Origin of the sequence: Streptococcus sp. IMAU 99161, assembly GCF_014435245.1 — a bacterium.
In the GTDB taxonomy this organism is placed as follows: domain Bacteria; phylum Bacillota; class Bacilli; order Lactobacillales; family Streptococcaceae; genus Streptococcus; species Streptococcus lactarius.
Genome location: NZ_JAAPAW010000004.1, coordinates 115344 through 173014 on the forward strand (window position 1 = coordinate 115344; position 57671 = coordinate 173014).

At 43.0% G+C, this 57671-nt stretch carries 51 protein-coding genes, 2 pseudogenes and 1 riboswitch (2 of these 54 cut by a window edge); of the genes and pseudogenes, 37 read left to right on the forward strand and 16 right to left on the reverse strand.

Going from position 1 to position 57671, the window contains the following annotated elements:
* The 6 genes from HA044_RS01835 to pflB all read right to left on the reverse strand — a co-directional run.
* Positions 1-85: the start of a hydroxymethylglutaryl-CoA reductase, degradative gene (locus HA044_RS01835; protein WP_187538726.1), read on the reverse strand. Its footprint begins 1190 nt before the window's first position; 85 of the gene's 1275 nt are visible here — the first part of the coding sequence; it begins with the start codon at positions 83-85; its stop codon lies beyond the left edge, outside the window.
* Positions 85-1257 (reverse strand): hydroxymethylglutaryl-CoA synthase, encoded by a 1173-nt coding sequence (locus HA044_RS01840; protein WP_187538728.1) that lies wholly within the window; start codon positions 1255-1257, stop codon positions 85-87. The genes HA044_RS01835 and HA044_RS01840 overlap by 1 nt, the downstream gene beginning before the upstream one ends.
* A gap of 351 nt (positions 1258-1608) precedes the next feature.
* Positions 1609-1839, reverse strand: coding sequence for a hypothetical protein (locus HA044_RS01845; protein ID WP_187538730.1), 231 nt, complete (start codon positions 1837-1839; stop codon positions 1609-1611).
* A gap of 104 nt (positions 1840-1943) precedes the next feature.
* Positions 1944-2411: a threonine/serine exporter family protein gene (locus HA044_RS01850; RefSeq protein WP_187538880.1), complete on the reverse strand. Its 468-nt coding sequence runs from the start codon at positions 2409-2411 to the stop codon at positions 1944-1946.
* 4 nt (positions 2412-2415) lie between these two features.
* Positions 2416-3174 (reverse strand): threonine/serine exporter family protein, encoded by a 759-nt coding sequence (locus tag HA044_RS01855; RefSeq protein ID WP_187538731.1) that lies wholly within the window; start codon positions 3172-3174, stop codon positions 2416-2418.
* 418 nt (positions 3175-3592) lie between these two features.
* Positions 3593-5908 carry a formate C-acetyltransferase gene (gene pflB / locus HA044_RS01860; RefSeq protein WP_187538733.1) on the reverse strand — a complete coding sequence of 772 codons (2316 nt, stop codon included), beginning with the start codon at positions 5906-5908 and terminating at the stop codon, positions 3593-3595.
* Positions 5909-6169: 261 nt separating this feature from the next.
* On the opposite strand from pflB, the gene dinB reads away from it, so the two are divergent.
* The gene (gene dinB, locus HA044_RS01865; RefSeq protein ID WP_187538735.1) at positions 6170-7276 is read left to right on the forward strand and encodes a DNA polymerase IV; all 1107 of its coding nucleotides are present in this window, start codon (positions 6170-6172) and stop codon (positions 7274-7276) included.
* Positions 7277-7284: 8 nt separating this feature from the next.
* Here dinB and HA044_RS01870 read toward each other — a convergent pair whose 3' ends face one another.
* The 3 genes from HA044_RS01870 to rnhC all read right to left on the reverse strand — a co-directional run bounded on the left by HA044_RS01870 (position 7285) and on the right by rnhC (position 11338).
* Complete coding sequence (locus tag HA044_RS01870; protein WP_187538882.1) at positions 7285-9717, reverse strand: ATP-dependent RecD-like DNA helicase; 2433 nt, start codon at positions 9715-9717, stop codon at positions 7285-7287.
* 67 nt (positions 9718-9784) lie between these two features.
* The gene (gene lepB, locus HA044_RS01875; protein ID WP_187538737.1) at positions 9785-10435 is read right to left on the reverse strand and encodes a signal peptidase I; all 651 of its coding nucleotides are present in this window, start codon (positions 10433-10435) and stop codon (positions 9785-9787) included.
* A 3-nt stretch (positions 10436-10438) separates the two neighbouring features.
* Positions 10439-11338 carry a ribonuclease HIII gene (rnhC, locus tag HA044_RS01880; protein WP_187538739.1) on the reverse strand — a complete coding sequence of 300 codons (900 nt, stop codon included), beginning with the start codon at positions 11336-11338 and terminating at the stop codon, positions 10439-10441.
* 135 nt (positions 11339-11473) lie between these two features.
* On the opposite strand from rnhC, the gene HA044_RS01885 reads away from it, so the two are divergent.
* The 5 genes from HA044_RS01885 (at position 11474) to HA044_RS01905 (ending at position 18379) form a co-directional block, all read left to right on the forward strand.
* Complete coding sequence (locus HA044_RS01885; RefSeq protein ID WP_187538741.1) at positions 11474-11764, forward strand: hypothetical protein; 291 nt, start codon at positions 11474-11476, stop codon at positions 11762-11764.
* Positions 11765-11774: 10 nt separating this feature from the next.
* Positions 11775-12329 (forward strand): CvpA family protein, encoded by a 555-nt coding sequence (locus tag HA044_RS01890; RefSeq protein WP_187538743.1) that lies wholly within the window; start codon positions 11775-11777, stop codon positions 12327-12329.
* Positions 12330-12403: 74 nt separating this feature from the next.
* A complete protein-coding gene (locus tag HA044_RS01895; RefSeq protein WP_187538745.1) occupies positions 12404-14743 on the forward strand; it encodes an endonuclease MutS2 in 2340 nt (779 codons plus the stop codon).
* Between the two features lie 562 nt (positions 14744-15305).
* On the forward strand, positions 15306-16724 hold the full coding sequence (locus HA044_RS01900; protein ID WP_187538747.1) for a C69 family dipeptidase: 1419 nt from the start codon (positions 15306-15308) through the stop codon (positions 16722-16724).
* A 130-nt stretch (positions 16725-16854) separates the two neighbouring features.
* Positions 16855-16949: riboswitch (glycine riboswitch) on the forward strand.
* A 98-nt stretch (positions 16950-17047) separates the two neighbouring features.
* On the forward strand, positions 17048-18379 hold the full coding sequence (locus HA044_RS01905; protein ID WP_187538749.1) for a sodium:alanine symporter family protein: 1332 nt from the start codon (positions 17048-17050) through the stop codon (positions 18377-18379).
* 199 nt (positions 18380-18578) lie between these two features.
* Here the strand turns inward: HA044_RS01905 and sstT are convergent, their stop codons facing one another.
* Entirely contained in the window at positions 18579-19796 is a 1218-nt protein-coding gene (sstT, locus tag HA044_RS01910; RefSeq protein ID WP_187538751.1) for a serine/threonine transporter SstT, read from the reverse strand.
* Between the two features lie 138 nt (positions 19797-19934).
* On the opposite strand from sstT, the gene HA044_RS01915 reads away from it, so the two are divergent.
* Positions 19935-20783 carry a mechanosensitive ion channel family protein gene (locus tag HA044_RS01915; RefSeq protein WP_187538753.1) on the forward strand — a complete coding sequence of 283 codons (849 nt, stop codon included), beginning with the start codon at positions 19935-19937 and terminating at the stop codon, positions 20781-20783.
* Between the two features lie 69 nt (positions 20784-20852).
* Here the strand turns inward: HA044_RS01915 and HA044_RS01920 are convergent, their stop codons facing one another.
* Both HA044_RS01920 and gdhA read right to left on the reverse strand, forming a co-directional pair.
* Positions 20853-21170 carry a hypothetical protein gene (locus HA044_RS01920; RefSeq protein ID WP_187538755.1) on the reverse strand — a complete coding sequence of 106 codons (318 nt, stop codon included), beginning with the start codon at positions 21168-21170 and terminating at the stop codon, positions 20853-20855.
* A 265-nt stretch (positions 21171-21435) separates the two neighbouring features.
* Positions 21436-22782, reverse strand: a complete 1347-nt coding sequence (gene gdhA / locus HA044_RS01925) for an NADP-specific glutamate dehydrogenase (RefSeq protein WP_187538757.1) — start codon at positions 22780-22782, stop codon at positions 21436-21438.
* Between the two features lie 307 nt (positions 22783-23089).
* On the opposite strand from gdhA, the gene HA044_RS01930 reads away from it, so the two are divergent.
* From HA044_RS01930 to HA044_RS02025, 20 genes and pseudogenes are all read left to right on the forward strand, one after another.
* A complete protein-coding gene (locus tag HA044_RS01930; RefSeq protein ID WP_187538760.1) occupies positions 23090-24025 on the forward strand; it encodes a dihydroorotate oxidase in 936 nt (311 codons plus the stop codon).
* Positions 24026-24147: 122 nt separating this feature from the next.
* Positions 24148-25083, forward strand: a complete 936-nt coding sequence (gene msrB / locus HA044_RS01935; protein ID WP_187538762.1) for a peptide-methionine (R)-S-oxide reductase MsrB — start codon at positions 24148-24150, stop codon at positions 25081-25083.
* Positions 25084-25599: 516 nt separating this feature from the next.
* The gene (locus HA044_RS01940; RefSeq protein WP_187538764.1) at positions 25600-26943 is read left to right on the forward strand and encodes a CapA family protein; all 1344 of its coding nucleotides are present in this window, start codon (positions 25600-25602) and stop codon (positions 26941-26943) included.
* 3 nt (positions 26944-26946) lie between these two features.
* Positions 26947-28611, forward strand: a complete 1665-nt coding sequence (locus tag HA044_RS01945; protein ID WP_187538766.1) for a MutS-related protein — start codon at positions 26947-26949, stop codon at positions 28609-28611.
* 22 nt (positions 28612-28633) lie between these two features.
* The gene (locus HA044_RS01950) at positions 28634-29350 is read left to right on the forward strand and encodes a DUF554 domain-containing protein (RefSeq protein ID WP_187538768.1); all 717 of its coding nucleotides are present in this window, start codon (positions 28634-28636) and stop codon (positions 29348-29350) included.
* A 413-nt stretch (positions 29351-29763) separates the two neighbouring features.
* Complete coding sequence (locus HA044_RS01955) at positions 29764-30540, forward strand: class I SAM-dependent methyltransferase (protein WP_187538770.1); 777 nt, start codon at positions 29764-29766, stop codon at positions 30538-30540.
* Positions 30540-31271 (forward strand): class I SAM-dependent methyltransferase, encoded by a 732-nt coding sequence (locus tag HA044_RS01960; RefSeq protein WP_187538772.1) that lies wholly within the window; start codon positions 30540-30542, stop codon positions 31269-31271. The genes HA044_RS01955 and HA044_RS01960 overlap by 1 nt, the downstream gene beginning before the upstream one ends.
* Positions 31272-31284: 13 nt before the next feature.
* Positions 31285-32220 (forward strand): ABC transporter permease, encoded by a 936-nt coding sequence (locus HA044_RS01965; RefSeq protein ID WP_187538774.1) that lies wholly within the window; start codon positions 31285-31287, stop codon positions 32218-32220.
* Complete coding sequence (locus HA044_RS01970; protein ID WP_187538775.1) at positions 32217-32996, forward strand: ABC transporter permease; 780 nt, start codon at positions 32217-32219, stop codon at positions 32994-32996. The genes HA044_RS01965 and HA044_RS01970 overlap by 4 nt, the downstream gene beginning before the upstream one ends.
* A gap of 5 nt (positions 32997-33001) precedes the next feature.
* Complete coding sequence (locus HA044_RS01975; RefSeq protein ID WP_187538777.1) at positions 33002-34516, forward strand: ABC transporter substrate-binding protein; 1515 nt, start codon at positions 33002-33004, stop codon at positions 34514-34516.
* Positions 34516-35925: an ABC transporter ATP-binding protein gene (locus HA044_RS01980; protein WP_187538779.1), complete on the forward strand. Its 1410-nt coding sequence runs from the start codon at positions 34516-34518 to the stop codon at positions 35923-35925. Before HA044_RS01975 ends, HA044_RS01980 begins: the two co-directional genes overlap by 1 nt.
* A gap of 268 nt (positions 35926-36193) precedes the next feature.
* Positions 36194-36772, forward strand: a pseudogene (locus HA044_RS01985) (HD family hydrolase).
* Positions 36773-36908: 136 nt separating this feature from the next.
* Positions 36909-37757 (forward strand): Cof-type HAD-IIB family hydrolase, encoded by an 849-nt coding sequence (locus tag HA044_RS01990; RefSeq protein WP_187538781.1) that lies wholly within the window; start codon positions 36909-36911, stop codon positions 37755-37757.
* On the forward strand, positions 37758-38375 hold the full coding sequence (locus tag HA044_RS01995; protein WP_187538782.1) for an SGNH/GDSL hydrolase family protein: 618 nt from the start codon (positions 37758-37760) through the stop codon (positions 38373-38375).
* 148 nt (positions 38376-38523) lie between these two features.
* Positions 38524-38919 (forward strand): CopY/TcrY family copper transport repressor, encoded by a 396-nt coding sequence (locus HA044_RS02000; protein ID WP_021145318.1) that lies wholly within the window; start codon positions 38524-38526, stop codon positions 38917-38919.
* An 18-nt stretch (positions 38920-38937) separates the two neighbouring features.
* Positions 38938-39309, forward strand: a complete 372-nt coding sequence (locus HA044_RS02005; protein WP_187538784.1) for a cupredoxin domain-containing protein — start codon at positions 38938-38940, stop codon at positions 39307-39309.
* Between the two features lie 10 nt (positions 39310-39319).
* Positions 39320-41542 (forward strand): heavy metal translocating P-type ATPase, encoded by a 2223-nt coding sequence (locus HA044_RS02010; RefSeq protein WP_262407448.1) that lies wholly within the window; start codon positions 39320-39322, stop codon positions 41540-41542.
* Between the two features lie 362 nt (positions 41543-41904).
* The gene (gene spxB, locus HA044_RS02015) at positions 41905-43680 is read left to right on the forward strand and encodes a pyruvate oxidase (protein ID WP_187538788.1); all 1776 of its coding nucleotides are present in this window, start codon (positions 41905-41907) and stop codon (positions 43678-43680) included.
* Positions 43681-43933: 253 nt separating this feature from the next.
* Positions 43934-44281: a VOC family protein gene (locus HA044_RS02020; RefSeq protein ID WP_187538790.1), complete on the forward strand. Its 348-nt coding sequence runs from the start codon at positions 43934-43936 to the stop codon at positions 44279-44281.
* Positions 44282-44489: 208 nt separating this feature from the next.
* Positions 44490-45929, forward strand: a complete 1440-nt coding sequence (locus tag HA044_RS02025) for a 6-phospho-beta-glucosidase (protein ID WP_187538792.1) — start codon at positions 44490-44492, stop codon at positions 45927-45929.
* A 125-nt stretch (positions 45930-46054) separates the two neighbouring features.
* On the opposite strand, the gene HA044_RS02030 is transcribed toward HA044_RS02025, so the two are convergent.
* Positions 46055-46588 (reverse strand): hypothetical protein, encoded by a 534-nt coding sequence (locus HA044_RS02030; protein WP_187538794.1) that lies wholly within the window; start codon positions 46586-46588, stop codon positions 46055-46057.
* A gap of 204 nt (positions 46589-46792) precedes the next feature.
* On the opposite strand from HA044_RS02030, the gene HA044_RS02035 reads away from it, so the two are divergent.
* Both HA044_RS02035 and HA044_RS02040 read left to right on the forward strand, forming a co-directional pair.
* Positions 46793-47482 (forward strand): response regulator transcription factor, encoded by a 690-nt coding sequence (locus tag HA044_RS02035; RefSeq protein WP_187538796.1) that lies wholly within the window; start codon positions 46793-46795, stop codon positions 47480-47482.
* Positions 47482-48369, forward strand: a complete 888-nt coding sequence (locus HA044_RS02040; protein WP_187538798.1) for a sensor histidine kinase KdpD — start codon at positions 47482-47484, stop codon at positions 48367-48369. The genes HA044_RS02035 and HA044_RS02040 overlap by 1 nt, the downstream gene beginning before the upstream one ends.
* 293 nt (positions 48370-48662) lie before the next feature.
* Here HA044_RS02040 and HA044_RS02045 read toward each other — a convergent pair whose 3' ends face one another.
* The 3 genes from HA044_RS02045 to HA044_RS02055 all read right to left on the reverse strand — a co-directional run bounded on the left by HA044_RS02045 (position 48663) and on the right by HA044_RS02055 (position 51388).
* Positions 48663-49415, reverse strand: coding sequence for an ABC transporter permease (locus tag HA044_RS02045; RefSeq protein WP_187538800.1), 753 nt, complete (start codon positions 49413-49415; stop codon positions 48663-48665).
* Positions 49416-49469: 54 nt separating this feature from the next.
* A complete protein-coding gene (locus tag HA044_RS02050; RefSeq protein WP_187538802.1) occupies positions 49470-50378 on the reverse strand; it encodes an ABC transporter ATP-binding protein in 909 nt (302 codons plus the stop codon).
* Positions 50379-50737: 359 nt separating this feature from the next.
* Positions 50738-51388, reverse strand: a complete 651-nt coding sequence (locus HA044_RS02055) for an alpha/beta fold hydrolase (RefSeq protein ID WP_187538804.1) — start codon at positions 51386-51388, stop codon at positions 50738-50740.
* A gap of 172 nt (positions 51389-51560) precedes the next feature.
* Here HA044_RS02055 and HA044_RS02060 point away from each other — a divergent pair, with 172 nt between their 5' ends.
* The 8 genes and pseudogenes from HA044_RS02060 to HA044_RS02095 form a co-directional block, all read left to right on the forward strand.
* On the forward strand, positions 51561-51719 hold the full coding sequence (locus HA044_RS02060; RefSeq protein ID WP_187538806.1) for an LPXTG cell wall anchor domain-containing protein: 159 nt from the start codon (positions 51561-51563) through the stop codon (positions 51717-51719).
* Between the two features lie 498 nt (positions 51720-52217).
* Positions 52218-52820, forward strand: a complete 603-nt coding sequence (locus tag HA044_RS02065; RefSeq protein WP_187538808.1) for an ECF transporter S component — start codon at positions 52218-52220, stop codon at positions 52818-52820.
* A complete protein-coding gene (locus tag HA044_RS02070; protein WP_187538884.1) occupies positions 52820-53611 on the forward strand; it encodes an energy-coupling factor transporter transmembrane component T in 792 nt (263 codons plus the stop codon). Before HA044_RS02065 ends, HA044_RS02070 begins: the two co-directional genes overlap by 1 nt.
* Positions 53587-54423: an ABC transporter ATP-binding protein gene (locus HA044_RS02075; protein ID WP_187538810.1), complete on the forward strand. Its 837-nt coding sequence runs from the start codon at positions 53587-53589 to the stop codon at positions 54421-54423. The genes HA044_RS02070 and HA044_RS02075 overlap by 25 nt, the downstream gene beginning before the upstream one ends.
* Complete coding sequence (locus HA044_RS02080; protein WP_187538812.1) at positions 54410-55210, forward strand: energy-coupling factor ABC transporter ATP-binding protein; 801 nt, start codon at positions 54410-54412, stop codon at positions 55208-55210. The genes HA044_RS02075 and HA044_RS02080 overlap by 14 nt, the downstream gene beginning before the upstream one ends.
* A gap of 134 nt (positions 55211-55344) precedes the next feature.
* Positions 55345-55842 (forward strand): annotated as a pseudogene (pnuC, locus tag HA044_RS02085) (nicotinamide riboside transporter PnuC); the annotation flags it as partial.
* Positions 55843-55960: 118 nt separating this feature from the next.
* On the forward strand, positions 55961-56899 hold the full coding sequence (locus HA044_RS02090) for an AEC family transporter (RefSeq protein WP_187538814.1): 939 nt from the start codon (positions 55961-55963) through the stop codon (positions 56897-56899).
* A gap of 260 nt (positions 56900-57159) precedes the next feature.
* A protein-coding gene (locus HA044_RS02095; RefSeq protein WP_187538816.1) for an NADP-dependent oxidoreductase crosses the window boundary here: on the forward strand, positions 57160-57671 show its 5' portion. It continues 493 nt past the right edge of the window; 512 of the gene's 1005 nt are visible here — the first part of the coding sequence; the start codon lies at positions 57160-57162; its stop codon lies off the right edge, out of view.

Sequence of the window (57671 nt, forward strand, 5' to 3'; positions counted from 1 at the left end):
CATCCCAAGTTAAGAGGCCTTCCTTCAGTAAGGCCTCTATTCGTTCTGTGGGCGGAAGTTTTGCAAAACCTGGTAATCGTGCCATTATTTTTCTACTTTCTGGTAAATACGCTGGTGTTCGTTAATCTCCGTCAAAGCATAGGTTTGCTTGAAATTAGGTTCAAAGACCTGATTGCCATGACGATCCAAATCCACTTCCTCATAGAACATCTGTTCGTACTCAGCCACACTAAGGACGGTTCGTTGATCCAGTTTTTCCATACGTTTGTGATCTAAGAGTTGTTCAAAACCAGGAACGAGGTCCGCACTAAAGATCTCAGAGACAGCCCCACTTCCATAACTAAAGAGAGCAATCCGATCTCCAGCTTTTAGCTGTGGATGATTTTCTAACAGAGATAGCAATCCTAAGAAGAGGGAGCCAGTGTAAATATTTCCGATACGCTGGCTGTACAAAATAGATTGATCAAAGTTGTACTGTAACTGAGCTTTTTTCTCTTCAGATAGGGACTTGTCCAAAATTTTTTTCAAGCCCTTCAGCGCCAATTTTGGATATGGCAAATGGAAACAAACAGCCGCAAAATCTGTTAGGTCGAGACCTGTCTGTTTCTGGTATTCAGACCAAGTTGTTTTCAAGGAATCTAGGTATTGCTGGGTTGAATAGAGCCCATTGACAAATGGTGTTGTAGCATAATTCGGGCGCCAAAAATCCATGACATCACGTGTTTGAGCTACATTGTCATCATGAAAAGCTAAGATACGAGGGTTGTGGCTAATCAGCATAGCCACTGCACCAGATCCTTGTGTCGGTTCTCCGGGAGTTCCAATTCCGTATTTAGCAATGTCACTGGCAATGACCAAGACCTTACTTTGCGGAAATTTTTCAACATGGAGTTTTGCATAATCCAAGGCAGCCGTTGCAGCATAGCAGGCTTCTTTCATCTCAAAAGAACGGGCAAAAGGCTGGATGTCTAGCAAACCATGGACAAAAACAGCCGCAGCTTTACTCTGGTCAATCCCAGATTCCGTCGCAAGAATCACCATGTCGATCGCTTGTTTATCTTGGTCTGTCAAAATATCATCTGCCGCCGTTGCAGCCAGTGTGACGATATCTTCGGTGATCGGTGCAATACTTTGTTCTTTTAAGAGAAGACCCTTGCTTAATTTCTCAGGATCGGTATCACGAGCAGCAGCCAAATCTTCTAAACGCAAGACATAAGGGCTCGTCGCAAAACCAATCTTATCAATCCCAATTGTCATTCTTAACCTCTTTTTTATTTGATATCTACTAGTATATTTCCTTACTATTTTACCATATTTGAGGGAAAACTCCTTTGAAAAAGCTAGATCGGATTGGAAATCATTCTTAGGACCGAGTTTGCAATTGGATATGGCGCAAATCAAAGATTCCATCAAAAAGAGTGTGGGACAGAAATCGGTCATTCGTTAGAATTCGATTTCGTCGTCCCACCTCCGCACAGTTGAGTAGGACTGTAAAAGCTGATGAAATCAGCGTAGTAGAGCCCACTCAACCACTGCGTCTTGCTAGACAATCCAAAGACAATTGAGAGGCTAGGACTTTTGTCCCAGCCTCTTTCAGTGCCAATTTAACTAGGCTTGATTATCTTTCTTAGGGTTGCTCATCACCCGTGTGAAGAAGTCTTTACATTTATCTTTTAGAACTTTTTCGTAGAAGACGAGTAAAGCGATGTACACAATTATAAAGTTCAAGGTTAGATAGAACACGTCAAATGAATTGCGTGCATAATGACAAGCCGACTGATAAGAGTTCAGCGCTCCTAGAATCACCCAAGGAAGATACTTGACATACTTGTGTACCATCCTACAGCACCCCGCTTCCTTTAAAAGATATGTTTTTCACTTTTATTGTAGTCTTTTTAAGTAAAAATGCAAGCGATTACATCTATAAAAATTAAAAACCAATGCTATTTGGCATTGGTTAGTTTTCTGCTTTGGGCTTGTTGGTAGGAATGGTAGAGTTTCAAGACGACAGATCCGCTAGCCATCCCGATCGAGATGACCAAGGCCAGAATGACAACCAGTGTGACGCTCGTAACAGCTTGGCGGTATTGACCACTGACAAAGAAAGAGGTGGTCCGATAGGAAATATATCCAGGGACCAAGGGGGCAAGAATGGCCAGCATAAAGACGACAACAGGGGTCTTGTAAACGATACTTAAAATCTGACTGATACAGGAACCCGCAATGGCTGCGATAAAGGTAGCAACGATGACATTGGTAGGACCCTTTAAGACATAGTAGAGCAACCAAATGCTCATGCCCAATACACCACCAGGGATGAGCATGGAACGTTGGACATTTAAGACAATTAAAAAGGTGATGATGGCAATCAAACTAGCCACCGCTTGGATAAAGAAATCTGTTAGGTTCATCATGTTATTTCATAAGGACGAGGGCGACAGTGGTACCGGCACCGAGAGCAAGGGTAATGAGCAATGTTTCAAAAAGCTTACTCATTCCAGAGTTGAGGTGATTGTTCATGAGATCTCGGACAGCATTGGTCATTGCAATTCCAGGAACGAACGGCATGACGCAACCTGCAATAATTAGGTCCGTATTAGAGGGAAGCCCACTATAGCGCGCCCAAATATGGGCCAAAAAACCAAAGATAAAGGCAGCAGCAAAGGCAGTTACAAAGGGAATGCGAACGTATTTCTCCACTACAAGAGAGAAAGCAAAGGCAAAAATTGTGGCGATTCCTGCCCCAATCGCATCATAGAAATTTCCACCAAACATGATGGAAAAAAATGGAGCACTCAAGGTTGCTGCAAGGGTCAATTGCAGATTGGTATATGGAACCGGTTTGCTCTTTAAGTGGAGTAGGGCTTGGTAAGCCTCTTCAAGATTGATTTGACCAGACACTAATTGACGAGAAATTTGATTGACATCACAGACCTTTTCGATATTGTAATTGGTCCGCAAAATCCGTTTCATCCGCGTGATATTGGCATTTTCAATTGAAAAGAAAATAGCAACTGGCATTGCTAAGGCATTGCAATCAGTGATCCCTTGAGAGTGAGCAATACGGATCATAGTATCCTCAACCCGGTGGATCTCAGAGCCACTTTCCAACAGAAGGGTTCCTGCCATCATCAGGACATCGATCACTTGGTTGATCTCTTTTGACTCTTCCATAATTTCCTTCTTACTAAATAATCTGCTTCTATTATAGCAAAAAAGAACGAGAGACAGAACTAAAATTTTGCAATTCTAGTGTGTTTCTTGTCCTTGATTTTTTTGAATGTTTCATAAGAAAATGCTTTAACTGATGTGATGGTGTTGGACGGTAATATCCTGGACGAGAAGGATTGCTAAAAAGAGCAAAGCAATCATGCTAAAGAGCCAGATAGTGAGAAATATAAAGGTTAAAAACATAAGATCACCCCTTCTAGATTCTTTACAAGATCACTATAACACTTAAAGAAAACGCTGTCAAAGACTTATGTGTAGGAGAAAAAACTCTTTCAATATTCTGAATTGTCTTGAGAAAGACTGTTCGAGCTACACCAAAAAACCAGCCGTTTCCGACTGGTTTTTAGAATCTAGTTGAATCTTAGCTCAATGAATCATCCATTGAAAGAACTTCGTGGAAGACACGTTGTGTCAATTCAGTTTTTTGTTCTGGAGTAAGGTATTTGGTGTTTACACAGTATCCAGAGATACGAACGATAACATCTTCACCATTCATGATCTTGTCATAGACATCTTTAAGGTCCATAACGTTCAAGTTACAGTGTTGACCACCGTTTTCAAAGTAACCATCAAGGATTGTTACCAAGTTGTCTACTTGTTCGTCACGAGTCTTACCAAGTGCACGAGGAGATACTTGAGTAGTGAGTGAGATACCATCAGCTGCGTAACCAAAGTCAAGGCTAGCAAGTGAGTTCAAGTTTTGCAACCATCCACCACGAGCTTTGTTAGATGGGTTAGCACCTGGAGAGAAGAATTCCAATTTGCTAGTGTTCACAGAACCATCTTCGTTGAGGTATACCCCTTTGTGGACTGGTGAGTTACCAGTTTGTTTAGAGTAAGCAACGTTTGAAGTGATGGTAAGAAGTGATACAGTAGCTTCAGCATCTTTGTAAAGTTTGTGGCTGCGAAGACGAGTAGTGTAAGCTTCGATCAACCATTCTGCCAATTCGTTAGAACGAGGATCATCTTCACCCCAACGTGGGTATTCACCGATTGTTTCGTAGTCGTAGATGTAGCCATCTTCGTCACGGATAGGTTTAACGGTAGCGTATTTAATGGCTGACAATGTATCAACAGTGTTAGCAAATCCACAGATACCGAATCCCATGTTCGCACGTTGGTGAGTTGGCAAGAAGGCCATTTGAACTGCTTCGTAGTTGTACTTATCAGTCATGTAGTGGATGATGTTCAAAGCATCTACGTAAGTATCAGTCAACCAGTCAAGTGATTTTTCGAAGTTTGCTTTAACAGATTCGAATTCAAGAACTTCGTCGCGGATTGGTTCGATGTCAAATACTTTGTAGTCTTTATGAACGTCATCGTAACCACCGTTTAAGCCAGTAAGAAGAGCTTTAAGCACGTTTACACGAGCACCGAAGTACTGGATGTTGTGGCGTTGTTCTTCGTTTTCTGGGTCAAGTGGAGATACACAACATGAGATACAGCTCATTTCACCGTATCCATCTTTAGCCATTGTTGTTACACCTTCGTATTGGATAGAAGAGTGTTTGTGGCTCATGTGCATACAGTAGCGACGGAAGCTATATGGCAATTTGTCAGTCCAAAGAACGGTCAAGTTTGGTTCTGGAGAGTTACCGATGTTATCCAATGTGTTCAAGAAACGGTAGTCCATTTTAGTAACACGGTGACGACCGTCGCTACCCATACCAGCCATAGAAGTTGTGATAAAGGTTGGGTCACCTGAATACAATTCATCGTAAGCTTTTGTACGAGCAAATTTAACAGTACGCAATTTCATAACGAAATCGTCAACGAATTCTTGGATTTCTGATTCAGTGTAAGTACCGCGAGCCAAGTCACGTTCTGCGTAGATATCCAAAACGATTGGAACACGTCCAAGAGAAGTAGCAGCACCGTTGATGACACGGCAGACAGCCATGAAGGCGATGTTTGTCCATTGGATCGCTTCTTTTGTATCGAAGGCAGGACGACGAACGTCTACACCATAAAGGTCACCCAAGCGAACAACTTCTTTCAAAGCTTGGTATTGAAGGTTTACTTCTTCACGAAGGCGGATTGATTCTTCATCGATTTCAGTGATAGAGTTCCAGTCGCTTGCTTTTTCAGCCATCAAGTAGTCAGCACCGTAAAGAGCCAAACGAGCGTAAACCCCAATGATACGTCCACGAGAGTATGCATCTGGAAGACCAGTTACAGTGTGAGCGTGGCGGGCACGACGAATATTTGTAGTGTAAGCACGGAAGATACCATCGTTTACAGTAGTCACATATTTAGTGAAGATTTCATGAACAGCTGGATCTGGTTCGTATCCATTTTCTTTCAAAGTAGTTTCTGCCATACGGATACCACCTTTTGGCATGAAGTTCAACTTGAAGAGTTCATCGTTTTGGATACCAAAGATCACTTCGTTTTCTTTGTCGATGTAACCAGCATCAATATCAGCGATAGATGTTGGACGGTTGTCGTATGGGAAACGAGTAGCTTCATAGTGAGCTTTTGTTTCTTCTACGATTTTTTTAATATGAAGAGAACGTTCAGTTGGTCCAGCAAGGAAACTTTCATCACCATCATATGGTGTGTAGTTAGCTTGAACGAAGCGAGAAACGCTTGCTTTCTCTTTCCAATCTTCTCCTTTGAAGCCTTCCCAGGCTTTGTCAAAAATATCTTGTGCTTCAACGACTGTTTTAACAACCATTTGTTTTTCCTCTATTGTCTTTCTAGCAACTGTATCTGTTGCATTTACACTAGTAGTATACCACACAGTAACCGGTTTCACAAAGGGAAGTTGCGAAATAAAAGAGATTCTTTTATAATACAGTTTTTAAAATGTACTAAATCTGTACTATATTTTTGAAAAACAGCTAAGGACTTTCAAAAAATGATCTATTTTTCTGTGGAGATCCGATTTTTGCAATTCCAAAAGTTTCTTCTTATAATAGAAGAAGGAGGATGAAAAATGCTGATATTTCCATTAATGAATGATACCAGCCGCAAGATTATTCATATTGATATGGATGCATTTTTTGCTGCGGTCGAAGAAAGAGACAACCCTAGTTTAAAGGGGAAACCTGTCGTGATCGGCCAGGATCCTCGTCAGTCAGGAGGGAGAGGCGTAGTCTCAACCTGTAACTATGAAGCTAGGAAATATGGAATTCACTCGGCCATGAGTTCCAAAGAAGCGCTGGACCTTTGTCCCCAAGCCGTCTTTATCTCTGGGAATTATGAGAAATACCGAGAAGTAGGTGAGCAGGTCCGTGAGATTTTTAGGCGCTATACGGATCTGATCGAGCCGATGAGTATTGATGAAGCTTATCTGGATGTGACGGAAAATAAAATCCAGAGCAAATCAGCTGTCAAAATTGCTCGCTTGATTCAGCATGCTATCTGGGAAGAGTTGCATCTCACAGCTTCAGCGGGTGTTTCTTATAATAAGTTCTTAGCCAAGATGGCGAGTGACTATCAAAAACCCCATGGGCTTACGGTGGTCTTGCCTGAGGATGCAGAGGATTTCCTAAGCCAGATGGACATTGCCAAATTTCATGGGGTAGGAAAGAAGACAGTGGAGCGACTGCATGAGATGGGGGTCTATACTGGTGCGGATCTTTTAGCCATCCCGGAGATGACTTTGATTGATCGGTTTGGGCGCTTTGGCTATGATCTCTTTCGCAAGGCGCGAGGGATTCACAATAGCCCGGTTAAGAGTCATCGGATCCGCAAGTCAATTGGAAAAGAGCGGACCTACCGCAAGCTCCTCTATGGAGAAGAAGATGTTCTAGAAGAAATTGCTAATCTTTCCAGCAAGGTAGCCCAATCGCTGGAAAAACATGGCAAGCAAGGAAAGACCTTGGTCTTAAAAGTGCGTTATGGAGATTTTACTACCTTGACGAAGCGTCTCACCTTGACAGAGCCAACACGAGATGGAGATCGCATCAACCGATCTGCTCGCCACATTTACCAAGAAATCGCATCAACAAATCAGGGAATCCGCCTCTTGGGGGTCACCATGACCAACTTTGTTGATCATACTGAACTGCCTCTGGTAGAAGAAGAAAAAGACAACTAGTCTATTCACTAGTCGTCTTTTTTTATGTCAAAAAAGGCTGCAATCTCTTCTTCTGTTAGTCCAATCATAGGCGAGATGGTGTGGAGATTGTCTTCTGTCAGTCGATAGACAGTAGGTTTAGACGTCTCTGCTTTCGTTTCAACAGTCCCTTCCTTGCTTTTTGTGGATTTAACTGTAGGGGAAGCTGTTGCAATGGATGAAGAGGAGTCCTTGCTGACTGTATGTCCGTCCAGGTCCTTGAAGCGTTCAACCAAATAGGTCTTGCGCGCAGTGCCAGTATTTTTAGTGGCGTAATCAAAGGCGCTGTATTCCCCTAAAAGAATGAGCTTGCTCTTAGAGCGCGTGATGGCTGTATAGATCAAATTGCGCTGCAACATGCGATGGCTTTGATTGGTAATGGGTAAAATCACCACAGGAAACTCGCTTCCTTGTGATTTGTGAATACTCATAGCATAGGCTAGGCGAATCTTGTACCATTCATTGCGTGGGTAGACGACTTCATTGCCGTCAAATTGGATGGTCAATTCATCTTGCTTGGATTCTGTATATTTACCTGGAAGAAGGTCAGTGATGTAGCCGATGTCTCCATTAAAAACATTACTTTCCGCATCATTGACCAGGTGGATGACCTTATCCCCATCTCGATATTGGCAGTCCGGCGTGTCAAAGACAACCTGATCTTTGACAGCTGGATTGAGAAGGTCTTGCATGAGCGAATTGATATTGTCAATGCCAGCCTGCCCCTTGTACATGGGTGCCAAGACTTGGATATCCCGAGCAGGGATCTGGCTGCGAAGAGCAGCTGAAGTGATCTGCTCAATCATTTTAGGAATATGTTCGCTTGCGGCTTCGAAATAAGAGCGGTCAGCTTTTCGTTCTGTGAAGTCTTGAGGAAGTTTCCCTTGACGGATTTCACCCGCAAGTGAGACAATGGTCGAATCTTCACTCTGACGAAAAATATGTTCGAGTTTGGTCTGAGGGATGCTTGGAATCTGCAAGAGATCCGCTAGGACCTGTCCAGGACTGACGGATGGTAATTGGTCGGCATCTCCCACAATCAAGAGTTTGGTATCGGTTGCGATATTGCTGAGCAATTGATTGGCCAGCCAGGTATCGACCATGGAAAACTCATCCACAATGATGAAATCTGCATCTAGATAGTCCTCTAAGTGGCTGGTATCATCGTCTCCTGTCATGCCCAAATGACGGTGGATAGTGGCGCTTGGAAGCCCTGTTAGCTCATTCATACGTCTTGCTGCCCGACCAGTTGGCGCAGCAAGCAGGATTGGCAGGTCTTTTTTCTTCCGAAGATCCAGCTGGTGGAGCTGGGCATAGACACTGATCATCCCATTGATAACAGTGGTTTTTCCAGTTCCAGGTCCCCCAGTGAGGATAAAGACCTTGTTTTGAATGGCTTGGTGAATCGCTTCTTTTTGGATGTCATCGTAGTGGATCCCCAGATCATTTTCAACCTGCTCAATTGCCTGGTTGATTTTCTCAGGGTCAAACGAAGTTTTTTTACCTTTCTCCAGCAATCGACCAATATGACTGCGAATGCCTTCTTCCGCAAAGAAGAGACTGTTGTCAAAGATCTTGGTGTCTACGTTTTGGACCTTATCTTCCTCGATGAGGCCTCCCAATTCTTGGGCAACAGTTGCTGGATCTAACTCTACAGGCCTTGCGGATTCCAAAAGGTCAATGGCATAGCGCAAGAGATCCTTGGCTTCGATATAGGTGTTTCCCGTCTCGATAGAGTAGCTAAAGAGACTGTGAATCAGACCTGCACGGAAACGCTCGGGGGCGTCACTTGCAATCCCCAACTCTTCAGCCAGTTGGTCCGCGATTTTAAAGCCCAACCCTTGGATATCTTCGACCAATTGGTAAGGATGATGCTCCACGATTTGGAGCGTTTCTTCTTTGTAGTAATCTTGGATCTGAAAGGCCAATTTATTGGGAATGCCATAATTAGCGAGCTGAGCGAGGATGCGCTCTGTTCCGTAATTTTGCCGGAGTTTCTCTATAAAAGCTAGGCGGTTTCTCTTGGAGAGACCTGTGATTTCTTCTAATTTTTCAGGGGCCTCTAAGATTTTGTCAATGGTTTCGTCTCCATAGAGATCGACGATCTTTTGGGCCGTTTTGAGACCAATTCCTTTGAAGTGATCGCTGGAAAAATATTTCACCAAGCCCTTGCTAGAGGGTTTAGCACGTTCATAACAACTGATCTTGAGCTGCTCACCATATTTAGGATGTTGGACCAGCTCACCCCAGAAGGTATAGTCTTCACCTTCCATGATATCTGCCATGGTGCCCGTCACAATAATCTCAAAATCATCAAAGTCTTCGGCATCGGTATCGCTAATGTCGAGCAGGAGGATTCGAAAAAAACTACTGGGATTTTCAAAAATAATGCGCTCAATAGTACCAGAAAAATAATATTCCATCATTTCTTTCCTTTTTATAAACCAAGGCTGGGACATACTTGTCTCAGCCTCAGTCTGTTGATCTATACTAATAAGTTTTGAAAGGGTAGATAGGCCATAGTCTAAAGACGGCTTGCCCTTTGATTTGTTCTTTCTTGAAAGCTCCGACCTGACGGCTATCTTTTGAAACGATACGGTCATCTCCAAGCAAGAGGTATTCATTATCGAGCAATTTCAAGGTGAATGTTGTATTGCCATCCTTGTCTACCGTGAAGGCTTGGGCTGTATTGGCCAATTGACGGAAGAGTTCGCCATTTTCTTCAAAGCCTTTTCCAGTGTAGGTGGATTGCAATTTATCTTTTTTGAAGCGGGCAATGTAGTTTTTCAAATAAGGCTCGTCGGTCTTTTTCCCGTTGATGTAGAGCGTATCATTGTCGTATTGGATGGTATCTCCAGGAAGACCGATGACCCGTTTGACAATGTCTTTGGACTTCCCATTGTCATCTTTTTCATTGGCAACGACAATATCGAATCGATCAATCGAGAGATGGTTAACCACAAGGAGGTATTCGCTATCAGCTAGAGTCGGATCCATCGAATGGCCGTCTACCTTAACAGGAGCCCACAGAAAAATACGGGAGGCAACGATGAGGCCAACAATGATGCTAAACAAGCCCCATTCTTTCAGGAATCTCACCACGGGTGAGCTCGATTTGTGTTTTGAACTTCTTTTTGACATAACTTATCTTTCTAGTAATTTCTTTGCTTTTTCAGTATTTTTAAAATGGAGTTTGGCACAATAATCCAGTGCTTTCATCCCATAGGTCTGGATCAATCGAGCAGCTACTTGATCAGACTTAGCTCCTGCCCCGCTAGGGAGATTAAAGCCCAGTTCCTTGCCCAGATCTTCCAGGTTTTGAAGAAAGAGATTGCGAGCGATGATGGAGCTAACCGCAACAGCCAAATACTTGCCTTCTGCTTTTTCCTCCAGATCAATGGCTTGTGTGACTTGATTTTTCTCAGCCTTCACATATTTTTGGTAGTTTTTTGCAGTCGTAAAGGCATCGATCACAATGCGTTTAGGCTGGATCCCTTTGTTTAAGAGTAGATAGATGGCCTGATTGTGTAGGGCAACCTTGACCGAAACCGCATTGTAGCCAGAAGCAATCACTTCATTGTACTTCTTTGGAGACAATAAGAGTGCTTGGTGCTGGATATTTTCCTCAAGCAGAGGAGCCAATTGCTGAATTTTTCGATCGTCCAAGGTTTTTGAGTCCCCAACACCCAGTTTTCGAAGCCAGTCCTGCTGGTCTGGAGTGACAAAAGATGCAACAACGGTAAGCCCACCAAAATAAGAGCCGTTTCCAACCTCGTCAGTTCCGATTATGGCTAGATCTGCTCGACCAGCTACAGGGCTGTCACTTGCTGCTTTGCTAGTATCTTGCCCGAAAAAGGCCAAATAAGGAGTCAGATCATTGCCTTGAAGCAAGACTTTTCCAGACTTGTAGATCGAAACGGTCGCACCCTCTAGTCGAAAGAAGTAGTCCATATGAGGGTTCTTGCTTTGAGCAAGAGAGGTACGATAGGTCTGGACAAAATCAAGGATTTGCTCCTGTGTTGGAGTGAGTGTCATACTTTCCATAACTTCTATTGTACCACAAATTCAAAGAGAGAGGGAGCAAAATAAAGAAGAAATCGTAAGGAAAATCCTTGTGAAGAGGGCCTTTGCTACTGACAAAGCTAGCCTTTTTTGGTATAATACCGTGAGGTGATTTTTATGGCGAGCTTAAATAGATATAAATTTACATTTGGAAACAAAGTGCTCACTTTAACAACCAACCATGATAATTTGTTTATGGAAGAAGTCGAACGTGTAGCAAAAGAAAAATACCAAGCAATTAAAGAACAAATGCCAGAGGCTGATGATGAAACCATCGCCATCTTATTGGCAGTAAACAGTTTGTCGATGCAGTTAAATCGCGAGATTGAATTTGACGACAAAGAAAAAGAATTAGATGATTTTCGTCGCAAAGCTTTAGACGATTTAAAAGACAAATCATCCAAATAAGAGGAGATACATGTTAACTTTCTTAATCTTATTGATTTTGGCATGGAGCTTTTATATTGGGTATGCAAGAGGCATCATCCTTCAGTCCTATTACTTTCTAGTGACCTTGGTAGCCATGCTGATTGCAGCAGGTAGTTACAAGGGACTGGCCAAGGTTTTGTCGTTGTGGGTTCCTTTTTCGAGTCCCACCCAGCAATCGGTCAATTATTTTTATGCCAACCGCTACCTGTTTCAATTAGATGACATCTTTTATGCGGGTTTGGCTTATGTGTTGATTTTTGCGCTGGTTTATTTGATCGGCCGCGTGATTGGAATCTTTATGCACTTGGTTCCCCAGCCAGAAAAATTGGAGGATCGCAAGTATCAAATTGGTGCGGGTGTGATTGCTGTTGTGATCACCCTCTTGGTCATCCAGATGGGCTTGACGGTGCTCTCAACTATTCCGATGCCGACTATCCAAAACAGACTTAATGCAAGCGGATTGGTCCGCTTGATTATCCTACATACCCCGATCAGTTCAAGCATTTTCCACAATTTGTGGGTAACGGCGATTATCGGGGCTTAAGGACGATGACAGAAAGAAAGGAGTGAGACAAGTCCGACTCTAGGAAGGACGCTCACTTTTTTTGTAGGAGAAACATGAACAAGAAAATCTTATCTATTTTAGAATTTGACAAGGTCAAGCAGCTCTTTGAACCCTATCTACAGACAGAGCAAGGGGAGATGGAGCTGGCTGCTCTAGCTCCAACTGATAAACAAGAAAATATCGAAACGGCTTTTAAGGAGCTAGAAGATATGGAGCAAATCCTTATGGAAGAGCCTCGCTTTGCCGTATCGACCATCCAAGACGTTCGTGCTGTGACCAAGCGCTTAGAGATGGAAGCGGCTCTCAATATCGATGAATTGCTTTCGCTAAAAGCTGTCCTTCGAGTCACACATGAACTTAAGGATTTCTACGATAACTTGGAAAATGTCCGTCTGGAAAGGCTCGATCGGCTCTTTGATAACTTGGTGGATCTGCCACGCTTACAAGGCGGACTTCAAGCCATCAACGAAGGAGGCTTTGTCGAGTCTTTTGCCAGTGAAAAATTGGCTAAAATCCGTCGCCGAATCCAGGAAAATGAGCACCAGGTCAGAGAGATTCTCCAAGAACTACTGAAGAGCAAGTCCGATATGTTGGTGGATGCTGTAGTTGCCAGCCGGAATGGACGCAATGTTCTACCGGTCAAAAATACCTATCGCAACCGGATTGCAGGGGTGGTCCACGATATCTCTGCCAGTGGGAATACTGTTTATATCGAGCCACGTGCAGTGGTCAATCTGAACGAAGAAATTGCCAACCATCGCGCAGATGAGCGCTATGAAATCATTCAGATTTTGGAAGAATTATCTGATACCCTGCGTCCTCATGCAGCAGAGATTGCCAATAATGCCTGGATTATCGGCCACTTGGACTTGATCAAGGCCAAGTATCGGTTTATGCGCGATTTCCAGGCAGTGGTTCCAGAAGTGACCAGTAATCGCTCCGTTCAGCTCTTGCAACTGCGTCATCCCTTGATTGAGAATGCCGTCGCAAATGACCTGCATTTCACCGAGGATTTGACAGAAATCGTGATTACCGGTCCCAATACAGGGGGAAAAACCATCATGCTAAAAACGCTGGGATTGGCGCAAATTATGGCCCAGTCCGGTCTTCCCATCCTAGCGGATCCAGGCAGTCGCGTGGGTATCTTCTCACAGGTTTTTGCGGATATTGGCGACGAACAATCCATTGAGCAGAGCTTGTCGACCTTCTCCAGTCATATGACTAATATTGTGTCTATTTTAAATCAAGTGGACACAGCCTCCTTGATCCTTCTGGATGAGTTGGGCGCTGGAACGGATCCCCAAGAGGGGGCGGGTCTTGCCATCGCCATCTTAGAAGACCTGCGCTTACGCGGAATTAAGACCATGGCGACGACCCACTATCCAGAGCTCAAGGCTTATGGGATTGAGACTACCGGAGTGCAAAATGCCAGCATGGAGTTTGATACAGCGAGTCTGCGTCCGACCTATCGCTTCATGCAAGGAGTCCCTGGTCGTTCCAATGCCTTTGAGATCGCTCGCCGATTGGGCTTGTCTGAGACCATTATCCAGGATGCTATGAACATGACCAATACCGATAATGATGTCAATCAGATTATTGAAAAATTAGAGGCACAGACTTTAGAGAGTCGCAAGCGCTTGGATACCATCCAAGAAGTGGAGCAAGAAAATCTCAAATTCAATCGTGCTCTTCGAAAACTCTATAACGAATTGACTCGGGAGAGAGAAACAGAGCTTAACAAGGCGAGAGAAGAGGCCAAGGAAATTGTGGACATGGCCCTTTCAGAGAGTGATCGGATTCTTCAAGGCCTTCACGCTAAATCTCAGTTGAAACCGCATGAGATCATTGAAGCCAAGGCTCAGTTGAAAAAACTAGCTCCTGAGACTGTCGATCTTTCTAAAAACAAGGTCTTGAAAAAAGCCAAGAAGGCGCGTGCTCCTAAGGTAGGAGATGAGATCCTGGTTATCAGCTATGGCCAACGCGGAAGCCTGGTCAAACAGCTCAAAGATGGCCGCTGGGAGGCGCAAGTCGGCTTGATTAAGATGACCTTGGAAGAAAAAGAATTCAACCTTATCAAGGTTGAAAAAGAAGCGGCTCAACCTAAGAAACGCCAGGTCAATGTTGTCAAACGCTCGAACACCAGTGGCCCCAGAGCGCGTCTGGACCTCCGTGGGAAACGCTACGAAGAGGCCATGCAAGAGCTAGATGGCTTTATCGATCAGGCTCTTCTGAACAACATGGCCCAAGTCGATATTATTCACGGAATTGGGACAGGGGTTATCCGTGAAGGGGTAACCAAATACCTCCGCCGCAACAAGCATGTCAAGAGTTTTGAATATGCCCCACAAAATGCAGGTGGAAGCGGCGCAACCATTGTCACGTTTAAAGGCTAAGTTAAGCCCTAGCTTTTCATTTGCTAGGGTTTAGAATGTAGACAAAATTTTTTAAAGGGTAATAAGTCATGGAACTTCTTCGAAGTTCGCTGACGTCCGTACTCACCTAAGGAAAGTTTCTAAGAAAACTTTTTCTTCAATCAGAATCTAGCTGTTTATCGGCTAGGTCTTTTAATCCTTCGAAAAATGGAACTGATTAAAAAACATTGAGGTTGGGACAAAAGTCCTAGCCTCTCAATTGTCTTTGAATTGTCGAGCAAGACGCAGTGGTTGAGTGCTCAAAGCACTGCTTTGAGGTGACGGATAGAACTTGCGAAGCAAGTATCCTAAGTCTTTGTTCGCTTTTTAAGATTCAAAGATGCCCTATATTGACGGAAATTATGTTTCCTTTATCTGCAACCTTCAACAGTCTCCCAGACTGTTGAAGCTGTGCGGAGGTGGGACGACGAAATCGAATTCTAACGAATGACCGATTTCTGTCCCACTCTCAATCGGATTTTCAGTAGGTCCTGTTTTTTAAAAGTGCTATAATAGAGGCAATGAATAATTTTGGAGGATAGGTATGCGGAAACGTGAAAGTGCAGATTCATGTACAACAATTTTAGTCGGAAAACATGCTAGCTATGATGGTTCAACCATTGTAGCACGGACAGAGGATTCTCAAAATGGTGTCTTTACGCCCAAGAAATATATTGTGGTGAAACCAGAAGATCAACCCCGCCATTACAAATCGGTTTTGTCCACTTTTGAAATTGACTTGCCAGACAATCCGGTTCGCTATACAGCTGTTCCAGATGCCATTCCCAAAGACGGAATCTGGGGAGAAGCTGGGATCAATGTCTATAATGTAGCCATGAGTGAGACCGAGACCATTACGACCAATAGCCGTGTGTTAGGGGCAGATCCTCTTGTAGCGAGTGGGATCGGTGAAGAAGATATGCTGACCTTGGTCTTGCCTTATGTCAAGACAGCCCGTGAAGGGGTCTTGCGTCTTGGAAAGCTCTTGGAAGAGTATGGAACTTATGAATCTAACGGGATTGCAATTTCAGATGTGAATGAAATCTGGTGGTTGGAAACCATCGGAGGTCACCACTGGATGGCGCGCCGTGTCCCAGATGATGCCTATGTGACCAACCCGAACCAACTGGGAAGTGATTATTTTGAATTTGGAAATCCAGACCAATTCCTTTGTGACCCGGATCTTGAACATTTTGTCTCAGAGCACCATTTGATTCTGGATCAAGAAGGCAAAGGGTTTAATCCACGCTATGCCTTTGGTAGCCAAAAAGACAAGGACCGCCACTACAATACACCGCGGGCTTGGGCCATCCAGCGTTTCCTTAATCCTGAAATTGAGCAGGATCCACGGAGCTTTGAGATTCCTTGGTGTCAAAAGCCCTATCGCAAGGTGACGATTGAAGATGTCAAATATGTCTTGAGTAATCACTACCAAGATACCCTCTACGATCCTTATGGACCGGAAGGAGACCAGGTGAGTCAGCGGACTTTTCGAACGATCGGGATCAATCGGACCAGCCAAACAGCGATTCTGCAATTGCGTCCCAATAAACCACAAGAAACGACAGGCATCCAATGGATTTCATACGGCTCCATGCCATACAACACAGCTGTTCCTTTCTTTACCCAAGTGGATACGACACCAGACTACTTTGCCAATACGACGGCTAAAGTAACAACGGATTCCTTCTATTGGGCCAACCGATTGATTGCAGGACTAGCTGACCCTCACTATGCTCATCATGTTGGGGATCTAGATGACTACCAAGAATCGACAATGGCTTGGGGACATGCACGCATCAATAAAGTCGATCGTGCCCTTGCAGCAGGTGAAACCGTTGATTTCGAGGCTGAAAACCAAGCTATGAGTGATCAAATTCAAGAAGCAACAGATCAGCTCTTGGACAAGATTTTACTAGATGCCAGCAACCTTATGACCAATCACTTCTCCTTGAGTGATTAAAAAACGAATCTTTTTCATAAAAAAGTCATTTATTTTCGGAAAATAGTTGACATTTTCATGAAAAAGACATAAAATAAGGGCAATTCAATACGACTGAATGAAGTTTGCAGGAATATCTATAACTGTGAATGGACGGAACTCTGGAGAGACCAGTCATGGCACCGAAGGGGCAAGGTAGATGGAACAGCTACTCAAACTCTCAGGTAAAAGGACAGAGCGAAAATGGGGAAAGCCCCTATTTTAGCAAACCAGAGTACATGTTTGACATGTGCTCTTTCTTTTTCACTTTTCAGTCGATCGGTCGATGAAAAAGGAGATAGAAAATGGATCATGCATTGCAGTTTTTTCAAAATCTAGACAATTTGGTATGGGGAGCTCCGCTGTTGGTGCTTCTGGTGGGGACGGGGATTTACCTGACCCTCCGTTTGGGCCTGCTTCAGATTCGCTATTTGCCCAAGGCTTTTCGGTTGATCTTTACGGAAGATAAAGGGCATGGGGATATTTCAAGCTTTGGAGCTCTTGCAACAGCCCTAGCAGCAACTGTCGGGACAGGAAATATTGTCGGGGTCGCAACTGCTATCCAGACGGGTGGACCAGGTGCCCTCTTTTGGATGTGGATGGCTGCTTTCTTTGGGATGGCCACTAAGTATGCAGAAGGTCTCTTAGCCATTAAATATCGGACCAAGGATGACAAGGGCTATATTTCAGGTGGTCCTATGTATTACATCTTGAATGGGATGGGTGAAAAATGGCGCCCGCTTGCAAGTTTCTTTGCCGTAGCAGGTGTTCTCGTAGCCCTCTTTGGGATTGGGACTATGACCCAGGTCAATTCCATTACAGCTTCTTTAAAAGCCAGTTTTGGTACCGCCCCTGAAGTTGCTAGTGTTGTGATTGCTTTGATTGTTTCTGCCATCATTTTTGGTGGGATTCACTGGATTTCAAAAGTCTCAGAAAAAGTGGTTCCCTTTATGGCTGCAGCCTATATTCTGGTCACCGTGATCATTATTTCCCTTCACGGGGATCAATTGCTTCCTGCTTTAAAAGCTGTCTTTTCAGGAGCCTTTACAGGGACAGCGGCCATGGGAGGATTTGCTGGTGCTACGGTCAAGATGGCCATCCAAAAAGGGGTGGCGCGTGGGGTCTTCTCTAATGAATCAGGTCTTGGATCTGCTCCGATTGCTGCAGCAGCAGCGAAGACCAATGAACCGGTCGAGCAGGGCCTAATCTCAATGACAGGGACCTTTATCGATACGATTATTATTTGTAGTTTGACAGGACTTTCGATCTTAGTATCTGGGGAATGGATGGCAAGTGGCAATTCCAATACGCTGACGCATGATACCTTTACAGGTGTTTTTGGACCGATAGGAGGGATTATCTTGACCCTTTGTCTAGTGCTTTTTGCCACGACCACCATCCTTGGCTGGTCTTATTACGGAGAACGGTGTTTCGAATTCCTCTTTGGCGTCAGACATATTAATCTCTATCGGATCTTCTTTGTATTGATGGTAGGACTTGGAGGCTTTCTCAAGTTGGATCTTGTCTGGGTCATCGCCGATATCGTAAATGGATTGATGGCTCTGCCAAACCTGATCGCCTTACTTGCTCTCTCACCGATTATCATCAAAGAAAGCAAACGCTACTTTAGAAAATAAACTGAGAGTAGGACAGAAATCGGTCATTCGTTAGAATTTGATTTCGTCGTCCCACCTCCGCACAGTTGAGTAGGGCTGTAAAAGCTGATGAAATCAGCCTAGTAGAGCCCACTCAACCACTGCGTCTTGCTCGACAATCCAAAAACAAGAAGAGGCTAGGACTTTTGTCCCAGCATCGTTTTGTAATGTGTCTATTGGTTTAATATCTTTTTTCTTTGGGCCAGCTGCTCATTTCGGCAATGGCGGTGAAGAGGACGTCGGTCGATGAATTGAGGGCTGTTTCACAGGAGTCTTGGAGGACACCGATGACAAATCCGACGCTGACGACTTGCATGGCCAAATCATTGGTAATTCCAAAAAGGCTACATGCAACGGGGATGAGAAGGAGAGATCCACCAGCCACTCCAGATGCTCCGCAGGCTGAGATCGCTGCTACGACACTAAGGACAAGTGCAGTCGCAAAGTCAACATGAATGTGTAAGGTATCCGCAGCAGCTAGTGTTAAGATATTGATGGTGACAGCGGCCCCAGCCATATTTACAGTTGAACCAAGTGGAATAGAGACAGAGTAGGTGTCTGGATTGAGCCCCAATTCTTCACAAAGACGCATGTTCACAGGGATGTTAGCGGCAGAGCTTCGGGTGAAGAAGGCCGTTACTCCGCTGACACGGAGGCATTTAAAGACAAGTGGGTAAGGATTCTTGCGAATCATCACAAAGACGATCAATGGGTTGACAACAAGGGCTACAAAAGCCATGGTCCCAATCAAAATGACGAGAAGGAGACCGTAGTTACTGAGGGCACTGAGACCTTTTCCTGAGATGGTCGTGTAGACCAAACCTAAAATTCCAAAAGGTGCCAGATTAATAATCCATTCTACGATCTTAGAAGTGATATCCGCTAGTGTTTGAAGGAGTTCCTTACTATGGTCGCTCGCCTCTCTCATGGCAATCCCAAAGACAGTCGCCCAAGAAAGGATCCCGATGTAGTTGGCCTGTTGTAGGGCGTTGACAGGGTTGTCGACCACTTTAAGTAAGAGGTTACTGATCACTTCGCCAATTCCATTTGGTCCAGTCCCTTTCGCGGCTTTTGTATTCAGATCAATTGTCACTGGGAAGAGGTAATTCACCATAACGGCGACAAAGGCTGCGGCAAAGGTTCCCAAGAGATAGAGAATGATGACCTTCTTCATATTGGTCTGGGTCCCTTTTTGGTGTTGGGAGAGGGAGTTTGCAACAAGAGCAAAGACCAAGAGGGGAGCAATCGCACGAAGACCTCCAACAAAGAACTCTCCTAAAATACCAATTCCAGATGCTTGAGGGAAAACCAGTGCCAGAATAACCCCGACGACGATCCCAATCGCAATCCGCTTCATGAGGTTGGTTTTATTCCAAGTAGCTAGTAAATGATGAATCATAAATGACCTCCTATGCAAATATTAAGAAATATTATACATTAGACAGCCTGCAAAAGCAATGTGTTTTAGAAAAAATGGCCTAAAATCCGAATATTTGGTATAATCAAAGTATTCAGAAATAGAAAGAGAACGGTATTCATGAGTCAAGTATTTCAACGGTATTTTCAAAACATCGACTGGACAAGAATCGCTGATGAAGTGATTTCTAAGTGTATTTCACTCCTTTTTGTCCTTCTTTTATTTTATATCGCCAAAAAGGTGATTCACAGCCTGGTCAAGAGGATTTTAGCTCCTTCCTTTAGATATGCTGGGCAGGATGAAGCACGCCAAAAAACCATTCTACGGTTGGTGGAGAGCCTCTTAAACTACTGTCTGTATTTCATCTTGATCTACTGGATTTTGTCGATTTTAGGTCTTCCAGTCTCGAGTTTGCTTGCCGGTGCGGGAATCGCTGGGGTCGCTATTGGGATGGGAGCCCAGGGTTTTCTTTCAGATTTGGTCAATGGATTTTTCATTCTTTTGGAAAGGCAGCTAGATGTAGGAGATAATGTTCGCCTGACCAACGGTTCTATCAAAATTGCTGGGATTGTCAGCAGTGTTGGGATTCGGACGACCCAGGTTCGCGATTTTGATGGGACACTCCACTTTGTTCCGAATCGGAATATTACCGTCGTCAGCAATCTTTCGCGCGGGGATATGCGCGTGCTGGTCGATATTCCACTGGATGCCAATACAGATCTTGACAAGATTTACCAAGTCATCACTCAGGTCAATCAAGCAGAGCAGGAAAACCATCCAGAAGTATTGACAGGTCCGACCATTATTGGACCGCAGATCGAAAAAAATGGTCGTTATTCTTTCCGCATTGCTATGACCGCTCAAAATGGTACCCAAACCACTGTCTACCACACTTATTATAAACTCTATCACGATGCTCTTATGGAAGCAGGCATCAATTTGCCAACTGGTAAAAATGGCCTAAACTAAAAGGGAGTGTGACAGAACGAATGTTGTAGAAGATTCGTTTTGTCGCATTCCCTTTTTTTGCTAGTTTTTCTATTTAAAATGACCATACTGATGGGTCAATGTTTTGACTTGGTCCCAGCTTTTGCGCGCTTCTGGTGGTAGGACCAGGATGTGCTGTCCAAGCATGGAGGTGATCTCAAGGTCAAGTGATTTGACCGGGAGGCTGACAGCGATAGTGCTTCTGGCATTGCGTAAATGCTCTAAACAATATTCAATATGGCTACAAGCCATGCTTGTTTGAGATTGGCGACTCGCTGCGATTTCTTGCCGCATTTGAGACAGCAATTTGATCAGTTCCGATTTGGTATGTTCAATGGAATAATATTCGTTTTGAGAGATTAGAAACATAAGCGCACCTCCTTGTGCTATAGTTTAATACTAATCTATTCAAAATGCAAGGGGGTAAAGTAAAAAAATAAAATTTTTTAAAAAAATTCAGGGCTCAAATCTTATCACGAATGATGGTCAAGATTTCCTTCTTTAACAATGGCTTTCCTCGCTTGAGACCGATTGCCCTAACAGAAATCAGTAGCTACAAAAAAACTCCTGAAAGGCAAGATTTCAGGAGTTAGGAAGCTTTTGACCCAAAGGCCGGAAAGAAATTATCTAATAATTATACAAGACCTTGGGCAATCATCGCATCTGCGACATTTTCAAAGGCAGCGATATTGGCACCGGCCAAGTAATCTTTGCCAAGTCCGTATGCTTCTGCAGTTGTTTTTGCTGTGTTGAAGATGTTGGTCATGATGTCTTTCAAACGGCCGTCCACTTCTTCACGTGTCCATGAAAGGCGTTGGCTATTTTGGCTCATTTCAAGAGCAGATACAGCAACACCACCGGCATTAGCAGCTTTGGCAGGTCCGTAAAGGACACCATTTTCTTTGTAAACATGGATAGCTTCCAAGTTACTTGGCATGTTTGCTCCTTCAGAAACAACTTTCACACCTTGGGCTACCAAACGTTTTGCAGCATCGCCATCAATTTCGTTTTGAGTCGCACATGGAAGGGCGATGTCGTAGTTACCAGCGTAAGTCCATACAGAACCTTCATGGTAAGTAGCTGTTGCTTTTTCAGCTGCGTACTCAGTCAAACGAGCACGACGGTTGTTCTTCACATCTGTCAAAAGATCGAAGTCGATTCCGTTTTCGTCAATCACATAACCGTTTGAGTCAGATACTGAGATAACAGTTGCACCAAGCTCAGTTGCTTTTTGAACTGCGTATTGAGCAACGTTACCAGAACCAGAGACAACGACTTTCTTACCAGCAAAGCTGTCGCCATTTGCTTTTAGCATTTCTTCTGTATAGTAGACCAAACCATAACCAGTTGCTTCTGGACGGATCAAGCTACCACCGAAACCAAGAGGTTTACCAGTCAAGACACCAGCGTCGAATTGGCGAAGGCGTTTGTATTGACCATAGAGGTAACCAATTTCACGCCCACCCACACCGATATCACCAGCTGGGACATCAAGAGAAGGTCCGATGTGTTTTTGCAATTCAGTCATGAAGCTTTGGCAGAAACGCATCACTTCAGCGTCTGTTTTTCCTTTAGGATCGAAGTCAGATCCACCTTTACCACCACCGATAGGAAGGCCAGTCAAGACGTTTTTGAAGATTTGTTCGAAACCGAGGAATTTCAAGATCCCTTGGTTAACAGTTGGGTGGAAACGAAGACCACCTTTATATGGACCTACAGCAGAGTTGAATTGAACACGGTATCCACGGTTAACTTGGATCTTTCCTTCACGGTCTACCCAAGGAACACGGAAAGAAATCACGCGTTCGGGCTCAGTGATACGAGCCAAGATATTTTCTTCGATGTATTCAGGATGTTTTTCAAATACAGGTTCCAAGGTACCAAGAAATTCTTCAACAGCTTGAAGGAATTCAGCTTCATGGCCGTTACGAGCTTTTACAGTTTCAAAAGTGCTTTGGATATATTCTTTAGCAGTTGTCATGTTAATTCTCCTTTGTGAATGAAACGAAAACCAGCAACCCCTTGAAGGGAGTGGTTTTGAGACAATTGACAAACAATGTCATGTTTTATTACGTGGATCATTATAACAGACTTTTTTCGGCTTGTAAAGAAAAAAGTTGAATTTTCTGAAAATTTTGTTAGTTTCTTTAGAAGTGCTGGAAAGTCCGAATGTTTAACAGAAATGTTGGCTTTGATTTTCCAGAGTTTCCCAAGGAATGGTATAATGAAAGAAAGAAAATTGATCCTCCCAAACGTCTCTGTTTGGGTCTGGCGTAAAGGAGTACAAGATGGTATCAACAAAGACACAAATTGCTGGTTTTGAATTTGGCAACTGCCTGATGAATGCGGCAGGAGTGGCCTGTATGACAAAGGAAGAGTTGGAGGAAGTGAAGAATTCGGCTGCTGGGACCTTTGTGACCAAGACTGCGACCTTGAAATTCCGTGCTGGAAATCCCGAACCACGCTATCATGATGTACCACTTGGCTCGATCAATTCCATGGGCTTACCCAACCAAGGGTTGGACTATTATTTGGATTACCTATTAGAGTTGCAAGAAACCGATCCGGATCGGACTTTCTTCCTATCTCTTGTCGGCATGTCTCCAGAAGAGACCCATACTATCTTGAAAAAGGTGCAAGACAGCGACTTTAAAGGCTTGACAGAACTGAACCTTTCTTGCCCTAATGTTCCTGGAAAACCTCAGATTGCTTATGACTTTGATACGACCGATCGCATCTTGTCAGAAGTCTTTGACTATTTCACCAAACCGCTTGGTATCAAATTACCCCCTTATTTTGATATCGTTCATTTCGATCAAGCTGCAGCGATTTTTAACAAATACCCGCTCAAGTTTGTCAACTGTGTCAATTCCGTAGGGAATGGTCTCTACATTGAGGATGAAACCGTTGTGATTCGACCAAAAAATGGTTTTGGAGGAATTGGTGGTGAGTATGTCAAACCAACTGCCCTTGCTAACGTCCATGCCTTCTACCAACGCTTAAAACCAGAAATTCAAATTATAGGGACTGGTGGTGTCTTGACCGGTCGTGATGCCTTTGAACATATTCTATGTGGGGCTAGTATGGTGCAAATCGGAACCACGCTTCATAAAGAAGGAGTGGGAGCTTTTGAACGCATCACTGCTGAGCTCAAAGCTATCATGGAAGAAAAAGGCTACCAAAGCTTGGAAGACTTCCGTGGGAAATTGCACTACATTGACTAAATCTTAGCTGTTTTCATGGAGGGGGCAGGCAGAATCCTTGAAAATCTGAGGCTCTTGGATTATGATGGAGCTAATAAATGTCAAGCGTTCCTTGTAGGGAATGCAGGAAGCGAGGAAAAAAGATGGCAGAAATTTATCTAGCAGGCGGCTGTTTTTGGGGCTTGGAGGAGTATTTTTCACGGATCCCTGGTGTAGAACTGACGACAGTGGGCTATGCCAATGGACAAGTAGAAACGACCAATTACCAACTGATCAAGGAAACGGATCATGCAGAGACCGTTCAGGTCGTCTACGATCCAGAGAAGATCACCTTACGAGCTATTCTGCTTTACTATTTCCGTGTGATCGATCCCTTGTCCGTTAACAAACAGGGAAATGATCGAGGTCGCCAATATCGAACCGGTGTCTATTATACAGACGAGGCAGATCGTGAAGAAATCGCCCACCTGTTTGCGGAAGAAGAGAAGCAACTGGGCCGCAAAATCGCGGTTGAGTTGGAACCCTTGCGCCACTATATCTTGGCGGAGGACTACCACCAAGACTACCTCAAGAAGAATCCAGGGGGCTATTGCCATATCGATGTGACAGATGCAGACCAACCTTTGATTGATCCGGCGGCTTATCAGAAACCAGATCAAAAAACCTTAAAGGCGAAACTAACACCTGAGCAGTACCAAGTTACCCAAGAAAGTGCGACAGAGCGTCCTTTCCACAATGCCTATGATCAGACCTTTGAAGAGGGGATCTATGTGGATATTACGACGGGGGAGCCTCTCTTTTTTGCCAAGGATAAGTTTGCGTCTGGCTGTGGCTGGCCAAGTTTTTCCCGTCCCATTGCCAAAGACGTTGTCCACTATTACCAGGATCATAGCCACGGAATGGAGCGGATCGAAGTTCGTTCCCGCTCCGGCAATGCCCATCTCGGCCATGTCTTCACCGATGGTCCAAAAGACCAGGGTGGTCTTCGCTATTGTATCAATTCAGCCTCTCTGCGCTTTATTCCAAAAGAAGAGATGGAACAAGAAGGTTATGGTTATTTGTTAAAGGCTTTGAAATAATAGAAAAAGCATCTTAGAAACTTTCCTTAGGTGAGTATGGACGTCAGCGAACTTCTACGAAGTTCCATGACTAATTATTGAGCCTAAGGTCTCAATAATTCCGAGTGCCTAAAACATCACTGTTTCAGGCACTTTTCTCACAGCGGAAAGTTTCAGTAGATGCTTGCATTAGTATAGAGAATTATGATGTTTTTTGGTGTGACGAAGCTATTGTTTTACCATCCAATGATTTAAGAGGCTGGGACAAAAGTCCTAGCCTCTCAATTGTCTTTGGATTGTCGAGCAAGACGCAGTGGTTGAGTGGGCTCTACTACGCTGATTTCATCAGCTTTTATAGCCCTACTCAACTGTGCGGAGGTGGGACGACGAAATCGAATTCTAACGAATGACCGATTTCTGTCCCACTCTCTTTTTTCTCTTCATAAAAATTGTGATACAATGAAGAGAAAGTAGTTCAATGACAGCTTAATCTGTTAGCGGATCATTGGAAAAACCAAATGCGAAGAAGAGGTAGGAATGTTAGAGAAGTGGGAGAAAGCGAAGCAAACCATCAAAAGAATAGGGAAAGAGCTATCGGCTGCCTTTGATTGGGTTTTTGATCGTCTCTTTTCAAGGATCCAGCTGACCAATGAACAGTTTGTCTATGTACTCTTGACCGTCGTTTTTATGGCTGCAAACGCCGTCCTTTGGGTACAAAAGTTCCAAGGCTTTCCGATCACTGCGACGAAACGACCGGAAGTTGTGTACAAGGCAACAACACCGGCTGATCAGATTCCTCATACAGCTCGGATCATGGCGAATGGAGACCAACTCTACCATGATCTGGTCTATATGAGTGCACAAAAAGAAGATGGAAGCTATGATTTTCATGAAAATTATGAGTATGTTAAACCTTGGCTACAAAAGGCGGATCTGGCCTTGGGCGATTTTGAAGGAACAATCGATCCCAACTATTATTTAGCAGGTTATCCCCTTTTTAATGCACCAAGCGAAGTCGTACAAGCTATCAAGGATGCGGGCTATGATGTCATGGATTTGGGGCACAATCATATCTTGGATTCAGGCCTAGATGGGGTCTATTCGACAGCCAAGGCCTTTGAAGATGCAGGCATCACACCTGTCGGTGTCTACACGCATGAAAAGAGAGGGCAAGCCCCCTTGGTGATCAAGGAAGTGAATGGCATCAAGATTGCTATTCTAGCCTATTCTTACGGCTTTAATGGGATGGAAACGACCCTCACTCCAGAGGAGCAAGCAAATGTCTTGTCTGACCTGGATGAAGAACGGATGAAGGCGGAGATCCAAAAGGCGGAGCAAGAGGCTGATATCACCATTGTCATGCCCCAGATGGGAGTTGAGTACCAGTTGGAGCCGACAGAAGAGCAAAAAGAGCTCTACCATAAGATGATTTCTTGGGGCGCTGATATCGTCTTTGGCGGACATCCCCATGTTGTAGAGCCTGCTGAAGTGGTCAATAAAGATGGCCAAAACAAGCTGATCATTTACTCGATGGGGAATTTCCTCTCCAATCAGCGTCTGGAAACCATGGAGGACGTGGAGACTGCCCAATGGACAGAGCGAGGGGTCTTGATGGATGTGACCATCGAAAAGGTTGGACGCAAGACACGAATTAAGACGGCTACTGCTCATCCAACTTGGGTTAGTCGAACTCCGAAGGGGACCTATTCTCCTGAAGGCTATGACTTGTACAAGTACCAGACCTATATTTTGGAAGATTTTATCAAAGGTGGCAAATACCGCGATAAGCTAGATGAAGAGACCAAGGAGAGAGTGGACACGGCATACCGAGAAATGAAGGAACATGTTCACTTGGACTGGCCTCAGAGTGGAAAGGAATAGAGTATGGAAGGAAATGTGAACTGGATCCCACTTGGGATTCTAGGCATGATCGTGGTGATTTGGGTAACCAACTTTCTGACGACTATCCGCCTCAGGCAAAAGCTGAAAAAAGCTTGGGACGGTGCGACTTTCTTTCGTAAGAAAGACACGGAAGAAAGTTTGATAGACAGTCTGGCTTATCCAGCTAAGGGAAGGACGATCGATAGCCAAGTGGATGATCAGACTTGGCATGATTTGGCTTTGGACGCTGTCTTTGATCAGCTCAATTACACCCAATCGAGCCTTGGGGCAGAAGCTCTCTATCAAAAAATGCGCCTGCTGGAATTCCACCCCCAGGATCAGCTTCATGACTTAGAAGACTTCTTTGAAGAGCATCCCGATTTGCGGCTCAAGGTCCAGGTTATTTTTAACCAACTGGGCAAGAAGAACCACAACATGGCGCGAAGCATTGTCGCAAATCCCGGCAAGCATTATGCAGGTTTGCCCCTCTACATAGCCTTGGCCTGTCTTCCAATCCTCTGTCTCTTTGTCATCCCCTTTGAGCCAGTTGGGGCGATTACCCTCTTGGTGATCAGTGTGGTCTTTAATATCGTCTTTTCAAGTTTGCGCAATTGGTCTAATAAAATCCGTCTGGACAATGTTAGCTACCTGGTCCGCATCTTTGCTTCGGCAGAACGCTTGAGTCACCTAGCCTTGCCACAACAAGAAGAAGTCAAGCAGGCAGTTAAACCCTTTAAGAAAGCACGGAGCCTCGCCAGCATCTTGCAGAGTCCAACGGGGACTTCGGAGATGGAAATTATTCTCCTCTACCTCAACGTCCTCTTTTTGCTTCCACAGATTGCTCAGGTCTACATTTACAATCAGGTGAAAGCCCATCAAAAAGAGGCCCAGGAGCTTTTGGATCTCCTAGGAGAGATGGAGGTAGCGATTAGTCTCCTGCGCCACAAACGGGATCTGGAAGTAGTCTGCCAACCCGTCTTTACGGAAACAGGTGGAATTGAGGGCGAGACGCTCTACCACCCCTTGCTGTCTAATCCGATTGCCAATGATGTGCATTTTCAAAAAAATATGGTCATCAGTGGGGACAATGCGTCTGGGAAATCTACCTATCTGAAAACGGTTGCCATTAATGCTATTCTGGCTCAAGGGCTGGGCTTTGCTTATGGAGAAAGATTGGCCCTCCCTTATGGTCATGTTCTAACGGCTATGGATGTGAGCGACGATATTGAAGTTGGAGATAGCTACTTCATCACCGAAAGTAAAGCTATTTTGCGTATGATTCAGCATTTAAACGAGCCTGGTTTTCACTATTTCTTTATTGACGAGCTCTTTAAGGGGACCAATACCATCGAGCGGATCGGATCAGGCCTTGGAATTGTCCGCTGGTTGGCTGCCCAAAACTGCCTCTACATGATTTCCAGCCATGATATTGAGCTGGTCGCGGCATCTGGTGAGGTCAATGATAATTACCATTTTGACAGTCGCTATGTGGATGGCAAGATCGTCTTTGACTACCAGATCAAGCCAGGATCAGCCGTAACCAAGAATGCGGTCAATACTCTAGAAAGCTTGCATTATCCAGAGGAGATCACGCAAACAGCCAAGGACTTGATTGACCAGTATGAAGAGACGGGGCGCTGGTCTTTGAAAGAAATTGAAAAAGAATGAAAATGTATGAAGGAGTTTGTAAATGGTCGGTTTAGGGACCTTCTATAATGCCCTAGGGGTCTTATTTGGTGGGCTTTTAGGACTGCTCATCGGTCAACGTTTATCAGAAGATTTTCATGAGACCCTTCTGAAAGTGACAGGAGTTGCTGTTTTTGTCTTGGGTATTGCAGGGACCTTGGAAAAGATGCTGGTGGTGCATGGAAGTCATGTGGAAAGTCACGGCAGTATGATGTTGATTCTGAGTCTAGTGCTCGGGACCGTTATCGGGGAGCTCTTGAAGATTGAGGAGGGCTTGGAGCACCTCGGGACCTGGCTGAAGGAAAAGACGGGCAACCAAGGGGATACCAGTTTTGTCGATGCATTTATGACCACGGCCCTGACCATCTGTATCGGGGCTATGGCGGTGGTCGGAGCTGTCCAGGATGGCTTGACAGGCGACACTTCGACCTTGTTGGCCAAGGCGATTCTGGATATGGTTATCGTTCTAGTCTTGACCGTTTCAAAAGGAAAGGGTGCGATCTTTGCGGTGGTCCCACTCGTGATCCTTCAGGGCTTGATCACGCTTTTGGCCCATTTGATCACACCGATCATGACACCACAAGCCCTTTCGAATCTGTCACTGGTCGGCTCCAGCCTCATTCTCTGTGTCGGGATCAACCTCATCTGGGGCAAACGAATCAAGGTTGCCAATCTCCTTCCAGCAGTACTGATTGCCATGATTTGGGCCTTTGTTGGTTAAAAAAATAGCAGCTAACCGGTAAGGGTCGGTTAGCTTTTTTAATTGTCCTCGTAGCCTTATGAGAAAAATGGAAGAACTCGAAAAAGGAGAGGATTGACTTTAAATGTGATAAAATTAAAGAAAGGATTGAAATTTGACGTTTATCTAAGATAAAGGGGAAATGGGATATGATCAAGCTAATTGCAATAGCTATCTGAAGTGCAACAAACATTGGATTTTGAAAGAAGAATAATGACGATAAAAATGATGAGTTAAGAAGAATTTTAGATTTAATCTGGAATTCTTTTTTTGTTAACATACGTTGCATTAAAAAAATAGTTTTCGATGTGATGATTTGTTAACATTAATTCAAATGCTTTTTGGTAAAATTGTAACAGAAATTTAATAAGTAAGTTGAAAAGAGAGTAACAAATGTGAACCTGTTAGAAGAAATACGAAACTATTGGAATCATCGCTACACAGGATATTCTAAAGTGAATAGAAAAGAATTAGAGGGAACTCAAAGAGAAAAATGGAAAGAACAATTGAAACGATTGTTACCAGCTAATCGAAATCTAAAAGCGTTAGATATAGGAACAGGGCCTGGTTTTTTTACAATTATTTTAGAAGAATTAGGTTATACAACTATAACTGGTATTGATGTTTCCAATAAAATGCTAGAAATTGCCAAAGAGAATATTCAAACATACGGCAAAGACAATTCAAGTATCCAACTCATGAAAATGGATGCCCAAAATTTAGATTTTAAACCAGAAAGTTTTGATATCATTGTGAGTCGAAATTTAACTTGGAATTTAGAAAATCCACAACAAGCTTATTCGGAATGGTTAAAAGTCTTGAAACCCAATGGAACGTTATTAGTTTTTGATGCAAATTGGTATGCGTTTCTTCAAAATGAAGCATTAGAAAAAGAATTTGAAAAAAAACGCAAAAAAGCTATTGAAGAGAAGTTAGAAGATTATTGGCAAGGCGAAGATATTGATGAGGAAAAAATGGATTGGATTGTTCAGCAATTACCTTTGACGTATCAACAAAGACCGCAATGGGATATAGAATATTTTTCTTCACTGGAAGGGATCTTCGTAGAGACGGAAGAAAATTTTGGCGATTTAGTGTGGGATTATGAAGAACAATTAAATTATGGAGCAACACCAATGTTTTGTATCAAAATCGTAAAGGGGGACGCGTGATGACAAATCATCAGAATATACAGGAACGGGTAGAAAATTATTGGACAAAGCGAAGCTCCACTTTCCTTGAACAACGAACAAGAGAATTTCATAGTCCATTAAAAGATAGATGGATTACAGAATTTGAAAACTATTTACCACAAAAGAAACGGTTAAAAATTTTAGATATTGGTTGTGGAACAGGATTCTTTACAGGAATTTTCAGTCAAATGGGACATGAAGTAATAGGAATCGATTTAACAAAGGAAATGATTCATTTAGCTACTGTTTTTGCTGAACAAGAAAAGTTTGATGCGCAATTCTTCGTCATGGATGCTCAAAATCTAGCATTTGCTGATGCAAGCTTTGATATCGTGATTGCAAGAAATGTCACTTGGACATTGCCGGATGTTCCGAGAGCTTATCGTGAATGGCTTCGAGTTTTAAAAAAGGGTGGAAACCTCATTAATATTGATGGAAATTACGGTGCTTCGAGTATGACGGATACGAGTCATTTACCGCAGCATCATGCTCATTACCAATTAAGTCAAGAAACTTTAACAGAATGCGAAATGATTCAAAGAAGTTTAGTGATTTCAAGTGAAGTACGGCCTCAATGGGATGTACAATATTTATTAAGTCAAGAAGTTGACTTTCTGCAAATTGATCGATCTATTAGCCAAAGGATTTATCTTGAAAAAGATGAATTTTATAATCCAACACCTTTATTCTTGCTTTGTGCTAAAAAGTAAGGAGTTGCAGTGGATGTTTAATGTATTGAAAAAAATTTTAACGATATTTGTATTATTTATCGGCATATCATTTGTTGTGTTTTTACTGATTCATATGGCACCTAGTGATCCTGCTTCTGTCAAAATGTCTGTTGGAACAGGTCGTGTCTCTACAGATGCTCTTGCACGGATGCGTGAGGAAATGGGGCTGAATCAACCTTTACTTGTACAATATGGAAATTGGCTCCTTAAATTTCTTCAAGGTGATTTTGGAAAGAGTTTAATATCAGATATTCCAACTAAGAATTTAATGATTCCAGCAGTTATGAATACGGTTCAATTGGCAGTGATAACATTAATGGTTTCACTAGGAATTTCCATCCCCTTGTCTATATTTTTTGTACGATGCCAAAATCGGATTGTAAAGGTACTCTTTCAATTGATTCTATTTTTCAACATGTCATTACCGTCTTTCGTGATTGGTTATTTCTTAATGTATGTATTTAGCGTTCAATTAAGATGGGTTCCTTTACTAGCTAAACAAGGGGGGAGTGGTTTAATATTACCGGTTATAACGCTTGTTATTCCAATGAGTGCAAAATTTATTCAACAATTTTCAGCCTTATTAGAACAAGAATTACAACAGGAATATGTCAAAGTGCTTTATTACCGTGGAATAGATGAGTCAAAAATATTTCGACGACATTTATTGAAAAATATCTTTCCTACGATGGTAACCATTATCTTATTATCGTTTGCTTCTTTAATGGCGGGTGTCGTTGTAGTAGAAACCATTTTTTATTGGCCAGGAATTGGGAAGTTATTAATGGATAGTATTAGTTCAAGAGACTATCCACTCGTACAAATGATTGTAGTTTCGATTAGCTTTTTATACTTAGTGCTTACTCAAATTTCTGATGGAATACAAAATAGGACAGATACCCGTATTAAAGGCGGTGAGTTGTCATGACAAATAAGAGAAAATGGCAAATTGCAATTATTGTTTTAGTATTTGCATTACTACTTTGGAGCACATTGTTTTTAAACTACGAAACGATGAATGCCAAAGATGTGTTAAGTCCACCAAGTTCTAGTCATTGGTTTGGTACGGATGATTTTGGTCGAGATATTTTTATTCGAGTGATTGTAGGAGCTAGATATTCGATTGGAGCTTCTCTCTTCATTGTTGGTTTATCTTATTTAGGAGGCATTCTTTTAGGGGGACTAGCAGGGATATTTGGTGGGAGGATTGATACAATCGTAACGAGTATTATTGATATTTTGTTGGCCATTCCTAGTTTACTCGTAGCTATTACGGTAGCTGGAGTATTAGGTGGAGGGTTAAGAAATGGGATCATTGCTCTTGTCATCAGTTATTTACCTTATTATGCCAAATTAACAAGAGGAGAAATTCGTAAAATTAAAGTTCGAGAATATGTCACAGTGATGTATATGCAAGGAGCTCCATTATGGTATCGGATGATGACGATTGTAAAAAATATTCAACGACCATTAGTGACCTATATGATCGTCAATATTTCAAGTACGATCTTAAGTTTAGCAACACTATCTTTTTTAGGAATAGGAGTGAAAGTTCCTCAACCAGAATGGGGAGCGATGTTAAATGAGGGAAGATTATCATTTGAACAAGCGCCATGGTTAATGATTGCTCCAGGACTTGCGATTACGATAACGATTATTATGTTTAACGGGATTCATAATTGGATTCAACAGACGAAGGAGTGAAATTTATGAAATTAAAAAATTTGTTATGCATCATTGCAGCAGCAGTATTAGTTGGATGCGCACCTGTACATCCAACATCTCAACAACAAAAAGGTAGCCAAAATTCAATTTTGAAAATTGGGGATCCTCAATTTACAGCAGGGATTGATCCAGCAAAAGATTGGGAAGGCTGGTTTACTATTCGTTTTGGGATTGGCGAAACCTTATTTCGTTTAACAAATGACTTTCATGTAGAACCTTGGTTAGCATCCTCTTATAAGAAGATTGATGATCAAACATGGGAAATTCATTTAAAAGAAAATGTAAAATTTTCAAATGGAAATCCTGTTAATAGTGATGCAGTCATTGCTAGCCTGAAAAGAGTAGGAGAAAATCATAAGGAAGGTGAAATTTTTAAAACAGCTACTTATACAGCGAATAATTCAAAAACTTTTACAGTTCATACTGAAAAACCAAGTCCTCAATTTATTCATGAATTAGTGGATTCAAAAACGGCGATTGTAGATGCAACAAGTAAGGATAAAATTGTAGGAACAGGCCCTTATGAGGTGAAAGAATTTAAACCAAATGATTCCATTTCATTAACGGCTTCGACTCATTATTGGGGTGGCAATGCTTCCATTAAGGAAGTTCATTATCAATTAATTCCGGATCAAAAAACATTGGAATTAGCGATTAAATCAAAAGAAGTAGATGGTGGAGTCGATTTAAGTGATGATGTAGCAGATTCATTAAAGAAAGATTCTTCCGTTCAAGTGTATAATCAACCAAGTACAAGAACCTATCATTTAGAGTTGAATAAAGCAAAATTACAAGATAAAAAAGTTCGTCAAGCTATTTTATATGCGATTAATAAAAAAGAATTGACACAAGATTACTTAAAAGGTCATGTAACTCCTGCAGATGGTGCCTTTTTAGATTCAAGTATATATTCAAGTGGTAAATTTACTAATAAACAATACCAACCAGAAATGGCGAAAAAATTGTTAGAAGAAGCCGGCTATAAAACAAAAAATGCAGATGGTATTTTAGTGAATGCACAAAATAAACCATTACAAATTGTTCTAAAAACCTATAAGAGATTAGCCAATGAAAAAATTGCTACAGCTTTGCAACAACAATTGAAAAAAGTAGGGATTGATTTGAAAATTGATATTCAAGAAACTGTTGATGGATTTAATCAAATGGATTATGACATTGCATTAGCTTCTTCATTAACATTGGCAACGGGAGATCCGTATTACTTCCTAAATGCAGCTTTATCTAGTGATGGGGCATTGAATTATGTGAAAAATTCAGACCAATGGTTAGATGAAAAAATTTCTGCCTTAGCTCATGAAGAAGATGCGGATAAAGTACGTAGTGAAGTAGCAGAAATCCAAGACTATGCGAAAGACGAAGCAGTTGTTTATTACATTGGATTTGTCAACTTACATGCAGCAATGAACAATTCTATTCATCATTTTGAACTATCTCCGTCTGATATCCATCAAGTTACGAATAAATTGGTAAAAGACTAATGGGAAAGACAATTTTTGAAGTCAAACAATTAAATGCCTCATACGGACAGGAAATAATCCTCAAAAATTTAGACTTTTCAATTAAAGAAGGAGAAGTCATCGGGATTATTGGCGAGTCTGGTATTGGGAAATCGACTTTTTTAGAATGTTTACTCGGTAATATTCATCAAAAGGTCATGATGAATGCGAGTGAAATGAAGTTTTTAGAAGAAAACTGGTTGACCTTATCTAGTAAAAAGAGAAGAGACTATTTACGACAAGATATTGGCATTATTTTTCAAAATGGACAACATAGCTTAGATCCCGTATTTACAATTGGACAACAGTTGGAAGAATTAATGGTACAACCAAATCATCAAACAATGATAGAAGCTCTAAAACTGGTTCAATTAGAAGAAAAAGTATTGCAATTATATCCTCATGAATTATCTGGAGGAATGTTGCAAAGAGTGATGATTGTGATGGCTTTTATTAATCGGCCTAAATTAATCATTGCGGATGAGCCCTTTAGTGCTTTAGATTCTCAATTGCAAATAGAGATGATACAATTAATGGTTCATTTTACCGAGCAATATCATACCGCAACCATTATGGTGACACATCAACGAGACTTAGCGTATAAATTTTGTGCGAAAGTATTGACTTTAGAAGAGGGTCATTTTGTGGAAAAAAAGGAAGTACCACAAGAAAAATTTTCCTTTGTAAGAGACCATAGTGAGCAAAAAGAAGTATTCTTTCAATTGAAAAACGTATCAAACCATTATCAAAGTGGAGATACGATTCTTCAAAATCTTACAGTTGAAATTCCAAAATCAAAAGTAACAGGAATTATGGGCCGTTCAGGAGTCGGGAAAACCACTCTTGCAAGAATTTTATCTGGCTTTCTTCCATATGAAGGCCATATTCTGATTGAAGGAAAAGAATTAAGAGAAGTATTGGCTCAAGAAAAACAAAGCTATTATCGAAGAGTTCAATATTTATTCCAAAATAGTTTATTATCTTTTAATCCGAATCAAACGATATTGAAAAGCTTAGAAGAACCATTAAGATTTATTCGAAAAATAAAAAATCGTTCAGAACGGATTCGAATGATACAGGAATTATTTACGAACCTAGAGTTAGAATTCGATTGGTTAGAAAAATATCCTCATCAATTATCCGGAGGGCAATGTCAACGGTGTGCCATTGCAAGGGCAATATTGGCAGAACCAGATTGTTTGATTTGTGATGAAATAACGAGTTCGCTAGATGATGCGAATCAGGAAAAAGTGATACAAGTTTTGCAAAAGGTTCAAGAAAAAACCAATATGACGATAGTATTTATTAGTCACAATCAGTCGTTAATTGAGGCGATTTGTTCAACTGTCATTGTTTTAAAAGAAGGTCAATTGATGGAGACCTTCATTTGAAGAATTAGCAGTGAATAATCCTGTACTGGTTTGTGTTGCCAAAAACGATTCCTATTTTAGTAAGCTCCACTGTCAAAATGGAGCTTCCTTCTGAGCTAATCGGTCAGGATCGGTTAGCTTTTTTGCTTGCCCATGTAGTCTTGTTAGAAAAATGAAGTTACTCCGAAAAAGAGGGACATTTTCTTTTTGCAAATATGGGAATTCATTTATGGAAACCCTGATTTTTGGTATGATAGTCGTAATTTCGAATAGGGAGGTTGGAGTCTCCATGAGTGATTTGAATCAGACAGTTGAATTTATTAAAGAAATCGAGAAATTAAAGTCGGTAACAAGGTTTAATAGAACCCTTGATGGACGGTTTGAAAATAGTGCCGAGCATTCCTAGCAGGGTGCCATAGCTGCGATGGTTCTTCAAGATTATTATCCTGAAAAATTGAATATGGAAAAAGTGATTTCTATGTTACTGATTCATGATTTAGGTGAGATTTATGCCGGAGATACTTGGGTCTTTGATGATGAAAAAAAGCGTCACTCTCATGATAGAGAGCTAGCATCTATAGAAAAAACAATGGGCCTCCTTCCAGAAGCAACCTATTTGAATATGAAAAATTTGTGGTTGGAGTTTGAAAAAGGGCAGAGTCCTGAGGCAAGATATGCAAGAGTGATTGACGCATTGGTACCACTGATCAATCACTTGGAAGTGTCAGAAGTAAATTATAATCCTGATCACATTCGTTCAGAGATGGTATTAGAAAAGAAAAAATTTATAAAAAGTGAGTCCAAAGAGTTGTGGAAACTGACGGAAGACTTGATTCAGGAAAGTGTAGAAAAGGGATTATATTCATGATATCCCTTGGTCTTTAGTAGCAACTTTCAGACTAAAAGTAAACCACCTGTTTTCACGGGTGGTTTTGACTTGCTTGATCTGTGGTATAATGGGAACAGATAGTTTGCACCCTATGAAAGGGAAAAGGTTAGATTGTATGATTAAGTTGATTGCAACAGATATGGATGGAACCTTATTAGATGAACGAGGAGAGGTGGACCTTCCGCGTCTGGAAAGGCTTTTGGACCGCTTGGATCAAAAAGGGATTCGCTTTGTCATTGCGACGGGAAATGAAATCCATCGCATGCGCCAGCTTTTAGGCCCCTTGGTCAAGCGGGTGACCTTGGTCGTTGCCAACGGAGCTCGGATTTTTGAGAATGACCAGATGGTTTTAGGAAAATTCTGGGATCGAGGACTGGTGGAGGCGGTTCTTGCTTATTTTAAGGGCCGGGAAATTTCAGATCAGTTGGTCGTATCAGCTGTCAATGGGGGCTTTGCCAAGGAAGGAACGGTCTTTACAGAAGTTGAAAAATTCATGCGGCCGGAAGTGATTGAAGCCTTGTACAAGCGAATGAAGTTTGTTCCGGAATTGACAGCCGATTTGTTTGACCAGGTGCTTAAAATGAGCTTGGTGGTTGGCTTGGATCGTCTTGATCAAGTGAGTCAGGAAGTCCAACAGGCTTTTGGAGATCAGCTCATGGCGGTTTCGAGTGGTTTCGGCAGCATGGATCTCTTACAAGCAGGCATTCACAAGGCTTGGGGACTGGCTCAATTAATGGAGAAATGGCAGCTTGATGCTAGTCAGGTTATGGCCTTTGGGGATAGCGGAAACGACATCGAAATGCTTGAAATGGCTGGTCACTCCTATGCTGTGGCCAATGCAGAAGAAGCTGTCAAGGGTGTTGCCAAACACCTAGCACCGAGCCATCAAGAAGGCGGTGTCTATCAGGTGATTGAAGAGTATCTGGGATTGACGCCCTGGGAACAAGTGAAAGGAAAGAACTAGATGCTTCCACAACTCACAAAAGAGCAAGAGAATATTTTAATGACTTACCGAAAGCTCAATCAAGCTCCTTTGAAGGAGCCAGGCTTGATTTTCCTCGGAGACTCTATTGTAGAGTATTTCCCTATCCATGAACTACTCCAAAGTCCGAAATACATGGTCAATCGTGGGGTGCGTGGCTATCGGACAGAACTCCTTCGAACGCATCTAGACGCCCATGTCTTTGGAACGGATTTGGAGCAGATCTTTCTCTTGATTGGGACCAATGATATTGGAAAAGAAATCCCTCAAAAGGAAACCTTGGACAATGTAGAAGCGGTCTTACAAGCGATCATGCGGGATTTTCCATTGACGAAAATCAACCTGATCTCGGTTCTACCAGTCAGTCAAGAAGAGCGCTACAAGCAAAAGGTCTATGTCCGGTCCAATGAAAAAATTCAGGCCCTCAATCAGGCCTACAGAGAATTGGCCCAAGCCTACCATCAGGTCAGCTATGTCGATGTGTATTCGTCTTTATTGGATGAAGTGGGGCAGTTAGCAGAAGCCTATACGACAGATGGCCTCCACTTAAGTGTGGCCGGTTACCGCATCCTAGCTCAAGCTTTGCAGGAGATAGTATAGAGACAAAAATAGGGAGTGAAAAAAGCCCAACCAGACAAATCTTCAAAGGAAGATTTTTTTTTTTTAAAACTTTTTGTTGACAAATGTAAATCTTAGGTGTAAAATAGCATCATAAGATTTACAAATGTAGATTTAGAAAGGAGAGGTCATGCAAATTTCCAATGCGGAATGGCGCATCATGAAGATTATCTGGATGGAAGGCAAGCAGACCAGCACGGATTTGATCGCCGTCTTGTCCGAGCGCTTTGACTGGTCGAAGTCGACCATCAAGACCCTCTTGACGCGCTTGGTTGAAAAGGGCTGTCTGACCAGAGAAAAATCTGGCAAAGCCTTTGTCTACTCGGCTTTGTTGAAACAGGACCAGAGTTTAGACTTGGTGGTTGAGGAGGTGAAAGACAAGGTTTGCTCAAAAAGAATTGTCCAGGTGCTTGAAAACTTGATTCAGGCGAGTGACTTTACGCTTGCAGATCTTAATCAGCTGCAGCAGGTCCTGGAAGAAAAGAAAGCAGAGGCTGTCGAAACAGTCCCTTGCAATTGTATGTAATAGAAAGAAGGAATTTCAATGTTTGGATTGTTAATTAGTATTGTTTGTTTACTTGGGGTTGCTTTTATTGCTTGGTGGTTCTTTGCAGAGCATGAAAAGGTAAGCGGCCAAGCTCGTCAGAAATCAGGTTATCAAGAAATTGAAGTCGAAGTCATGGGGGGCTATTCGCCTGAAACCATTGTCCTGAAAAAGAATGTTCCTGCCCGGATCATCTTTCATCGCAAGGATCCATCTTCATGTCTGGCTCAAGTGATCTTTCCAGATTTTGGCGTTCATGAAGATTTGCCTTTAGGTGAAAAACATGTCATTGAAATTACGCCAGAAAAAGCAGGCGAATATGGGTTTTCATGTGGAATGAACATGATGCATGGTCAAATGATTGTGGAATAAAGGAGTAGGTATGGTAGAAAAACAAAAAGCAGTTGTGGAAAACGGAGTGCAAAAGATCCGTATTACAGCAGAAAAGGGCTATAGTCCCAAAGAATTTCAACTTCAAAAAGGGATCCCTGCTGAAATCACCTTCCATCGGGTCAATCCTTCCGGCTGTTACAAGGAAATTTTGTTTGAAGATCAGGGGATTTTAGAGCCTTTGGAAGTCGGTGTGGATAAGGTGATATCCTTTACCCCGACAGAAACAGGGGACTTTGAGTTTTCTTGTGGAATGAAGATGCAAAAGGGTTCCTACACAGTTGTGGAAAAACGCCGTCGTGTCTTAAGTTTACGGGATCGCTTTTGGATTACTAGTATCTTTACCCTTCCTTTATTGATCTTGATGATCGGGATGTGGGCAGGACTTGTATCCCATCCAGTCAATCGCTGGGGAAACTTTATAGCGACAACGCCGATCATGTTGGTAGCAGGAGTACCTTTTATCAAGAGTGCCTGGGCCTCATTTAAGAAGCACCATTCCAATATGGATACCTTGGTAGCTCTTGGAACCCTGGTAGCCTATGTCTATAGTGTATTTGCACTTTTTACTGGTCAGCCAGTATACTTTGAGGCTGCGGGTTTTATCATCTTCTTTATCCTATTAGGGCAAATCTTTGAAGAACGGATGCGTAACAATGCCTCCGAGGCTGTGGAAAAGTTGTTGGATTTGCAGGCAAAAACGGCTCAAGTTCTCCGTGATGGGAACTATGTCGAGGTGGCGGCAGAAGATATCCAAATTGATGACTTGATTCGTGTCCGTCCTGGGGAAAAGATTGCGGTTGATGGGACGATTGTAGAAGGAAGTACGACCATTGATGAGTCGATGGTGACAGGTGAAAGCTTGCCTGTGGAAAAATCAGTTGGTGATGCAGTTATCGGCTCCACTATCAACAGCAATGGGACCATTCTCTTTAAGGCTGAAAAAGTCGGTAGTGAGACCCTCTTATCTCAAATTGTGGACTTTGTCAAAATGGCCCAATCCAGTCGTGCTCCTATTCAAGATTTGACGGATAAGATTTCAGGTATCTTTGTTCCAGTGGTGACGATTTTGGCCATTGCGACTTTCTGGGTTTGGTCCGTGCTTCTGGGCGCGTCGCTTCAAGAGGCCATGCTCTATGCAGTATCTGTCCTCATTATTGCCTGTCCTTGTGCCCTTGGTTTAGCAACCCCAACAGCCCTGATGGTCGGAACCGGCCGTAGTGCCAAGATGGGGGTTCTGATTAAAAATGGAACAGTTCTTCAAGAAGTGCAAAAGATTCAAACCGTTGTGTTTGATAAGACAGGGACTATTACCATTGGCCAACCACTTGTAACCGATGTTGTAGGAGATGAAGCGCGTGTCTTGACACTGGCTGCTAGTCTTGAAACTTTTTCAGAACATCCACTAGCCCAAGCGGTGTTATCCCAAGCAGAAGAAAAAGGTTTGGTGTTATCCCCTGTGGAAAACTTCCAAGCGATTGAAGGAAAAGGGGTCCAAGGTCAGATCGACCAGCAGTTGGTGACCTTGGGAAATGGCAAACTTCATGACGGGACAGCGATGGATCCGGAGCTTGAAAAACGGATGGTAGAGTTGCAAGAGCAGGCCAAAACAGTGATCAGTTTGTCTGTGGATGGGCAAGTGATTGGGTTGATTGCCATTCAAGATGCTCCAAAGGCCAGCTCAAAAGAAGCGATCAAAAAGCTCAAAGAACGGGGCTTGAAAACGGTCATGTTAACGGGGGATAATGAACGGGTGGCCCAAGCTATTGCTAAGCAAGTGGGAATTGACACCGTCATTGCTGATGTCCTTCCTCAAGAAAAAGCTAGCGCCATCCAAAAACTGCAAGAAGCTAGCAAGGTCGCCTTTGTTGGAGATGGGATCAATGATGCTCCTGCTCTTTCGATCGCAGATGTGGGGATCGCTATGGGATCTGGAACGGATATTGCGATCGAGTCCGGTGGCATCGTGCTCACGCAAAATGATTTGCTTGGCGTTGTGCGCGCCTTTGACATGAGTCAAAAGACCTTCCGCAGGATCTTACTCAATCTCTTCTGGGCCTCTATCTACAATATTCTTGGGCTTCCAATTGCTGCCGGAGTCTTTGTAGGACTGGGATTGACCCTCAATCCAGAACTAGCAGGTCTTGCCATGGCCCTTAGTTCTTTGTCTGTTTTGACTAGCTCTCTGCTTCTCAATGTTGCGAAAATTGATTAGACTCAACAAAAAAAGTGGTACAGAATTCATTTAAGATTCTGTACCACTTTTTTTATCTTTTCTTACAGCCACAAGAGAAAACGGAAGCATATATTTTATAATAAAATATCCTATTATAAGATAGTTTGTGAAAATTTATCAAATTCAGCATCTGTTATGTAATAGGGATTGAGCATCTCTGAGCAGATCCTTATACATGTGAATCTCTTTGTGTTAAATTAGTACTGTAATCGTTTTGTAAATCGTTTTCATGAGAATAGTCAGAATAAATTCATTTTCAAGACGAGCTTTGATCGCAAAGATGAAGTAGAAGCGCTGTGCTTCATTTTTCAGGATCAAATTAGAAATAAAGGAGAGTTAGAATGACTCAAGGGAAAATTACTGCATCTGCAGCAATGTTGAACGTATTGAAAACATGGGGCGTAGACACGATCTACGGAATCCCATCAGGAACACTTAGCTCATTGATGGACGCTTTGGCTGAAGACAAAGATATCCGTTTCTTGCAAGTTCGCCATGAAGAAACTGGTGCACTTGCAGCGGTTATGCAAGCTAAATTTGGCGGCTCTATCGGGGTTGCAGTTGGTTCAGGTGGACCTGGTGCGACTCACTTGATCAATGGTGTTTACGATGCAGCTATGGATAACACTCCATTTCTTGCTATTCTTGGATCACGTCCAGTGAATGAATTGAACTTGGATGCCTTCCAAGAGCTTAACCAAAACCCAATGTACAATGGTATCGCAGTCTACAACAAACGTGTAGCTTACGCAGAACAATTACCAAAAGTAATCGACGAAGCTTGCCGTGCTGCCGTTTCTAAAAAAGGTCCAGCCGTTGTTGAAATTCCAGTAAACTTTGGTTTCCAAGAAATCGACGAAAACTCATACTACGGTTCAGGTTCATACGAACGTTCATTCATCGCTCCTGCTTTGAACGAAACTGAAATTGACAAAGCTGTTGAAATCTTGAACAATGCGGAACGTCCAGTTATCTACGCTGGTTACGGTGGTGTGAAAGCTGGTGAAGTGATTACTGAATTGTCACGTAAAATCAAAGCACCAATCATCACAACTGGTAAAAACTTCGAAGCTTTCGAATGGAACTACGAAGGTTTGACAGGTTCTGCTTACCGTGTTGGTTGGAAACCAGCCAACGAAGTGGTCTTTGAAGCAGACACAGTTCTCTTCCTAGGTTCAAACTTCCCATTTGCTGAAGTATACGAAGCCTTCAAAAACACTGAAAAATTCATCCAAGTCGATATCGACCCTTACAAACTTGGTAAACGTCACGCCCTTGACGCTTCAATCCTTGGTGACGCAGGTCAAGCAGCCAAAGCGATCCTTGACAAAGTGAACCCAGTTGAGTCTACTCCATGGTGGCGTGCAAACGTGAAGAATAACCAAAACTGGCGTGATTACATGAACAAACTCGAAGGTAAAACTGAGGGTGAATTGCAATTGTATCAAGTTTACAATGCAATCAACAAACATGCTGATCAAGACGCTATCTACTCAATCGACGTAGGTGACACTACTCAAACATCTACTCGTCACCTTCACATGACACCTAAGAACATGTGGCGTACATCTCCACTCTTTGCGACAATGGGTATTGCCCTTCCTGGTGGTATTGCTGCTAAGAAAGACAATCCAGATCGCCAAGTATGGAACATCATGGGTGACGGTGCATTCAACATGTGCTACCCAGACGTGATCACAAACGTTCAATACAACCTTCCAGTTATCAACGTTGTCTTCTCAAATGGTAAATATGCCTTCATCAAGGACAAATACGAAGACACAAACAAACACTTGTTTGGTTGTGACTTCACTAATGCTGACTATGCGAAAATCGCTGAAGCGCAAGGTGCTGTAGGATTTACAGTTGACCGTATCGAAGATATCGATGCTGTTGTTGCAGAAGCTGTGAAACTCAACAAAGAAGGTAAGACAGTTGTGATCGATGCCCGCATCACACAACACCGTCCACTTCCAGTAGAAGTACTTGAGTTGGATCCAAAACAACACTCAGAAGAAGCAATCAAAGCCTTCAAGGAAAAATACGAAGCTGAAGAACTCGTACCATTCCGCCTTTTCTTGGAAGAAGAAGGTTTGCAATCACGCGCAATCAAATAATTCCTCTCGTGGAAAACCAAAGATAAATTTGTAGACTTCTTTATTAGGTTACTGCCGACGATTTCATCATTGAAACCTTAATTTTCAATGATGGAATCTAGTGCGGAGCCTAGAAAAAGTCCCAAAGGATTTTTCGTAGTTTGATGAGCAAGGATTTGCCATCAAACTTGGTTCCGCCTTGTTTATTCTTTGATTTTCTTAGAGAGAAACATAAAAGATCGGAGCAATCCGGTCTTTTTCTGGAGGATAGTAAATGAATTTAAATCAATTAGATATTATCGTGTCAGATGTTCCCCAAGTCTGTGCTGAATTAGAGAGTATCTTGGATAAAAAGGCGGACTATGTTGATAACAGTTTTGCTCAGTTCACGATTGGCAGTCACTGCCTCATGTTTTCAGAGAATCATTTGATACCTTTGGAAAATTTTCAGTCAGGAATCATTCTACACATTGAAGTTGAAGATTTGGAACAGAATCAAAAGCGTTTGAAAGAATTAGGGATTGAAATTTTAAATGGCCCAGCTGTAACCGATTGGGGAACCGAAAGTCTGCTAGTTGAAGGGCCTGCCGGTCTAGTCATTGATTTTTATCGTATGAAATAGGACGCTAGTCATTTGAAGTTAACCATAATTATTCTTAAAACAGAATATGAGAATATGAACTATTGAAAGATCGGAGTAATCCGGTCTTTTTTGTGTTGCGCATGTATAGGAGTTTTCTTAGAATAGTATCAGTTTTTCCTAGGATCTTGTAAGACTTTCGGGTTAAAGAGGGATATAATAGACCTATCAAATCAAGTGAGGTAGAGAAATGACCGACAAACTTCAATTTCCAGATGGTTTCCTTTGGGGTGGAGCAACGGCTGCCAACCAATGTGAAGGAGCTTATAATGAAGATGGCCGTGGCTTGGCCAATGTGGATGTGGTTCCAATTGGTCCAGATCGTTTCCCGATTATTACAGGGAAGAAAAAGATGTTCGACTTTGAAGAGGGCTATTTTTACCCGGCTAAAGATGGCATTGATATGTACCATCGCTACAAGGAAGACATTGCCCTTTTTGGAGAAATGGGCTTTAAAACCTATCGTTTGTCCATTGCCTGGTCTCGGATCTTCCCGAAAGGGGATGAGCTTGAGCCAAACGAAGCAGGTCTTCAGTTCTATGAAGACCTCTTTAAGGAATGTCACAAGCATGGCATTGAGCCCTTGGTGACTATTACCCACTTTGACTGTCCCATGCATTTGATCGCCGAGTATGGAGGTTGGCGTAGTCGTAAGATGTTAGAATACTACGAACGTCTCTGCCGAACGCTCTTCACTCGTTACAAAGGCTTGGTCAACTACTGGCTGACCTTTAATGAGATCAATATGATCCTCCACGCACCTTTTATGGGAGCGGGTCTCTGCTTTGAAGAAGGGGAGAATGAGGAGCAAGTCAAATACCAGGCGGCTCACCATGAGTTGGTCGCTTCAGCCATTGCCACTAAGCTGGCCCATGAGATTGATCCGAACAACAAGGTCGGCTGTATGCTGGCAGCAGGGCAAAACTATCCCCATACCTGTGCTCCGCGAGATGTCTGGGCTGGTCTAGAAGAAGACCGCAAGAACTATTTCTTCATCGATGTGCAGGCGCGTGGGGAATACCCTAACTATGCTAAGAAAGAGTGGGAGCGTCAGGGAATCACGGTTGAGATGACCGAGCAGGACCTGCAGTTGTTGAAAGAATATACGGTGGACTTTATTTCCTTCTCCTACTATGCTAGTCGAGTCGCTTCGGGTGATCCAGCTGAAAACGAAAAAACAGCAGGCAATATCTTTGCCTCTCTGAAAAATCCCTACTTAGAAAGCTCGGAATGGGGTTGGCAGATTGATCCTCTTGGGCTTCGCATTACGCTCAATACCATCTGGGATCGGTATCAAAAGCCCATGTTTATCGTGGAAAATGGGCTTGGTGCAGTGGATACTCCAGATGAAAATGGCTATGTAGCTGATGATTACCGGATTGACTACCTGGCTGCCCATGTCAAGGCCATGCGAGATGCCATTAACGAAGATGGTGTTGTCCTCTGGGGCTATACGACTTGGGGCTGTATTGACCTGGTCTCTGCCGGGACTGGAGAAATGAAGAAGCGCTACGGCTTCATCTATGTTGATCGGGACAACGAAGGCAAGGGAACCCTAGCCCGCTTACGTAAGAAATCCTTCTATTGGTACAAAGAAGTCATTGCGACCAATGGAGCTTCTGTTAATTAAAAGTCTCCTCTAGAGCTAAACCATCTTCTGGATGACTCTCTGGCAGCAAACTAAAAAGCTTAGAATCCCAACCAAAGCTGGGGTTCTAAGCTTTTTGTATGTAGTTAAGGCAAGTCCTTACTGATTTACTGGTCGTAATCTAAGACATTGTTTTCGATGACAAACTTAGATTCAGCGGTAATGCTAGCTTCTCCTAGTTGCAACTGCGAACTTCCGTCTGGTTTCATGATGTGCCACTGACCGTCCTTGTGGGCAAAGATAGCCTGAAATGTGACGTTATTACTCTTGTCTCGAATAGGTAGAACAAATGCTTGATCAGTATTCTCTAAGAGAATCTCTTCTTTTTTTTCAAAGTTATAGATATAAAATTGCCCAGTTCTTTGTCCCAAACCATGAAGTTCATCGACTTTTTGCCAATGCTCAAACTTATTCTGAACAAGGGATTCATTATAAATCTTGTTGAAGTTTTCATTCCGTTTCTTCGTTTCTTCCTCGTCTAGTGTTTTCTGAAACTCTGCAACCTTTTTAGTCGTTTGAATGGTTTGTCTGTTTTGCTCCCTGATTTGCTGGCGGTGGATGACTCGCATCATTCTTGCAGCAACGCCCAGGATGACGAGGATGGATACAAGGCTGATTTTAGTTTTAGCATTATTTTTCATAAACTGGTCTCCCTATTGTGTCATTGGTCCTATTATACCTTTTGAAAGAAAGGATAGTCAAGTTCATCTTGTGATGACCTAACATGCAGATTTGCAGGGGTACAATAGGATTTTATCAGATTTTCATTGACGAAGGTCCCTTTATTTGATAGGCTAGAGGAATAGAAATGATTTGGAATTCAAAGGAAAAAAGGAGTGAGGCAAGTGGCACGGGTTTTATTAATCGAGGATAATAGTGATATCCAAGAAATTTTATACAGTCTCTTAAGTGAAGACCATGAGGTCCTTCAGGCTTTTTCAGGTACAGAAGGGTTGCGGCTCTTCCAGCAAGAAGCCATTGATTTGGTTCTTCTCGATATCATGCTTCCTGGGAAAAATGGCGATCAGGTCCTGAAGGAGATCCGTTTGCAGAGTCAAGTGCCGGTCATCATGATGACCGCTCTTGGAGACAAACACCTCATTAGCCAGTACCTCCTTGCAGGTGCCAATGATTATATTGTCAAGCCCTTTAATCTGGACGAAGTGGCAGCTCGGGTGACGGTTCAGTTGCGAAATCACGTCTCTCCAGCACAGGAATCTCAAGCGTCGAAAAAGCTCTCCTTTAAAAATCTGGTCCTGAATCCAGAAAGCTTTGAACTGGAGTCTGGAGCAAAAACGCTTCGCTTGGGCAAAAAAGAATTTCAAATTTTTGAGACCTTACTGGCGCATCCAAAGAAGATTTTTACCAAGGAAGAGTTGTATGAAGCAGTCTGGGAAGAAGTCTATCTACCTGGAGATAATACGCTCAATGCTCAGTTGAGCAACCTCCGAAAGAAAATTGCTCAGCTCGATCCAGATGAGGACTATATTGAAACCGTCTGGGGCTTGGGAGTTCGCTTGAAAGGAGACCAGTAATGTGGGGGTTGATTCTAGTTCTAGTCGTCCTTGTCCTTCTCTTGGGACTGGGCTATGTTCGCTTACTTTCTTCCTTAGAGGATTTGCAGGAGCAAATTCAAAAGAAGCTCCAAAATGGGAGTGGGGTACGGTTGACATCTCAGGTCTCAAAAAAAGAATTGGTCGCCTTGACCAAGCAGGTCAGTGATCTGTTTGAACAGATCGAGCGGACCAATCGGATTGCCTTTCAAGAGAAGAAAACCTTGGATATGGCCATCAGTAATATTGCTCACGATATTCGGACACCTTTGACCATTGCTTCGGGCTATACCCAACAAATCATCAAAGGAGGGACGCAAGAAGAGGAAAAACTGAAGAAAATTGCTTCCAATCTCCAAGTCGTCTCAAAACGCCTAGAGTCTCTCTTGGAATATAGACGCTTGATGGAGGGAGCCATTCAGCCTCGGCTTTCAGACGTCAATCTCAGCCAAGTCCTAACCCAGCAGTTATTCCAGTATTATGATAGCTTGTCTGAGGCGGGGATTGCCTTAGAGGTAGAGCTAGAAGAGCATCTCCATTATGCTACCGATCCCGAGCTGTGGGAGCGTCTCTTGCAAAATATGCTCAGCAATGTCCTTAAGCATGGGAAGGAGCAGGCACGTTTGACCCTAACCTCGGATGAGGACACGATTCGGGTCGAGCTACGTAATATTGTGCAACAACCGATTCAGCATTTAGACCAACTGGCTAGTCGATTCTACTCTGAAAATCTATCGGACACAGAAGAGTCTTCTGGTTTGGGTCTCTACATCATTCAAAATTTTGTAGAGATCTTAGGGGGAGACTTGCAACTGGCGACAGAGGCAGATTGGTTTATCTTGACCATTACACTAAGAAAAAAGATTTGAGCACTGCTCAAGCCTTTAGATGTAGACAAACTATTATTTTACATTAAAACAGCTAGATACTTTTCAAAAAAAGATTTTTATTTATAGTCATTTAAGAAAATTTAAAACTTTCCGCTGTGAGAAAAGTGCCTGAAACACAATAGTTTCAGGCACTCGGGAGTTTTGAGACCTTAGACTCAAAACTAAGTCATGGAACTTCTTTGAAGTTCGCTGACGTCCGTACTCACCTATGGAAAGTTTCTAAAATTACTTTGTCTTCAATCTAAGGCCTGACCAATCGTCAAGCCTTTTTGTTATAAATCTTTGTGTTTAAAGGTAGCGAGTCCTAGGAATCCGAAAACAAGGATGAAGCCAAGGGCAATCGAGAGGGTGTTGTTTGTTGCTGTCGTACTTTGGACCATGGAATATTGGAATTCCAAGTTTAGATAGTGGAGAAGATCAATATCTTTAAAGAAGAGCGCAGGAAGGCTTAAGAAGATATTTCCAACGAAGTAGCCAACGAAAGCCAAGGTGATGGATTGGCTGGCGTAAAGGAGGAAGGAAATGATGCTGACCCAAGCCAAGGTGGAGAGGAATTGAATCAGAAGGGTCAATCCAAAATGAGCCAAGAAGTGCTCAGGCATGGTCCCGATTCCATTGTAGAAGGTCGCGAGCAAGAAGACAAGACCATAAGAAACAAGGAATTGGAAGAGAGCAATGGTCAGGACAACTGCACTTTTGGCAAAGTAGTAGCTGGTGCGCGAAACGCCGTAGGCCAGACTGTTCTTGTATAAGTTTTGTGTTAAGTCTGTTCCCAAGACCAAGGTGATGACAATAATAGTAAAGAGAATGGTCATACTGAGGCTGGCGGAGTAGTTGATCAAGGCTTTAAAACCCGTCCAAACTTCTGTCGTTAGGGGGATTTTTGATTCCGTATTGACACCGGCGTGTCCAGCAATTCCAAAGATGACACCAGACAGGATATTGAAAACGAGAATGGCTTCTGTAATCCAAAATCCTTTGGAGCGAAAAAGTCTATAAAAATCTGCTTGAATGGTATGCAACATGATAAATCTCCTAAATGAAATGTGTGGGATAAGTAATACAAGACGGTGGGTTGACTAGTCTACCAAGTCTGTAAAGAATTTTTCCAGATCTTGGCGGGCATAGTAGATTTCGTCCACGTCAATATCGGCTTGAACGAGGGCTTTGACAATGACTTTAATATCGTGAGTCTGTCCAAAGATATGGATTTCTCCATCCTTATCGATGACTTTGATACGGTGATGGAGTTGGTCTTGAATCAGTTGACTCGCAAGGGCTAGCTGGCTGGTCTTGAGGATGATATAATCTTCTCCCTGCTCTTCGAATTCGGCCTTGCTAATTTCTTTGATCAGGCAGCCTTGGTCGACAATGCCAAAACGATTGGCAACCAGATAAAGTTCAGAGAGGATGTGACTGGAAATGAGGATGGTCATGCCGAGTTCATCATTGAGGCGCTTGATCATCTGACGGAACTCCTTGATTCCGACTGGATCGAGACCATTGATGGGTTCATCTAGAATGAGGAAGTCGGGCTTGGCAATGAGCGCGATGGCAATTCCCAACCGTTGTTTCATCCCCAGTGAAAAATCACGGAATTTCTTTTTCCCAGTATTGTTCAGGCCCACATAGTTCAAGGTTTCTTTGATGACCTGGTCGGGATTCGGAATATGGCGTGCCTTGCAATAGTAGACTAAGTTTTGGTAGGCGGTCATATGCTTGTGAGCCACGGGGCTCTCAATGACGGATCCGACACGTTTCAGGGCTTGCGTCCACTGGGAGCGATTTGTAGAAGCAAAGAGAGAGACGCTTCCGTCCGTTTCTTGAATCAGTTGGGTGATGACTTTGATGAGGGTGGTTTTCCCAGCTCCGTTCTTACCGATCAGGCCGTAGACGTCGCCTTTGCGAATGCTCAGATTCACATCATTTAAGGCGTATTGTTGACCAAATTTTTTACTCAAATGGGAAATTTCTAATACTTTTTCCATGGTTTTCTCCTTCGTCCAAATGACTAGTTGTTTTCTTTACACTCTTAGTATACAGCTTGCTTTTCAAATAACTATCAAGCAATTCTAAAATATTTCTAAAAAATCGCGGAAAAGAATTCTTAAAAAATAAAAATGTTGAATAGATAATTCCGCAAAGAAATAAATAGAATTTCTAATGTTGAGATTCAATACAAAATATACTAAAACTTTCCGCTGTGAGAAAAGTGCTAGAAACATGATTGTTTCTAGCACTCGGGAGTTTTGGAACCTTAGGTCCAAAACTAAGTCATGGAACTTCTTCGAAGTTCGCTGACGTCCGTACTCACCTAAGGAAAGTTTTTTAAATGACTTTATCTACATTAAGAGGAACTGTTTTTTAAGCTAGACTCTCCATTTTTAAATTCACCAACAAACTCCTTGATGGCTTGCGCGAGTTCATAGGGCTTTTCGGTATTGAGTAGATGGCCTCCGTCTGCGATTTCTTGATAGCGACCTTTAGGCAGGAGTTTTGCCAACTTCTTAGAAGGGGTCCGATTGGCCCAGTCTCTACTTCCGCAAACAACTAGGGTAGGAAGAGGACAAGACTTAGCGACAGCAGTTAGATTCAGTCCCTTTAGTTCCGTTAGGATTTGGAGCATCTGTCGCTTATCGGCATCTTGTTTTTCAAAGAAATGCTTGGGAAGGAGACGAAAAAGGAGGATTTGGAGCCGATAGAGGGGGTTGGTGTTGAGTTTGTATTGTGTCCCTGCAAGTACCAAACCCTTGAGCTGCGGAAAGTCTTGTCTAGAAAGATCAAGGGCGAGAACGCCACCGAGAGAGAGACCGACCAAAATAAAAGGTTCGCTCTCCTGCTGGAGGCGCTCCATTAGCCTTTCTTTGACCTCCTGGTAGCTTTCGCTTGGATGAGAGAATATATCAAAGGTTTTTGAGTGCAGGGGTGACAGAGCAAATTGAACGCCTTGCCAAGAGAGGACATCCTGCCCTAGTCCATGTAAAAAAATCAGTTTCATTAGGAATCCTTTCTTTGAAAATTGGGGGGAGCCCCCCTTTTAGAGCCCCTCCGTTTTTGATGGAATTTGTATGGAGGCTGTGTAAGCTTGTGTTTGAGCAACTAAGCAGAAGGTTGAGTCGTGTATTGAGTATACCAAAAATAAGGCTAGAAAGGTAGCCTGAAGGAGGAAGTTGTATGAAAAGAAACCAAGCCAACCAGAACCGAAGAAACCAGGCAAAATCTTAGGATTCTTACCAAATACGGGTACGACTATCTCTATCATTAGTCTTGTCTTAGCCTTTGTCTTGGCAAGTATCGCTACTTATATTCTGAAGAAAAAGAAAGAATAAGTTAGCATAAAATGAAGCGAGAGTGGGACAGAAATCGGTCATTCGTTAGAATTCGATTTCGTCGTCCCACCTCCGCACAGTTGAGTAGGGCTGTAAAAGCTGATGAAATCAGCGTAGTAGAGCCCACTCAACCACTGCGTCTTGCTTGACAATCCAAAAACAATTAAGAGGCAAGGACTTTTGTCCCAGCCTCGTTTTTGTTTTTCTAGCCTTAAATGATCGGATGATGGGAGTTACAACCCTTCCTATCAGGGTTAGGGGAGTAGTTGAAATTCATTTTCCGAACATTTTTAAGAAAAATTCAGAAAAACCTTGACATTTTAGGGAAAGAGAGTATGATTAATTGTGAACTGTTGAACAAGTGTTTCTAAGGAGAAGATCCGATGTCGACTAAGGTGATTCTGCTAAAATGATGACAGTTCAAGCATAAAAATCTATAGAGCGTTGCGTCCGAAAGTCTAAACAGACACGGCTCTTTAAAAACAAAAGGAGAAGATTATGAAAACAGAACCTATTCATCGTACCAGTATGTGGAAATTTAAGTTAAGTGCTGCCACCATGACTTTGATTCCCGCTGCCGTGGGGATTAACTATGTTGCCAAAGCCTTGGCGGAGGGGTTAAAGTTGCCCGTTTGGCTGGGGTCTTTGGGAACCTTTCTTGCCAGCATGTTGGCTGGGCCAGTTGCCGGTGCCATCAGTGGTTTCATCAACAACGTGATCTATGGGCTGACCTTATCGCCAATTTCAACCGTGTATGCGATAACCAGCATCGGAATTGGGATTGCTGTCGGAGTTTTGCACGCCAATGGGTGGTTCTCGTCAGCGCGACGAGTATTTGTTTCTGCGATTGTTATTGCCATCATTTCAGCTGCCATTTCAACACCACTCAACCTCATCTTTTGGGGTGGTCAGACCGGTATCGCTTGGGGTGACTCATTGTTTGCGGTAATGTCCGCCAATCATGCACCAAAGTGGCTGGCCTCATTTACCGATGAGTTTGTCTTGGATATTTTGGATAAAGTCTGTGTGGCCTACCTGGCGTTCTTCATCTATCGTCAGCTGCCGAAGCGGATGGTGCACTTCTTTAGCGGTGATAAATGATGACTGATCAAACATTGATTTCTGGAGCGCCACGGGTCAAGCTCAAGTGGTACCAGGTGATCGATCCGATTACTAAGCTCTTGTTCATCTTGGACATGACGTTGTTGAGCTTTGCCAGTATGAATTTATTGCTTCAGGCCGGATTAATTCTTGTCGCAACACTGCTATTGTTATTTTCCAAATTGAGTTCTACCATCTTTAAGGCGCTGGGATTCAGTCTGTTTATGATTTGCACCATGCTGATCATCCAAGGGTTATTTTACAGTCGGAATCAAACTGTGCTGTTTTCTGTGCTTGGGGTGTCGTTCTACAAAGAAGGCCTGATTTACGCTACCACTCTGGGTTGTCGAGTATTGGTGATTATTTTGACCAGTGGCTTTTTTATGGTGACCACGAGTATTTCAGAAAACGCGGCCTATTTGGAACTGTCCGGATTGTCTTATAAAACCGTCTACGTTCTGATGTCGGTGTGTTATATTTTGCCGGAAATGATGCGCAATATGCGGAAAATCCAGCAGGCGCAAAAAGTTCGCGGAACCAATCCGCAAAAAACGTTGATTCAGAAATTAAAGTCAGTCCTGCCGGTTCTAATTCCATTGGTGATTAAGACCTTGGATCAATCGATGACGCGGTCGATTTCTCTCCAACTGAGAGGTTTTGATAATCTCAACCGGACTGTCAGAACCTCCCAGCGCGTGTATCGCCTGTCGCGGACGCTGCACATTGGTCTGACTGGATTGGCAATTTTATTGATTGGGTGGAAGATATGGACGAAGATAAACGGATTGTAATTGAAAATTTGACCACCCGTTATCCGGGTACTGAGCAACCACAACTGCGTCAGATTAACGCGGAGGTTCATAGCGGCCAGGTGGTTGGGATTATCGGGAATAGCCACTCCGGCAAATCGACTTTGTGCCGTGTGCTGGCAGGGGTCATTCCCAAAATTGTGTCTGCTGAGATTGAGGGAGACTGGCATATGTTTGGCCAGCGAGTGTCCGACAATTGGCCCGTTTATAATGCCATGAATGGAGTTGTACTGCAAAATCCAGCTGGCCAACTAAGCGGGTTGGCAGACACGGTTGCCGATGAAATCGCCTTTGACTTGATTAATCAGGGAATGGCTGAAGGACTGATTCAAAAACGGGTTGAAGAAGTTGCCGCGCAAATGGGGCTGATTGAACAGCTGAATTTGCGTCCCGAGAGCCTTTCCGGTGGTCAGATCCAGCGGTTGGCAATTGCCACGGCGATTGTGGCTAATCCGGCTGTTTTGATTATGGATGATCCGACCAGTCAGATGGATCCCCTTGGCCGCCGGCAATTTTTCCAATGGCTGGCCCAAGTCAAAGAGACGACTGTCTTCATTGTCACCAGTGAAATTGACGATTTGTGCGAAGTTGCCGACGTTGTGTGGGTGCTGCACGAGGGTCAAATGGTAGCCCAGGGCAGGCCGGGTGAGGTGTTTAATCATTTGGCAGCTGACTGGCAGATTCCAGCCCCGACAATCCAGCAACTTGCTCAAAAAATGGATTGGCACTTGGCTGATGGCCGGTATCCGGTGAATGACGCTGAACTGAAGGAGGTTCGTTATGTCCACAATTGAACTGAAACACCTGATGTTCACTTATCCGGAACGGTCCTTTAGCTTGGATGTTGAAGACAAACACTTCGCCGATCCGATGGTGGCGATTGTCGGCCAAAATGGTGCCGGCAAATCAACGCTCTTCAAATTGTTGACGGGCTTGCTGACACCACAAACCGGTGTGATTAAGATCGATGGAGAAAATTTTAATGATCTTAAACCAGTCGAAAAGTTACTGAAGGTTGGGATTACTTTTCAGAATCCTGACGATCAGCTTTTCAACCCGACCGTTCAACGAGAGGTGGAGTGGAGTGTCGCGCAGGTCATGGATGACCACGACACGATTACGAGGCGGGCTTTAGCGGCTCTAAAAAGAGTTGGCTTGGATGATAAAACAGCTGAAAGTCCATATGACCTGTCATTGTCGGAACGCAAGCTGTTGAGCGTTGCCACAGTTTTGGCAGTGGATCCGGCGATTTATTTATTTGATGAGCCGATGATGTCGCTTGATTGGGAAAGCCGGCGCAAGTTGACCGCAATTTTCCATCAGTTGGCTGATTCGGGCCACCAAGTTGTGACCATCACCCATGACATGGATTGGGTCGCCGCCGAGTTTGAGTCGGTGTATGTTATGGAACACGGGAAGTTTGGCTTCGCCGGCAGTCCACGGGAATTGTTCAGCGATCACGAACTTGTCCAGCGAGTGGGATTACTACCACCGCGGATTATGGACATAGCGGAGTCGCTGGGTGATTCACAGACATATTTATCGGTTGATGATTATTGCCAGAAAAATCGAGATGTATAGAAAAAGTCACCTCTGCGGGTTTTCCAGGTTGAAGGATTAACTTCAGCTTCTGGCAAGAACTCACATGGGTGACTTTTGTGTTTAATAAGGTTTCATGATCATCGGGTGCTTCCTCAGATAACTCGGTTTGATTTGCCAGTAACTATCTCTTTGGTTTGATCAATTCTGTCATTTATCTTGTGTTTGCCCTTCAAAAAGGCTTCTACGGTGAGGTTTTGACAACTCTCTATTTCACCATCATGCAGCCAATTGGTCTCTTGGTTTGGATCTATCAAGCCCAGTTCAAAAAGGAAGAGCAAGAGTTTGTTGCTCGTAAGCTGGATGCGGTAGGCTGGACCAAGTACTTATCGATCAGTGCCATTTGGTGGCTGGTATTTGGCTATATTTACCAATCAGTTGGAGCCAATCGGCCTTTCCGGGATTCCGTTACCGATGCGACAAATGGTGTCGGTCAGCTCTTGATGACAGCTGTTTACCGTGAACAATGGATTTTTTGGGCTGCTACTAATGTTTTCTCTATCTACTTGTGGTGGGGAGAAAGCCTCCAAATTCAAGGAAAATACTTTATTTACTTGATCAACAGTCTGGTTGGTTGGTACCAATGGAGCAAGGCAGCCAAGAAAGGCTATTAGTAACAATCAATAAAATCAAGAGGTGGGCATGTTGCTCCACCTCTTTTTGTGATATACTAGAATAGATTTTGAGACCTTGTAGAAAAACGCTCATTTCAAAGAAGTAAAAGGAGAAAACATGGACATCTTTTTGAGGAGTATATCAGGGATCCTGGTCATTCTGGGGATGATTTTAGTGGGCTTTGTCATTGGTGAAAAAGGCTGGTTTGATGATAAGTCGCGTGGCCTGATCGCAAAACTAGTCACTCAAATCGCTCTGCCCTGCTATATGCTCTACACCATCACGCAGCGTTTCACGGCGGGAGATCTGCTTAAAATGTTACCAGAACTGCGTTTTCCTGCCCTGTCTATGGTTATTTTACTTGGCATCGCGACAGCAGTAGCTAGGATCTTTGCAGTGAGACAAGACCACCGGGGCCTCTTTATTTCCATGTTTTTTAACTCCAATACGATTTTTGTGGGTCTTCCCATTAACCAAGCCCTTTTCGGGGATGCCAGTATTCCCTATGTTTTGATCTATTACATGTGTAATACGACCTTTTTCTGGACCTTGGGGACCTACCTGATCCAGCGGGATGGCGAGGGAGAAGCTCAGTTTGATCTCAAAACGAGTCTGAAAAAAGTCTTTTCTCCTCCTCTCATGGGCTTTCTCTTAGGGCTAGTCTTGGTGATTCTTCATATCAAGCTCCCTACCTTTTTAGCCAGTGATTTACAGTATTTGGGTAATTTGACAACTCCTTTATCCATGATATTTATTGGTTTATCAGTGTCCAATGCAGGACTAAAGCAGCTGACTCTGAAAAAAGACCAATTCTTAATTCTGTTAGGACGATTCGTGGTTGCCCCACTCTTGATGGCGACCATTGTTTACTGGGCACCTCTTCCAAGCTTGATGAAGCAAGTCTTTATCATTCAGTCCGCTATGCCAGTGATGACCAATGCACCGGTCGTTGCCAGACTCTACGGAGCCGATAGCGATTACGCAGCGGTCATGGTGACTGAGACAACCCTTGCTACCATGGTGGTGATTCCCATACTCATGGTGTTGATGGCTTGATCAATAGAAATTGCTTTGGTTCTTTATACCATTTATCTTAATTGTCCAGTGAAGAAAGACATTTAAGAAACAGTCCCATTTCTCTTCATTCAGAATTTCAGATAGAGAGAGCTGTCAAATCAAACTTTAGAAGATGACATTGATGGCCTAAAATATAAAATTAAACAAGTCAGTTTTTACTAGAAATTTTACTAGAAATATGATATATCTGTACTAGATACAAGTTCAACAAATATAAAATAATAGAAAAGAGAAATCCCATGAAAGTCGCACAACATACAAAATATAATAAAAACAATATCGTACTGAACATCACAGAAGTGCCTAGACCAACTATGAACGAAAATCAAGTTTTGATAAAGGTGGCTGCAGCTGGGGTTAATCCCCTCGATAACATGATCTCACGTGGAGAGGTTGAAATAATTGTACCGTACAAGCTCCCACAAATTGCAGGTAATGAAGTCGTTGGAATTGTTGAAAGCATTGGTAACAACGTTAGTAACTTTCAAGTAGGAGATCGTGTCTTTGGACGTCTCCCACTTGACCATATTGGTGCTTTTGCAGAATACGTGGCTGTTGATAGCCAGGCTCTAGCCAAGGTACCAGACTATCTATCAGACGAGGAAGCTGCTGCTGTACCTTTGACTGCCCTAACCATCGTGCAAGCCTTAGATCTCATGGGTGCTCAAGCTGGAAAGACCATCTTTATCTCAGGTGGCACTGGAGGTGTTGGTGGAATGGCCATTCCAATTGCCAAGGCTAAAGGTTTAAC

What these genes read in the sequence shown, in the direction of transcription:
- HA044_RS01840 (WP_187538728.1), bottom strand. Translation starts at nt 1,257, where the DNA reads ATGACAATTGGGATTGATAAGATTGGTTTTGCGACGAGCCCTTATGTC.
- HA044_RS01845 (WP_187538730.1), bottom strand. Translation starts at nt 1,839, where the DNA reads ATGGTACACAAGTATGTCAAGTATCTTCCTTGGGTGATTCTAGGAGCG.
- HA044_RS01850 (WP_187538880.1), bottom strand. Translation starts at nt 2,411, where the DNA reads ATGAACCTAACAGATTTCTTTATCCAAGCGGTGGCTAGTTTGATTGCC.
- HA044_RS01855 (WP_187538731.1), bottom strand. Translation starts at nt 3,174, where the DNA reads ATGGAAGAGTCAAAAGAGATCAACCAAGTGATCGATGTCCTGATGATG.
- pflB (WP_187538733.1), bottom strand. Translation starts at nt 5,908, where the DNA reads ATGGTTGTTAAAACAGTCGTTGAAGCACAAGATATTTTTGACAAAGCC.
- dinB (WP_187538735.1), top strand. Translation starts at nt 6,170, where the DNA reads ATGCTGATATTTCCATTAATGAATGATACCAGCCGCAAGATTATTCAT.
- HA044_RS01870 (WP_187538882.1), bottom strand. Translation starts at nt 9,717, where the DNA reads ATGGAATATTATTTTTCTGGTACTATTGAGCGCATTATTTTTGAAAAT.
- lepB (WP_187538737.1), bottom strand. Translation starts at nt 10,435, where the DNA reads ATGTCAAAAAGAAGTTCAAAACACAAATCGAGCTCACCCGTGGTGAGA.
- rnhC (WP_187538739.1), bottom strand. Translation starts at nt 11,338, where the DNA reads ATGGAAAGTATGACACTCACTCCAACACAGGAGCAAATCCTTGATTTT.
- HA044_RS01885 (WP_187538741.1), top strand. Translation starts at nt 11,474, where the DNA reads ATGGCGAGCTTAAATAGATATAAATTTACATTTGGAAACAAAGTGCTC.
- HA044_RS01890 (WP_187538743.1), top strand. Translation starts at nt 11,775, where the DNA reads ATGTTAACTTTCTTAATCTTATTGATTTTGGCATGGAGCTTTTATATT.
- HA044_RS01895 (WP_187538745.1), top strand. Translation starts at nt 12,404, where the DNA reads ATGAACAAGAAAATCTTATCTATTTTAGAATTTGACAAGGTCAAGCAG.
- HA044_RS01900 (WP_187538747.1), top strand. Translation starts at nt 15,306, where the DNA reads ATGCGGAAACGTGAAAGTGCAGATTCATGTACAACAATTTTAGTCGGA.
- HA044_RS01905 (WP_187538749.1), top strand. Translation starts at nt 17,048, where the DNA reads ATGGATCATGCATTGCAGTTTTTTCAAAATCTAGACAATTTGGTATGG.
- sstT (WP_187538751.1), bottom strand. Translation starts at nt 19,796, where the DNA reads ATGATTCATCATTTACTAGCTACTTGGAATAAAACCAACCTCATGAAG.
- HA044_RS01915 (WP_187538753.1), top strand. Translation starts at nt 19,935, where the DNA reads ATGAGTCAAGTATTTCAACGGTATTTTCAAAACATCGACTGGACAAGA.
- HA044_RS01920 (WP_187538755.1), bottom strand. Translation starts at nt 21,170, where the DNA reads ATGTTTCTAATCTCTCAAAACGAATATTATTCCATTGAACATACCAAA.
- gdhA (WP_187538757.1), bottom strand. Translation starts at nt 22,782, where the DNA reads ATGACAACTGCTAAAGAATATATCCAAAGCACTTTTGAAACTGTAAAA.
- HA044_RS01930 (WP_187538760.1), top strand. Translation starts at nt 23,090, where the DNA reads ATGGTATCAACAAAGACACAAATTGCTGGTTTTGAATTTGGCAACTGC.
- msrB (WP_187538762.1), top strand. Translation starts at nt 24,148, where the DNA reads ATGGCAGAAATTTATCTAGCAGGCGGCTGTTTTTGGGGCTTGGAGGAG.
- HA044_RS01940 (WP_187538764.1), top strand. Translation starts at nt 25,600, where the DNA reads ATGTTAGAGAAGTGGGAGAAAGCGAAGCAAACCATCAAAAGAATAGGG.
- HA044_RS01945 (WP_187538766.1), top strand. Translation starts at nt 26,947, where the DNA reads ATGGAAGGAAATGTGAACTGGATCCCACTTGGGATTCTAGGCATGATC.
- HA044_RS01950 (WP_187538768.1), top strand. Translation starts at nt 28,634, where the DNA reads ATGGTCGGTTTAGGGACCTTCTATAATGCCCTAGGGGTCTTATTTGGT.
- HA044_RS01960 (WP_187538772.1), top strand. Translation starts at nt 30,540, where the DNA reads ATGACAAATCATCAGAATATACAGGAACGGGTAGAAAATTATTGGACA.
- HA044_RS01965 (WP_187538774.1), top strand. Translation starts at nt 31,285, where the DNA reads ATGTTTAATGTATTGAAAAAAATTTTAACGATATTTGTATTATTTATC.
- HA044_RS01970 (WP_187538775.1), top strand. Translation starts at nt 32,217, where the DNA reads ATGACAAATAAGAGAAAATGGCAAATTGCAATTATTGTTTTAGTATTT.
- HA044_RS01975 (WP_187538777.1), top strand. Translation starts at nt 33,002, where the DNA reads ATGAAATTAAAAAATTTGTTATGCATCATTGCAGCAGCAGTATTAGTT.
- HA044_RS01980 (WP_187538779.1), top strand. Translation starts at nt 34,516, where the DNA reads ATGGGAAAGACAATTTTTGAAGTCAAACAATTAAATGCCTCATACGGA.
- HA044_RS01990 (WP_187538781.1), top strand. Translation starts at nt 36,909, where the DNA reads ATGATTAAGTTGATTGCAACAGATATGGATGGAACCTTATTAGATGAA.
- HA044_RS01995 (WP_187538782.1), top strand. Translation starts at nt 37,758, where the DNA reads ATGCTTCCACAACTCACAAAAGAGCAAGAGAATATTTTAATGACTTAC.
- HA044_RS02000 (WP_021145318.1), top strand. Translation starts at nt 38,524, where the DNA reads ATGCAAATTTCCAATGCGGAATGGCGCATCATGAAGATTATCTGGATG.
- HA044_RS02005 (WP_187538784.1), top strand. Translation starts at nt 38,938, where the DNA reads ATGTTTGGATTGTTAATTAGTATTGTTTGTTTACTTGGGGTTGCTTTT.
- HA044_RS02010 (WP_262407448.1), top strand. Translation starts at nt 39,320, where the DNA reads ATGGTAGAAAAACAAAAAGCAGTTGTGGAAAACGGAGTGCAAAAGATC.
- spxB (WP_187538788.1), top strand. Translation starts at nt 41,905, where the DNA reads ATGACTCAAGGGAAAATTACTGCATCTGCAGCAATGTTGAACGTATTG.
- HA044_RS02020 (WP_187538790.1), top strand. Translation starts at nt 43,934, where the DNA reads ATGAATTTAAATCAATTAGATATTATCGTGTCAGATGTTCCCCAAGTC.
- HA044_RS02025 (WP_187538792.1), top strand. Translation starts at nt 44,490, where the DNA reads ATGACCGACAAACTTCAATTTCCAGATGGTTTCCTTTGGGGTGGAGCA.
- HA044_RS02030 (WP_187538794.1), bottom strand. Translation starts at nt 46,588, where the DNA reads ATGAAAAATAATGCTAAAACTAAAATCAGCCTTGTATCCATCCTCGTC.
- HA044_RS02040 (WP_187538798.1), top strand. Translation starts at nt 47,482, where the DNA reads ATGTGGGGGTTGATTCTAGTTCTAGTCGTCCTTGTCCTTCTCTTGGGA.
- HA044_RS02045 (WP_187538800.1), bottom strand. Translation starts at nt 49,415, where the DNA reads ATGTTGCATACCATTCAAGCAGATTTTTATAGACTTTTTCGCTCCAAA.
- HA044_RS02050 (WP_187538802.1), bottom strand. Translation starts at nt 50,378, where the DNA reads ATGGAAAAAGTATTAGAAATTTCCCATTTGAGTAAAAAATTTGGTCAA.
- HA044_RS02055 (WP_187538804.1), bottom strand. Translation starts at nt 51,388, where the DNA reads ATGAAACTGATTTTTTTACATGGACTAGGGCAGGATGTCCTCTCTTGG.
- HA044_RS02065 (WP_187538808.1), top strand. Translation starts at nt 52,218, where the DNA reads ATGAAAACAGAACCTATTCATCGTACCAGTATGTGGAAATTTAAGTTA.
- HA044_RS02070 (WP_187538884.1), top strand. Translation starts at nt 52,820, where the DNA reads ATGACTGATCAAACATTGATTTCTGGAGCGCCACGGGTCAAGCTCAAG.
- HA044_RS02075 (WP_187538810.1), top strand. Translation starts at nt 53,587, where the DNA reads ATGGACGAAGATAAACGGATTGTAATTGAAAATTTGACCACCCGTTAT.
- HA044_RS02080 (WP_187538812.1), top strand. Translation starts at nt 54,410, where the DNA reads ATGTCCACAATTGAACTGAAACACCTGATGTTCACTTATCCGGAACGG.
- HA044_RS02090 (WP_187538814.1), top strand. Translation starts at nt 55,961, where the DNA reads ATGGACATCTTTTTGAGGAGTATATCAGGGATCCTGGTCATTCTGGGG.